Source organism: Virgibacillus sp. AGTR, assembly GCF_016919725.2.
GTDB classification, from domain to species: Bacteria; Bacillota; Bacilli; order Bacillales; family Amphibacillaceae; genus Virgibacillus; species Virgibacillus salarius.
The window spans coordinates 1-45,853 of the sequence record NZ_JAJERH010000033.1 but is presented as its reverse complement, the minus strand read 5'-3'; the positions used below and the strand labels follow the sequence as shown (position 1 = coordinate 45,853).

The following is a 45,853-nucleotide window of genomic DNA, read 5'->3' as shown; positions in this document are numbered from 1 at the left end:
TTATTTAGCATTATTATATGTTCTTTTCGGACAGGGAATGGATCTTCTCCGTTTTATCTGGAAGAAGTAAGCTCACAGCTATTCCAAAAAATAATGCAATAAAAAATGTCGTGAATTTTGAAGTGATGATACTTTCTAAAGGTGTGCTTATCCATAATATAGTGGATACTAATCCAGCAAGAACTGTCGCTACCACACCAGCACTAGAATATCGCTTCCAAAAAAATGTAAGGAGGATGGCGGGGGAGAGTGTACAGCCTACTCCTGCCCAGGCCCAGCTGACAACTAGATACAATAGAGATTCTGATACAAGCGCGATCACCATGCCGATTAAACCGAAGAATACAATAGAAATACGAGAAATCCAGATAAGTTGTTTTTCTGTAAAATTCATTCCCAATGTTTTATGGATAATATCTTCACTAACTGAACTTGTCACAACCATTAATTGCGAATCGGCAGTTGTAATAATGGCAGCCAATACCCCAGCTAAAAGCAAGCCAGCTATCCAAGGCGGAAATAACTCAAGAATCATCGTTGGTAAAATAATTTCTACATCATGAAATGAGCCTTGATCATAGATGGCAATAGCTGTTATTCCAATCATAAATGCTCCACCATACGCTAATAATGTCCAAATAATTGCAACAATACTTCCTTGTCTTACTTCTTTATTATTTTTTAATGCCATAAATCGTGCACTTAATTGAGGCTGACCACCTAAGAAGCCAAAGAACCATGAAAAATTGTTAAAAAATAACACACCAATCGCAAAGCCAGTCAGACCACCAAACCAAGAGTTATACGAATCTCCAGCTTGTATCAGGGAAGCGTTTATCGATAAATCGTTTGCTTGTATATAAATTAATGCTGCAATAGGAAGCGCAACTAATGTAATAACCATCATTATACTTTGGATCATATCTGTCCAAACTACAGATATAAACCCGCCAGCAAATGCAATAATGATGATAACAATTGTAGCTAATAGAATACCTGCTGTTGGAGGTAAGCCAAATGTTGTAAATAACATTTTTCCAGCTCCAGCCATCTGTGCTCCAACATAAAACATAAGAAACCCAGCAATTAAGATACTCGTTAACCAGCGAATTATTTTCGCCTTTTCCCCAAACCTTACCGCTAAATAATCTGGTAAAGTTAACACATTATACTTATCTGTTTCTGACATAAATTTTTTGGCTAAAAATAGCCAAGCAAATATTATTCCGATTGCTATACCAACTGCTACCCAAATTCCGGATAGGCCAGTCATAAAAACAAACCCTGTATAACCTAATAACAACCAAGCAGATTCACCTGTTGCCCTTTCAGAAAAGGCAAGTGTCCAACCAGGTAATTTTTTTCCTCCTAATAGAAAATCAGAGTGAGACTTACTTCGTTTGCTGAAATAATAGCCAATTGCTAAGATCAACATACAATAAACGACAAATTCAACAATGATGATATTCATAATTCCTCCCTCTATATACTTTAATTATCTTCAAAATGCTCTTGTTTTCTTAGAATTAATCAAGCACCATTTCATTGAATGTATTGATGGATAAAGCGTTTAATCAGAGTACAGAATATTCTAACCGGGTTTTATCCATCCTAACAGCCAAATTGTGTACATTTGGTTGAAAAGGGATATAACCATGCCCTCATTCTCCACACCGCTTATGGTCGCTCACCCTCCTATAGAGAGTTTTTTACTCTAGGTTAGCTGCTGACCAACTCCTTTCTTGAGAGCCTGCCGATAGACCAATTGCGATACAACTACGTCAAATAAAGCCATACCTGTAGATTTAAAAAGGATGCTTTTATCAGGGGAACGAGACACTTCTTCATTTGACATAACCAGCTTCGACATGGATATGATGGAGTCTTTTGGTAGGTAGCCTTTTTCTAGTGGATATTGTACATCCCCCGACTCGATAATAGCGTCTTCCGTATCAATATAAAGGCGGTCCGCTAATTGATACAATACTTCTGGAAATTCTCGCATGGTTGGTTGAAAGGAACCAATACCGATAATAAGCTTGTTTGTTAATAAGTCGGGGTCATTAGGAAGAACAGGTGAATTCGAAGTAGTTGAGCAAATAATGATATGAGCAAATGTAATTGCTTCTTCAATTGTAGAAGTCATATGGATATGGATGTTTGCAGGGATCCATGCTTTGAGCTTTTCACTAAAGGCTGGTAATTTATCCGTCGTTCGATTGTACAAATAAATATCCTTAATCGGCCGCTCCGTGCATGCTGCAATAGCTTGATACAGCCCTTGTACACCTGTTCCAATTATTGCCAGTTTGTTATCATCCACATTTGCGAGATGTCTAATGGCTGAGCCACCAATTGCACCTGTTCGAATTCCTGTTATAAACGACCCATCTAAAAGCGCTTGACATTCGCCAGTTTCGCGACTAGTTAAAATTACAAGTCCTTGTAAGGTAGGATGGCTCGTGTTATTTGGAAAAGATGTAATCAACTTTGTACCTATCGATTCATTAGTTAGGCAAGGCATTAGCAATAAAGTATTTGTTTCATCCTGTAGTTGCATTCGAGTGGGCATGTGAAATGCTCCAGAGCCGTAGAGCTTATATGCGTTATCAATTGCATGAATAACTTGCTTCATGGATACAGCTTCTTTTATAGCCGATTCATTTAAAAATAACATGTAATGACCTCCATTCGTTTACGTTGTTAAACTATAGCACCCTCAATAAGCAATTCCTTTTCTTGAAATCGTTCAAATCTTAATGGATGAAGGTTCAAGGACTCATATTTACCTAATCGGATCAACTCGGATAACCCTTTACCTACAGCAGGAGCCTGCTGCATTCCATGACCACTGAAGCCACATGCGGTATAATATCCATTTAATTTAGGGTGCTCACCGATAATCGCATTTTGGTCGATCGTATTAAAGCTGTACATCCCTGCCCATCCACTACGAATCTTTGCACATTCAAAATTAGAAATTCGATGACCTAGCACGGGCCATAATTGTTCTAAAAAGAAGGAGCGTCTCCACGAAAAATCAATACCTGGCTTTACTTGCTCTGAATAACCTGAAATCAATTGTTTTCCTTCGTGACGGAAATAAACGCCTGTTGGATCTACAGTTAGAGGAAGGTTATTATGTAAGGGTTCTTCGATATCGAACTGAATAATTTGACGTTTTAAAGGTACGATTGGTAAAGGTAGCGCTATTTTCTCACTTAGCGCAGCAGCCCATGGGCCAGCGCAATTAATAACAATTGGAGCATAGTAGCTTTCTCCATTCGCTAATTGTATTCCGGTGACACAATCATTGTCTTTTAGAATAGTGTCAACCTCTTCATATATATACGTAGCACCTAGATGCTTGGCCTTTTTAGCATAGCCTTGCATAACAGAGTATGGGTCAAGGTAGCCATCTTCCTCACAGTACAGCCCACCCTGTAAATCGGATATAGTTAATTCTGGAATGATAGTTAGCAGCTCTTGTGGTGTTAAAAAGTCGGAAGGAACACCAAATTGTCGCTGTCGTTCACATTGCTTTTTTAACTGGTTTACATTTTCGTCTTTGGCGAGAAACAAGTATCCTCGCTGTTTAAAATCGATCTCAGCAGTTTCTCCATGAATTGCCATGTCGGTTGGAAACGTTTTATATTTTTGTAAGCTATATCTGCTTATTTGAATATTAATAGACGTAGTAAATAATTGTCTGATACCACCAGCACTTCTAGGGGTAGAAGAAAATTCATACATCGGGTCTTTTTCTAATACAATAATTGCTCCATCGTAACCGTCATTTAATAAATTGTAGGCAACGCTTGAGCCAATTACACCGCCACCAATAATGATAATATCTGCTTTCTTACGCACGAAAATCACCTCAAGTTATATGTGGAATGATTATAACTAGTTATAACCTAAGCTAGACTGGAAAATCTATGTCAAAACTATACAAAATTTCTTAGAGAAATAATTATTTTAAATAATCAAAATTATGATAAAATATTAGAAAATACCCATATAAAAGGAAGAAAAGTAGATGGAACGTTTTGTACAATTTGCACAACGAACAGTGAAAGCGGTTTCAAAAATTTCGCCTTTTCCCATTAGTTTAAGTGATAAGAGAGGATATATTATTGGGGATACAAATGCTGAACGAATTGGAACATTACATACTCCCTCAATAGAAGTTATTAAAGAGAATCGAACCATCTTATTTGATAATGACAAAATTTCTAGTATGACGAATGTTTTACCTGGTGTAGCAGTTCCATTACATTTAGATTCTCAAACCATTGGAGTGCTAGGTATCATCGGAAATCCGTTGGAGGTTAAACCATATGCAGAGCTTATTAAGAAGTATGTGGAAATGATATGGCAAGAAACAATTCATACGCATATAGAGGACTTAGAAGCAAAAACGTTAGAGTCATTTGTGCAATATATCTTGTTAGATGGAAACCGACATAAAGAAAGAGTCGCCCACTATTGCAAGGTATTGCAGATAGAAGAAGGAATACAGCGCCTTTGTATTGTAATCAATATCGGAGATTCGTTACTTAAAAGTATACAGATGGATAAGCGACAGGCCTATTCCTTAGACTATTTGAAGAAAGAAATATTAGCGTGTATTCGAAAAACATATAACAACGACTTACATCATATTTGTACGTTTTTAAATCCAGAAAAAATTATTTTATTAAAGCCGATTACGGATGACACCGTTTTTCATCAGTTTATGGCAGAATTTAAAAACAAAAGCGTACTGCTCATTAAAAGGTTGCATGATTATAATATTCATACTGTTTCCATTGCTGCTGGATATAAATATGATGCTCTTCACCTCTTGTATCAATCCTATCAAGAGGCAGAGGTGCTTGTGGAATTTGCAAGTAGGCTATCTATAGAACCGGCCATCTATTCTTATTATGATTGGAATGTACTTATGCAACTTATTCCGTATCAGCTTAATTCTCAAATACAGTCGAAGTTAAACGGGCGAGTAGAACCGTTTTTTGCGCATGACGATTTTATGGAGCTCAGTTATAACTTTATTGTATACTGTGATAGCAATTTAAATATAAGTAGGGCAGCAAAGTCTCTTTTTATACATCGTAATACCTTAATTTATCGTCTGAAAAAAATAGAATCAATAACCATGCTTGATTTAGGTTGTTTTGAACAGGGTATGTTACTTTATATAATTATAAAAATGAAGGAATAGCAAGAGAATAAATCTGAATAATGCATTCATTTTTCAGGTTGACAATTTAATGCTATAATAAGTAGAAAGAAATGGCATAAAAATAAATAGAATTAATAAAATGTTAAATGAAATGGAAATGGATACGAACAAATTAACATGTAGACATGATGAGGTGATACTGTGAGTACGAATCGAGTACAATTGAGTAGTAAAGATATTTTAGAAAAAGATTTTAAGACAGCAATGCGGGGCTATAATCAAGAGGAAGTTGATGAATTTTTAGATTTAATTATTCAGGATTATGATGCTTTTAAGCAAGAGTTAGAAAGGCTTCAACAAGAGAATGATAGGTTGAAAAAATCATCAACCGTGGAACAGCCGCCCAAAACACGCTCTGCACAACCTAATCCTAATCCGCAAGTAAATTATGATGTTTTAAAACGATTGTCAAACTTGGAGAAGGCTGTTTTCGGAAAGAAATTCGCTGAGACAGAGAGTTAATAAGTTAAGGCAGTTGAAAAGCAAAAGCTAAATGAAAGTCATAGGGAAACTTGATTAAATCTAGTACTTATGGTATAGTAATTTGAGGAAATAAATTAAATACTCATGTGATCGCTGTATAATATATACAGAGGAAAGTCCATGCTCACACAAACTGCGATGTTTGTAGTGTTCGTGCTTGACGAATTCATAAGTCAAGGTAACCATTTGGTTAACGGCAGGATAGCTACCTACGTCTATTAGATATGGAAGCTAGCCTTGAAGGTGCCACAGTGACGTAGCTGATTTGGAAACATTTCAGGTGGAACGAGGTAAACCCCACGAGTGAGCAACCCAAATAATGGTAGGGGCACTCTTTAGTAGGGAAATGAACCGAAAAAGGGACAAGTATAAACTTGTAGATAGATGATTACAACCGGCGTACGAGGTTGACCACCGATGGCAGTACAATGGAACAGAACATGGCTTATCGAGTATTTAATTGGTCTATGACGAGGAAATAAACCTTTCTGATTCCCTTTTGGGTTATTGGAAAGGTTTTTTATTTTCAGTAGCGTTCATAAACCGTATGTAGATATGATAAACTATGGAAAACATGATACTGATAGGAAAGGAATTAATTATATATGCAAACTGTAACATTAATTGCAACAGCAGCTATGGGATTAGAAGCAGTTGTGGCTAAAGAGGTAAATGCATTAGGCTATGAAACACACGTAGAGAACGGAAAGGTTATTTTTGAAGCGCCTATCTCTGCTATTCCTCGTTGTAATTTATGGCTACGCTCCGCTGATCGGGTTAAATTACAGGTAGGTACTTTTAAAGCTAGCTCCTTTGAGGAGTTATTTGAAGGTACCAAGTCATTGCCTTGGGAGAAATATATTGCAGAGGACGGACAAGTTCCAGTAATCGGAAAATCGGTTAAGTCTAAGCTGTATAGTGTTCCCGATTGTCAGGCCATAACAAAAAAAGCAATCGTTGAACGGTTAAAATTAAAGTATGGAATTGTTTCTAAATTACCTGAGTCTGGTGCTATGTTTAAAGTTGAGATTGCTCTTTTGAAGGATGAAGCTACTCTGACGATTGATACTTCTGGCACAGGATTACATAAAAGAGGATATCGAGTAGGGCAGGGGGATGCCCCTTTAAAGGAAACCCTTGCTGCATCTTTAATTATGCTAACTAACTGGCATGCAGATGAAACATTAATAGATCCCTTTTGTGGGTCAGGAACGATTGCTATTGAAGCTGCGTTAATTGGTCAGAATATTGCACCTGGCTTTAACCGTGAGTTTGCTTCAGAAGAATGGAGCTTCATAAAAAGAAAGCATTGGGAGGATGCTTTTCAAGAAGCAGAAGATAAAGCAAACTATGATCAAAAGTTAGAAATTATCGGCTCTGACATTGATCATAAAATGATAGACATTGCAAAGCAAAATGCGATGGAATCAGGATTAGGGGACTTGATAACATGGAAGCAGATGCAAGTAAAGGATTTAACGATTCGCAAGCATAATGGTTATCTTATTGGCAATCCTCCATATGGACAAAGGCTTGGTGATTATAAGCATGCTGCAAAAATTGCTAATGATTTAGGCTCTGTTATGAAACATCATGAAAGCTGGAGCATTTATATACTAACCGCTTACGAAAACTTTGAAAAAGCATTTGGTCAAAGAGCGACGAAGAAACGAAAGTTATTTAATGGATATATCCGAACAGATTATTATCAATATTTTGGTAAAAAGGTGAGGGAGGATTTGGAATGACAACTATAAATACCGTAGAGAAAGACTTTAGACATTACTTACGTGAAATAAGTGCTTATAATGAGTCATTGATGCTAATTCATTGGGATATGCGTACCAAAATACCTAATCATGGTGTCGAACAACGTTCTGAAGTTGCTGGTTTTCTGGGAGAAAAGATTCATAAGCTGGAAACTTCTGATAAAATGAAACATTTTATTGATGCTTTAAAAAATGATACGACTGATCCAATATTAAAAAGGACAGTTGAGGTTTGTGAGGAAAATTATGAAAGAAATCGTAAAATACCTCATGAACTGTATAGAGAATTTATTATGACGCAATCCAAATCTGAAGCCGTCTGGCAAGAAGCTAGGCAAAACGATGATTTCCAATTGTTTCAACCATATTTAGAGAAACTAGTCGATTATAATAAACAATTTGCTACTTATTGGGGATATGAGCATAATATCTATGATGCATTACTACATAACTTCGAGCCTGGGGTAACAACAACGATGTTAGATGAGGTTTTTCCTGCATTGCGCACATCGTTAGTATCTCTATTGGATCAAATCAAAGCAAGTCCTGTAAAGCCTGACACCGATGTTTTGCAAGCACATTTTCCTAAAAATGATCAGGAAGCCTTTACCAAAATAATTTTAAAGCAAATGGGCTATGATTTTCAATCTGGTCGATTAGACGAAACCATTCATCCCTTTGCAATTGCGCTCAATCGAAATGATGTACGAATTACTACAAGATACGATGAAAACGATTTTAGAATGGCGATCTTTGGGACTATTCATGAAGGCGGACATGCATTATACGAACAAAATATTGCAGAAAGCTTAATGAATACACCGCTTGCAACAGGAACGTCAATGGGAATTCATGAATCACAATCATTATTTTGGGAAAACTTTATAGCAAGGAGTCATACATTTTGGGAAGCTAATTATCAAGAGTTTCAATCATATGCCCCCCAGCACTTTAGGGATGTAGAGTTGGACCAATTCTTTCGTGCAGTAAATGAAGTGAAGCCCTCATTCATACGCATTGAAGCAGATGAATTAACCTATTCACTTCATATCATGGTACGTTACGAGCTTGAAAAAGCTTTGATTAATGGAGAGATTAACGTGCAAGATTTACCTAAGCTATGGAATGAGAAAATGGTGGCTTATTTAGGAATAAACCCTCCAACTAATAGAGAAGGAGTCCTTCAGGATATCCATTGGGCAGGAGGCGATTTTGGTTATTTTCCTTCGTATGCATTAGGGTATATGTATGCTGCACAGTTGAATCACACCTTAAGAAGTGAAGTAAACGTTGATGAAATTATTATGACCGGAGACTGTCGTAGAATTAAACAATGGTTATCCGAAGCTGTACATCAACATGGCAAGATGAAGAAACCACTTGAAATTATCAAGGATGTTACAAACGAAGGATTAAATCCTGATTACTTAGTAAGATACTTAAAGCAAAAGTATGCAGCTATTTATCAGTTTAACTAAGTTGAGCTGTTTGCTTTCTAAAAGAAGGAGTATTCCATGACATATATTTGTTCAACAGGACTCGGTATTCCTAATTATCGTATGCCACAAGAGGAAGTAAAGCAAATTGTGCAAAAAGTATTTACGTATTCCCTTCGACAACGATCACGGCTGCTTCCGGTATTTGACAATGCGCAGGTCAATGAGCGCCAATTTGTTGTTGACTCAGAATGGTTTTTACGAGATCACTCCTTTAAGGAAAGAAACGAGCTTTATACGACCTATGCAAAAGAGTATGCCCTGCGCGCAATAGACGATTGCTTAACGAATCAACAATTTTTAGATGAACCTGTTTTGTATGAGGAAATAGATATGATCATATTTGTGTCTAGTACAGGTATAGCAACGCCATCTATGGATATTCATCTATTTAATGAACGACCTTTTCGATCAGATATAAAGCGAATGCCTTTATGGGGGTTAGGCTGTGCTGGTGGGGCAATTGGATTATCAAGAGCTTATGATTGGTTAACAGCTAATCCAGATAAATCTGCATTGATTGTTTGCTGTGAACTATGTAGTTTGACGTTTCAAAAAGGGGATATGAAAAAGAGTAATATCATTGGAACAGCGTTATTTGGTGATGGAATAAGTGCGGCATTAGCGGTTGGTGAGAAGTCTTTAATATTACGCAAGAAAAAAGGCTCTATTCCCAAGCTTCTGCAATCTCATTCATACACAAAAAAAGACAGTATATCCGTAATGGGGTGGGATATAACTGATGGTGGCTTTGAGGTTATTTTTTCGAAAAGTATACCTGCTCTAGTAGAAACGTTTTGGCGAGAGCATTTACAAATCTTTCTGCAAGCAACACGAATAAATGAACAGGATATACATTCGTTTATTGCTCATCCAGGGGGTAAAAAAGTAATCGATTCCATGGAAAAAGTTCTACAAGCCAAGCCTGAAAAATTTAAGCATTCTATTAATGTGTTACGTAATCATGGTAATATGTCATCTGCCACCGTTCTCTATGTCCTAGGTGCCTGGATGAAGGAAGCCATTTCTAAGGGAGAAAAAAGTGTAATATCAGCACTTGGCCCAGGCTTTAGCTCTGAGTTAATACTTATGGAGTGGGTAGACTAATGCCATTATTTATGTGGGTTATACTGTGCTTTATTATCGTACAACGATTAGTTGAGCTGAACATTGCCAAACGAAATGAAGTCTGGATAAAAGAAAGAGGTGGGGTAGAAAGAGGGGAAGAGCATTATAAGTGGTTTATCCTTGTACACAGCTTATTCTTTCTCTCGCTAATTGTCGAGGTATTACTAAGGCATCCAGCTACGTTCCAATTTAACATTTATTTGTTTGTACTGTTTCTATTGCTCCAGTTCGTACGTTTTTGGTGTATTTCATCGTTAGGTAAGTTTTGGAACACGAAAATCATAATATCTCCACAGTTCCCTTTAGTGAGGAAAGGTCCATATAAATATGTAAAACATCCCAATTATATCGTAGTGGGAATTGAATTATTGGTTATCCCCTTGTTGTTTGAGGCATATATAACGGCAGTATTGTTTCCGTTGTTGCACATCCTGTTATTAACTGTTCGAATTCCAGCAGAGGAAAATGCGTTAAAAGATACAAAGTTAACAGAATAGGAAAGAGCTGTCCATAAAGACAGCTCTTTACCTATACAGCTGAAGTATACTATTGCCATGGGGCAACGACGGTTCATCCTTCTCGTGAATAAAATACTTCAGGTTAGTGACACGATATTGCTCCTTCTACAGGAGTTCTATATTCCTTTGTACCTTATGGGATACTCACTCCTAGTATATTATGAATTCCCGATTGGCCAAGCAAATGGTTCGCTACCCGTTGGAGCGTGCAGAATAATATCGATAAATGGAATGGTATATGCAAATAAGATTAACCCAATTGTAATGCCAATCCAGAGCTTCCAATTTTCTAAAAATAGCGGTGTCGGTTGAGCATTCACTTCTTCTTCAGCAATTGGGAACTCTTCCTGTCCCTTCGGTGCAAAGAAAGTTAATTGCAGAAAGATATATACCATTAGTAGAATACCGATAAATAAAATAGTGCCTCCAACCGCTTGAGCAATTTGATATCCTATCCAATCTGATGCTTGGGCAGTTCCACCATATTCAGAGAAGGCAGATCTTCGCGGTGCACCTAGCAGACCAGATATATGCATGGATCCAGACATGATAGTCATCCCTACTGCCCAAATAACGGTTTGTATTAACCCTAAATTATTGATCTTCTTTGTTAGCTTTCTACCTGTTAGGTGTGGGATCAACCAATAGCTAATTCCGAAAAAGGTAAGTAAAACAGTAGTTGCTACAGTTAAGTGGAAATGACCAGTAACCCACATCGTGTTGTGAATAACGTTGTTTAATTGATGGGATGCATTGATTATTCCTCCAGTTCCTGCTGGTATGAATGCAAGCATACCTACCATAGGAGCAAAGAAACGAACGTCCTTCCAAGGTAAATGTTTAAACCAACCAAATAATCCACGAAACCCCTTCCGTCTGCCAGTTATCTCAAACATGGCAAACATAGAAAATGCTGTCATAAGTGAAGGAATGATGACCATAAATGTAAGTACAACTTGTATAAACTTCCACGTTGGGTCAATTCCAGGTTCTGTCAGCTGATGATGAAAGCCGACTGGTATAGAGAATAATAAAAATAATACAAAAGACAATCGTGCTAATGAATCACTAAAAATTTTGCCGCCAATAATCTTCGGGATTATGGCATACCAAGCCATATATGCAGGTAGTAGCCAAAAATATACAAGTGGATGACCAAAATACCAAAACAAGGTCCTACTTACTAAAACATTAATCGTTTCCGCATATCCAAGGGACCACGGAATAAATTGAACAATGACTGCGGCTGCTACACCAAGCGTTGCAATAAACCATAATACCATATTGATAACTACCATAAAGGCAAGAAGCGGTGATTTTTCATCTTTATGAGTCTTTTTCCAAACATAGAGTTGTCGGAAGTTAACAAAACAGGCAATCCAACTACCGATAATAACCAATGCCAATCCAAAATAAAATATAGGATGTGCTTGCAATGGAGCGTAAAATGTATATAGTACACTTGCTTTACCTAATAACACCATAACGGCGGCCATGACCGTACCAATTAACATGACTATAAAACTTAACCAGGCATATAATCGCTGTTTTTTTGAAATACCAACTGTTTTGGCCATCAAAGCATATTGAAAACCGATAATAAAAAAAGTAGTTAAAACGAGTCCGAGTATTACTCCATGTACCGTTAATACTTGATAATAGGTGATTCCCCATGGAAGTGAAAGGGAACCTGATCTTACAAGTGTTTGTAACAGCCCCATTAGCCCACCAATAAATAGTGAAATAAACGCAACATAGATAAAGGCCATAGTAAGTTTGGAATCAGATTTTGAAATACCAAGTTTAGTAGCAATCATTATTCATACACCTCCACAGAAGCAAACATTTGGTGATGACCCAATCCACAGTATTCATTACATACAATTGTAAATTCACCTGTCTCATCCATAACCGTTTCGTAGCGGCTAATGTAACCAGGCTCCAGCATCATATTTACATTCGTCCCAGCAACTTGATATCCATGAATTACATCTTTTGTTGTTGCTTGAAATAAAACAGTAGATCCTTTAGGAATTCTAATCTTTTTTAGCGGTTTACCATTATCATCAACACCAAAATCATAGTTAAAGGCAGAGGCAACAAAATTAACGATATACTGATCCTCTTTTACCTGTGTTACGCCTAAATTATCTGGTTGAAAGGCCTCATGACTTTCAATATTCTTTAAGTCAATTGTTTCTAAATGACTGGAAGGATGGGTACCTTTATAAAATGCACCAACCCCAATCACAAGCAAGAATAATAGAAGTGATCCAGTTCCAAATATTAACCATACCTTCTCAAACTTATGCAAATGCATGCTAACACTCCCCCCTAAATTCATTCCAATTACCTAGATAAAAATAAGGCAAATACACCAAACCAACTAACGATAATGAAGACTCCTAGTAATAACACAGATAGTAGTGTACCTTTCAGGTTTGGCGTTTCTACACGCTCTTCAGATTTCTGCTTTTCAGCATTTTCCATTCTACTCCCCCCTCATGACTAAAGTAGTGCTTCTATTTTCATCATACACAAAACACTGCCCGAATTAGCATTGTTCGTTAGTGTTTTCACAATTTGTTCAATTATGTTCGAACCGCTCTGTATCAGTACTTTACTAACATTTAGGTTAGAAAAGTAATTGAAGGATTTGTGAAGAAAAAGTGGCAATTAAGTGAAAAACTACCTTGTAGGAAAGAAGTAGTAGCTGTTTGAAAACAAATGTTTAAAAAGTAAGGCACATAAACAAGCTTATCCTGCTGACTTAAGCATGGCTTAGAATACGATAATTAGGTAATTAGTAAGCCTAACAGAGCAGGGAGCATATTGATAAAAGGTAAACGGAACGAAGTCAGCATGTTTTAACTTAGCAAATTTGATTAGTGTTGAAGCATCATGCAAAAATGTCGTTTGAACTAAGAATGCAAACTGCCGCGAAACCGAAATTTAGATAGAGAGGAGGGAGAGGCATGTATGAATGAATAGTATCTTATCCTATTCCTCAAAGATGTTACAGAATAAATGTAAGTTATTTTTTAGTTGTCGAAATAAAAGAACCAGTGTGAAGGAAGCCAACGAATAAGAATTTCGTCAGGTTGGGGGTCTTTGAGTATATAGATTGAAAATCGTTTAATGAGTCTATTTATTCAGGAGATACTAATGGAAGATAAAATGACTCCAAGTTAATATACATATGTATGCATATAACAAGAGGTAACTATAATACAAGAATAAATGGGGACTTGATAAGAAAAAAAGGAAGCACAATAGTTAAATAGGTTATTGTGCTTCCTTTTGCATTAATTTGTGCTATTACTTTTTTCAACATGCATGTTCTTAGCAATATACATAAATGGTGTATCGATAATTGCCACCGCGAATTTGATAACATAGGTTGTTATAAATATTTCCAACCAAATATCGAATGGATATGTTCCATAGAATGCAATAGTACAGAAAACAATCGTATCTACAAATTGACTTATCACCGTACTCCCATTATTTCTAATCCATAACTGCCGATCACTTGGAAATAGATTACGTAATTTATCATAAATCCAAACATCAAAGTATTGACTAATCATATACGCTGCTAAGCTTCCGGCCACTATTCGTGGAATTAAACTAAATATAGTCGCCAGCGCATCATGAGCAATGTCTTCAGCACCTGGTTCAAATGCTAAGGCAATTTGCATGATGATTGTCATGGTAACTAATGTTGCAAATCCCAACCATACTGCTTTTTTCGCCTCTTTTTTACCATGTTTTTCATTAATTATATCGGTAGCTAAATAAGCAGTTCCATATAGGATATTCCCAAGAGTAGCTGTTAAGCCAATTAAATCCACTGTTTTTAACACCTGAATATTGGCTATCACTGTTGCCATTCCGATCCAAACATATAAGCCTGTTCTACCAAATAGTCGATAGAACAATAGCAATAACGAAAAATTGACCAACGCAAATAAAATCCATATAAGCTCGTTAGGCATTATTATTCCTCCTTAGTTTTGGTAACGCGGGAGTTCTCGAACCGCGAAAAACACAAAAGCTATTATACGAAGAACTAACTCGAAAAGCAAGGATATTCCTATTATAACCACCAAAAAAAGCGGTAACCATTAAGATTACCGCTTTATATATTTTGATCACTATTTATTTTTTAACAACATTAGCTGCTTGTGGACCACGCTCACCTTCAACGATTTCAAAAGAAACTTCTTGTCCTTCTTCAAGTGTTTTAAAGCCTTCTTCTTGAATTGCCGAATAATGTACAAATACGTCATTTCCTTCTTCTTGCTGAATGAAGCCATATCCTTTTTCAGCATTGAACCATTTAACTACACCATTTTCCATGAATAATCCTCCTAAAAACTTTCACGTTTCTTTAAGTACAAACGTGGTAATACAAAGCAGATAGACAGAACATAAAAATAGGCAGTTTCTATAGAAGTGTAGGATCACTATTACATCCACTTCTATAGAAGCTGCCTGCGTCATTAATGAATCCGTACATCTTCTTTGCTTGTGTCTAATATAGCTTATTTACATAAGTGAGTCAAGAAAATAAGCAAGGTTATGTCGACATTTTTTCGTTACTCGTCTATAATTTGATTAGGTGAAGCGGTATCAAGAGACATGCAAGGAGAGCATGAAGGCAAGCGGCAGAATTTGCTGTAATTACTGTATGAACGATCATGATTTACATCGAAATGTAGTAGATAGGATGAAGTTATTTCCCACCATATTTATCTAAATTTTAGGAAGGGGTACTATTACATGAAAACGGATATAGAAATAGCACAGGAAGCAAAGCTAGAACCGATACATAAAATTGCTGAGAACTTGAATTTAAGTAAAGATGAATGGGAGCCGTATGGACATACAAAAGCAAAGATATCCAATCATCTTTTACATACGTTAAAGGATAAGCAAGATGGCAAAGTTATTCTTGTTACCTCTATTAACCCAACCCCTGCAGGGGAAGGGAAATCCACAGTCACAGTAGGCTTAGGACAAGCCTTGAACCAAATAGGTAAGAGGGCAGTAATTGCATTGCGTGAACCATCATTAGGTCCAGTAATGGGAATAAAGGGTGGTGCAGCAGGAGGGGGTTATTCTCAAGTATTACCAATGGAAGATATAAACCTTCATTTTACCGGAGATTTACATGCTATTACGAGTGCAAATAATGCGCTATCGGCAATGATTGACAATCATATTCATCGAGGAAATGAACTCGATCTTGATCCGAGAAGAGTAGAATGGAAACGTGTCATGGATATGAATGATCGAGCATTACGTCAAATCATCGTAGGGCTAGGAGGACCATCAAAGGGTGTTCCGAGAGAAGATGGCTTTACAATTACAGTTGCATCTGAAATCATGGCCATTTTATGTTTAGCAACCGATATAGTAGATTTAAAATCACGATTGGCAAGAATTGTGATCGGCTATACCTATAATGAGCAACCCGTTACTGTGAGTGATCTTAAAGCGGAGGGAGCATTAACGTTACTCTTAAAAGATGCATTAAAGCCGAACCTTGTTCAAACGATCGAAAATACTCCTGCGATTATACATGGCGGGCCATTTGCGAATATAGCGCATGGATGTAACAGTATTATCGCTACAAAAACTGCGGCTAAACTAGGTGATTATGTTGTAACAGAAGCGGGGTTTGGTGCAGATTTAGGTGCTGAGAAGTATTTTCATATAAAATCACGTGTTGGAAACATTGACACTGCCGCAGTTGTTATTGTTGCTACAGTTCGTGCATTAAAAATGCATGGTGGGTTGGCAAAGGATAAACTTGCCGAAGAAAATCTAGAAGCACTTAAAGCAGGTATGAAAAATCTGAAAAAACATATGGAAACGATTGAAGCGTTTGATGTTCCATTTGTAGTTGCTATCAATAAGTTTCCAACCGATACAGAAAATGAGGTCCATTTTATTGAGAACTGGTGTGAGGAACAACATGTTGAAGTAGCATTGACTGACGTATGGGCAAGTGGTGGATCAGGCGGTATTCAATTAGCTAACAAAATTATCGCTAAGACCGAAAGCAGGAAGAAAAGCTTTAAACCACTATACGAATTAGAAGATTCTATTGAAGAAAAAATTAGAAAAATAGCTCAAACAGTTTATGGAGCGAAGGATATTGAGCTTTCAAAGCATGCATCGAAGCAAATAAAGCTATTTGAAAAGCAGGGATGGAATAACCTCCCAATTTGCATGGCTAAGACACAATATTCACTTTCAGATGACCCTGCACGTGTAGGGAGACCAGAAGGTTTTACGATCACTATTAGGGAACTACGAGCATCTATAGGTGCAGGCTTTATTGTTGTATTAACAGGTGATGTATTAACGATGCCTGGACTTCCTGAAAAACCGGCAGCGCTAAATATGGACGTAACAGCAGATGGAAAGGTGAAAGGGCTGTTTTAATGGAGGCAGCTTTACAGTTAGCAAAGATAAAAGCCTATGTTTTTAGTTGTTTTACGGATGATCCTACTGGTCATGATTATTATCATATGGAGCGAGTAGCACGAATGGCTAGAATGATCGCCAATAAGGAGGGCGCAGAGCCATTTATTTGTGAAGCTGCTGCTTGGCTCCATGATATAGGTGATGAAAAATTATTTCATGATTCGATCAAATCATTGAACGAAATGGATGCTTTCCTTCATTCCATAGATTTTACAAAGAGCGATATCAAGGAAATTAGGCAAATTATGAGAAATGTTTCTTTCCGAAAAGGGAGGATTCCAACTACAATGGAAGGAAAAGTCGTGCAGGATGCTGATAGACTGGATGCGATTGGTGCGATTGGCATTGCTCGAACCTTTGCTTATGGAGGTGCAAAAGGGCAACCTATATTCCATGAAACATCGAAGCATACGTCCATCCAGCATTTCTATGATAAACTATTGAAACTGAAAGGGCTGCTTCACACAGAAACAGCCCAAGAAATTGCTAACGAACGTCATCAATTTATGGAAAGATATTTAGAACAATTTTATAACGAGTGGTAAAGGTATTGCTTTACTGTACATAAGCTAAAAAGATATCCATCGTTTGATGGGTATCTTTTTCAGTAAGACTCCCACTTTATGCTATTATTGATTAACTCGCTTTGCGCCAAGGTACCTAGCTTCCCAATAAGGATTAGTTAATTCGCTAATCTCCACGCCATTCGATTCACCTGCATGGATGAATTTTCCGTCACCGATATAAATTCCCATATGGGATGGTCCTGGTTTATATGTTTCAAAAAATACGAGGTCACCGACAGAGCGATTCGAGATGGGAGTGGAAAAATTCCAAATATCACTCACGGTTCTCGGAAGCTGCACGCCTTGTTGTTGATATACATATTGAATAAAACCACTACAATCAAATCCACTAGGTGAGGTTCCTCCCCAAGTATATGGCGTACCAATTTGTGAACGAGCTTCTTGAACTATAGTCGCTCCATCATTGCCTTCTATGCGAACTTTTTTAACTTCCTTTGCTGCTTCCTGCTTTTCTTCAACAGACTCCTCATTTCTTTGCTGCACATTTTCTGACTTCTTCTTTTTTTCTACTGGTGCATTTGAGGTAAGGTAGGTATCATCAATTAAATCCATTTTATGTTCGTCTTCAGCAATTTGTAATGCTTGCTTCGTTAATGGGCCATATATTCCGTCTAATTCACCCTCATAGTATCCAAAGTATTGTAATGACTTTTGAACGATCTTTACTTTTGCGTTGTACATTCCAGGCCGGATCTCATCTGAAAAATTTTCTAACTGATCTATATATTCTTGTTCTTCATCTTTGATTATTGCTTTTAATGTATCCTCGTTAACTTTCCCATTAATCGTTAAGCTATGTTCAGCTTGAAAGTTTTTAAGTGCGTGCTCGGTTAAGATTCCAAATTTACCATCTATATTATTATCAAAATAGGATAATGTATGAAGCTTTTGTTGTAGGATGCGAATAGCTTCGCCATGTTTGCCAAACTCTAGTTGTTCTGATTCGAATAAAAGCTTATTTTGTAGTTCAGGATATGCATCAACATAGGCTACAAGTGGTTGACTTAACACGTAGCCATAAAGTAAAGAACGTTTTACTACGTGCTCTACAGTACCATTTAGCATGCAAATACCCCTTTCTAATTTATGACTGTCTCTAACAGATTTATGAGTATTTAGCATGTTTATGAGTTACGATTGTGTTACAAACGTAAACTCTAAATCTTATTAAGACTGACAATACCTCAAAAATTGGAGTGCGCCTGTTCAAATACAGTATGTTAACGTGATGTGTAAACTGCTTAAAATTGTAGTTTGTGTTACAATTAGTTGGATAGTAGATAGTAAATGGAGGAATAGATATGGTTACAGGAGAAAGGGCATATTTAGATTTATGTAATCACATTTTACATAATGGTACTAATAAACAAGATCGTACAAATACTGGTACCTATTCTGTTTTTGGTCACCAAATGCGCTTCGATTTAGCAAAAGGATTCCCATTGTTAACTACCAAAAAGGTGCCTTTTCGTTTAGTTGCAAGTGAGCTCCTATGGTTTATAAAAGGGGATACGAATATACGATACCTGCTACAAAACAACAATAATATATGGAATGAATGGGCGTTTGAAAAATGGGTTACAAGTGATAGTTATCATGGACCAGATATGACGGATTTTGGTAACCGTTCACAGCTTGATAGCCGTTTCCATGAGCAATATAAAGAGCAAATGTCCATTTTTAAAGAGCGAATTCTCGCTGATGATGCGTTTGCTAAAAAGTTTGGCGATTTAGGAGCTGTTTATGGAAAACAGTGGCGTCAATGGAAGACATCACAAAATGAGGTAATCGATCAGCTTAAAGAAGTAATCGAGAACATTAAGTACAAGCCGGATTCAAGGAGGCACATTGTATCAGCATGGAACCCTGAAGATATACCATCAATGGCTTTACCTCCATGTCATACATTATTTCAGTTTTATGTAGCAGAAGGTAAGCTTTCTTGTCAACTATATCAACGGAGTGCGGATGTATTCCTTGGCGTACCGTTTAATATTGCAAGTTATGCTTTACTTACACACCTAATTGCGCATGAATGTAATCTACAACCAGGTGAATTTGTCCATACCTTGGGGGATGCACATATATATACGAATCATATAAATCAAGTAAAGACACAGCTAAATCGTGAAATAAGAAGCTTTCCAACATTACAATTAAATGCAGAAAAAACGTCTATATTTGATTTCGAACTTTCTGATTTTGAAATATTGGATTACAACCCACATCCAGCCATCAAGGCACCGATAGCTGTGTAAGTAACTGTTAGTTATTAGGAGGACAAAGAATGATATCATTATTATTGGCAATGGATCGCAATCATGTCATCGGTGTAGATAATGATTTACCATGGCGATTACCAAAGGACCTACGCTTCTTTAAGGAAAAGACAGTCAATCAAACTGTCATTATGGGGAGAAAAACGTATGATTCATTAGGACGTAGTTTACCCAACCGTACAAATGTTGTGCTTACGAGAGGGGATAATGATTTCCCTGACGATGTCCAAGTAATTGATAGCTTAGATCATATTAAACAGTGGAGTGAGACCCACCCTGATCAGGAATATTTTATCATTGGTGGTGGAAAAATATTTGAGCAGGCGATGATGATAGCTGATAGAATGTATATTACGTGGATTAATCATTCTTTTGATGGGGATACATATTTTCCTACATTCTCAGAAAAAGAATGGAGGCTTACTTCTAAGGTTAAAGGGGAAAGAAATGATACAAATCCTTACGAATATTACTTTTTACAGTATGATCGAATTTAAGTAGTAGGGAGGAACGAATGGATACTTGTGGGGTAATACTTTCTGGTGGTAAATCTCGGCGAATGGGAACAAATAAGTCTTTATTGAAAATTGGCAATCAAACGGTGATAAATCGTATCTTTTTTGAATTGATGAAGGTGACGAATTGCTTATCCATTGTTACACATCAGCCCCAGCTTTATAACGATTTACCAGCTCGATTTGTAACAGATAGGTATCAAGAAAGTGGACCATTAGCAGGCATAGAAGCAGCGCTTTATTATAATAAAGCGGATGTTTTTATCATCACTGCCTGTGATATGCCGTTTATCCAATATCCGATTTTACAATATATGATAGACAACTTGGAAGACTATGATGGTGTTGTACCCGTTTATCAAACATATATGCATCCTTTAGCAGCTGTTTATAAAAAATCAGTGCTTGAAGAGGTACAAAAGCAACTGGATAAGGGTGAACGAAAAGTTACTGGTTTTTTTGAGGAGATGAATATTCGCTTTATCCATGATTTTCATGGATTCCCACGTGATCAAGTAGAACGTCATTTTTTCAATATGAATACGCCAGAACAATATGAACACGCTAAGACAATGAGACTTGTTTAAGAGAAGAAAAACATGTTACACTAAAAGCGCTTTATACTTAATCATTGAACACGCTATGAATTTTTTTACAAAGGATATTTGTTTTTTGAAATTTTGATTATAATAAGATTAATTATGAAAAGAAGGTGTGAAGATGTTTTCTAGTATAGGTTTTCCTGGACTAATCTTGATTTTAATCATCGCATTAGTAATATTCGGTCCGAAAAAGTTGCCGGAGATTGGTAAAGCGGCAGGACAAACGTTAAAGGAATTTAAAACTTCTGCAAATGAATTAACTAGTGATGTTACAGATGAAATAAAGGAAACAAAAGATATTATTACTGATCAAAAAAGCAGTAAATAACATAAGGGAGTGAAGGGAATGTTCTCAAGTATTGGTGTTCCTGGGTTAATCTTAATTTTAATCATAGCGCTCGTTGTATTTGGTCCTTCTAAACTTCCAGAGATCGGTAAAGCATTTGGAAGTTCGTTAAAGGAATTTAAAAATGCTACGAAGGATATCGTCACCGATGATGATGCTAGTAAAACGGAAAAGCAAACATCTAGTAAAAGCTGATATGCGAAGGTGTAAGGTATAACCCTTGCATCTTCTTTTATGTAGGTACTATGTACAAGGTTTATGTAAGTAGGAGAGTGAAAGGATGCCTAACAACGTATCAATGGATGAAAAGGAAATGAACCTTACAGATCATCTATCGGAGTTAAGAAATAGGATAATAATTATTGCTGTTTTTTTCATTTTATTCTTTATTGGTGGATTTGTGTTCTCCAAAGATATATATTCTTTTTTTCAAAGTGATTTGGACTTTAAATTAACTGTAATAAGTCCGGGTGAAATTATCTGGATTCATTTTACGCTCGCGGGGATAGTGGCAATTGCTTGCACCATTCCAATTTTTGCATTACAGGTTTGGTTGTTTGTTAGACCAGGTTTAACACAGTCGGAAAGGAAAGCAACATTAGCATATATACCTGCCGTCTTTCTTTTATTTATTGCGGGATTAGTATTTGGGTATTATATGTTCATTGAGTTAATTCTTCCATTTCTTTTGTCCTTAAATGATGGAATGTTTAATGAAATGTTCACCGTTGATCGTTATTTTAAGTTTCTTATACGTGTTACGTTGCCATTTGCTGTGTTGTTTGAAATACCAGTAATTGCTATGTTCCTTACTGCTTTAGGAGTACTGACACCGGATTTTATGCGTAAAACGCGTAAATATGCTTATTTAATCCTTGTTATTATCGGAACAATAGTTACGCCACCGGATTTTATATTGCAGCTTGTTGTAGCAGTACCATTAATTATTTTGTATGAGATTAGTATTTATTTAGCTGCTGTTGTGTACCGGCGTAAGCTGAAAAAACATAAAGAATTCATGGAAAGTGATCGTTTAGATGGATGAGGTGAATCGGATTGCGTTCTTTTTATCATTTTTTAATGACATATCGGGGAAAGAAAAATCCAGATGAAAAAAGTCGTTTAGCAGATTGGGCCTTTGCGGATCATTATTTTCCAAAGCACGCGATGGAATATGATGAAATAAGTAGCTACCTTGAATATAATAGCCCATTTCCTACAGCAGTAACCGTGTTTGATGAGCTTTGGGATATATATAGGATACATGAACATGAGAGTCGTTAGAATTTTTCTAGCGTCTTTTTTTGTGCAATATAAGCTAATTAATTCCTTCATGTCTTTTTTACTCTGCCTCTATATTTTCCTGCACAGTGACGAAATCTCAGTTCACATTCTAATTGGTTGATCTAAGCCATGACAGTCATTAATAAAAACTCCATATATGGTTGTCTCCAGATAAAGCTAACCAGGTATCTTTCATAGACGAGCAATCTAAATCCCCTTAGAAAAGTAATATTAGGAATTGTAACTATAATTATATTGGTAAAATAATATATAATTTACTAATTTTTTGAAAAAATGATTGACTAAACCCATTAACATCATTAGTATGTAATTTATTAAGTACTCTAAATTTTATATGAAAGAAAGGAGGAATATGTTAATAAATTAATTTACATAGTATTCATTCTTCGTAGAGTTCTAATTAACATTGAGTTTACTAGAGATTAAGAAGGAGGACTTGTTATGTACGCTGAATTATTGAAAAACAAAATTCAATTACTAAAAGAAAGTGGACAATATCGTGAATTCGTTACTATTAATCGAATACGCGGTCAATATCCCCTGGCTACGTTAAGTGGTAAAAAGAATGATCAATCCGTTGTTGTCTGGTGTAGTAACGACTATTTGGGTATGTCTCAGCATCCCCTAGTAACCGCAGCTGCTCAGGAAGCTATCCAGTTGTTCGGGGTAGGCTCAGGTGGTTCGAGGAACATAGGAGGAACCCATAAACATTATAATAGGTTAGAATCGTCACTTGCGGATTGGCACAACAAAGAGGCAGCGTTAGTTTTTCCAACAGGCTATGGATCAAATGATGCCACATTACAGTGCTTACTTCGTCTGTTGCCGGACTGCACCATATTTTCTGACGAACTTAATCATGCTTCAATCATTAATGGAATTCGTAGTACTAAGGCTGCCTGTGCAGTTTTCCGACATAATGATGTGAGTCATTTAGAAGAACTACTTGTAGAACAGCCCATTGATCAACCAAAAATTATTGTTTTTGAATCCGTTTATTCCATGGACGGAGATGTCTCTCCAATTAAAGAAATTTGCGACCTTGCAGAACAGTATAATGCTTTAACATTTATCGATGAGGTCCATGCTATCGGTATGTATGGTCCAAGAGGAGCGGGGAAAGCTGCGGAATTAGGAATAGAACATCGTCTTGATATAATTCAAGGAACTATGGCGAAAGGAATTGGTGTTATAGGTGGGTATATTGCTGCATCAAATGAGATAATTGACGTTATTCGATCTTTTGCATCCGGGTTCATTTTTACTACATCTTTGCCCCCATCTATTGTGGCAGCTTGTAATGCCAGTCTTGAGCATTTAAAAGCATCAAATCATGAGAGAGATGTTTTACATAGAAAGACGAAAATATTGAGAGAGGAACTCAATCGTGCGGGCATCCCTATAATGAAATCTAGTGAAACTCATATCCTCCCTGTCTTAATCGGTGAAGCTCAAAAGTGCAAGGATGCGGCAAAGCGCTTACTAGAAAGGCATCGTGTCTACTTACAGCCTATTAACTCACCAACCGTTCCTGTCGGAACAGAGCGCTTTCGTGTTAACGTTACTCCTAATCATACTGAGGAGCAAATCTTACAATTAAAAGATGCTTTGATTGAGGTTTTTAATCATTTTGATATTGTGTTTGTGGAACAGTCAGATGTGACTATGCAATGACTATTTTTATGTACATTTTCTGTCTCCTTGTATGGGGGTTAAACTTTATAGCTGTTAAAATTCAAGGTACACCTATCAGTCTTGAAGTGTCATTAACCTACCGTATTGCAGGGGCTGCGTTGTTATTTGTTATCCTGGCTTGTTTGTATCGGCCATCTGGCCGACCTTCACGCAGGGATACTTTACCCATTATTATATTTGGGGCTTGTAACTTTGCTTTGAGTTATCTTTTATTATATTATGGCACAATCTGGAGTTCTGCAGCGCTGGTGACTCTTATGTTTTCTATGAAAGCTATATTGACTCCTATTGCATTGCGCGTATTTCTAGGGGAGAGGTTACACCCTAGAATACTTATAGGTGGAATAATTGGTATGATTGCAGTATGTATTGTTATTTATCCTCTTTTATCCGAGCAATTTAATCTTGCTCAATTAAAAGGGGTAGGTGTCGCATTACTCGGTACCTTATTAACATCGGTAGGTGATGCAAGTTCAGCACGAAATGCCAACCGAGGAATTAATCCTGTCTACTCAAATAGTTTCGGTGGAGTAGTAGCAGCACTCCTATTATTTATTATTTGTACTTTCCAAGGTCAGGATTTCTACCTCCCAACATCAATTTCTTATCTTGGTGCATTGGTATGGTTAACAGTTTTTGCGTCCTTTGTTGCATGGATGTTCTACCTTAAACTTGTAGAACGAATCGGAGCGTCCTTAAGCAGCTACATGGTAGCTCTTTTTCCTGCTATCGGAGGGATTGCCTCCGTAATAATCGGGGACTCCCAACCAACTTTATACTTATTTTTTGGATGTCTATTCGGTTGTATTGGCGCTGCAATCGCAATGGGGCTTCGCTTTCCTTCTAATAGAAGTGATAAAAAAGTTAAACAGCATCAGTTATACTCTGATAAAAAAGTAAACTAATGAGCTGATTGGCTGGATTGAGTGCGATATTCATCTATATATAAGGAATAACTAAAACTTTTTCGTTGTTAGATAATATAATGATAAGCGTATGTGGTTTTCTAGCTTCCTCCTATTTACGCTAATACTAGCATGGAACTGTATGATTTTCCTCCAGTTCGGTATTTTAATCAAACGTTTGTTTAATATTTATTATTTCAGTAAATAAACCAGAATTCGGCAAAAATGGCACTGGATTTAGGGAAACATGTTAGTTTGTGCGGTTGCCCGGGAAATATTTCACTCATATGTATGATATACAGTTCTATAAGAACTACCGCCTACACCTTTTTTCTGGGTTTACGTACAATACTATAAATGATTTAGTTAGGTATAGGGGGTAATGATATGGTATTTCCATCTAATCAGCCAGGTAATTTTCCGTTTAATATGCAGCAAGTAAACCCAGGAAATATGATGTACGGTAATCAATTTCCAAGAGCTTTTCCAGGAAGGGGATTTCCAGGGGCATCCATACCCGGAGCTCAACAAGCTGGAGGAGGCAATTTACGAAATCTGCTTAGCTTTTTACGACCGCAATCTGCTGCTGGAACAGGTGCTGGATTTTTAAGCAATGGGGTAGGTGGTCTGTCTGGAACATTAAATAATGTTCAACAAGTTTTAAAAATGGTGCAAAGTGCTGCACCGATCGTGCAAGAATATGGGCCTATGGTGAAAAATTTACCTGCTATGTATAGAATGATGAAAGCATTCAATTCAATGGAAAGTGGAGATGGTAATCAAAATGATTCTGATGAACAGTCTACCGAAGAGGATTCCCTTATCGAAAGTAGTGCAGAACTGTCAGAAGATGCATTACAACTGACATCAACGGATCGCGTTTCCGAGCGAAATTCACAGCCTGGTCAGTCTGTTCCGAAGCTGTTTATTTAATTTTTAAGGCTCCCAGCTTGATTTTTTCTTCTATAAAAGGAAAAATAGAAGAAAATGCTGAAAAGGGAATGATATATGTGCGTAATACAACGAAAGAGTTTGCGACTTTCGCTGGGGGTTGCTTTTGGTGCATGGTCGAGCCATTCGATGAACGTCCTGGTATTATTAGCGTAACATCGGGTTATACTGGTGGCACCGTAGAAAATCCTACTTATGAACAGGTTTGCTCCAATACAACTGGCCATGTGGAGGCTGTACAAATTGAGTTCGATTCATCTATAATGCCATATAAAAAGTTAGTTGAAACATTCTGGCAACAAATCGACCCTACAGATCCTTATGGTCAGTTTCATGATCGTGGAGAATCATATCAAACTGCTATATTCTATCATACTGATGAGCAAAAGCAGATAGCCGAAGCATCTAAACAAGAATTAGAAAATAGCGGAAGATTTTCAAAGCCAATCGTCACCAAAATACTTCCTGCAAAGCCATTTTATCCAGCTGAGGAAAAGCATCAAGATTATTATAAAAAGCAATCCTTTCATTATAGATTGTATAAAAAAGGATCGGGTAGGGAGGATTTCATAAAGAAAAACTGGCGAAATAAACTTGATAAAAGTAAGTTAAAAAAACAATTAACATCCATTCAATTCCATGTAACACAGGAAAATGGAACAGAGAGACCATTTCAAAATGAATACTGGAATAATGAAGAGGAAGGGATTTATGTAGATATTGTTTCTGGGGAACCCTTGTTTTCTTCTACGGATCAATATGATGCGGGATGTGGTTGGCCAAGCTTTACCAAGCCCATTGATTTGTATCAGTTGAAAAAGGAAATAGATTCGACGCATGGAATGGTAAGAACGGAAGTAAGAAGTAAAACCGCGGATTCCCATTTAGGTCATGTATTTGAGGATGGTCCAAAGGATAAAGGCGGACTTCGATATTGTATAAATTCCGCAGCCATGCGATTTATACCTAAGGACAGGCTAAGGGAAGAAGGGTATGAGGAATATCTACGTTTGTTCGAGTAAACGACAAGTTGACAATATAAATATTATGTAAACTCAAAAAGGGGAGTAACGATTATGATTCATCTAAATTGGGAAGAACGAGAGACAATCAAACGACTAAAATGCGTACATGCTGATGCAAAGAAATTTATTGTGGACAATAAGCTCACACCAGGAAAAGTATATGATGTAAAGAATGAGACGGATGAATTCTACTTTATCATTGACAACAGTGAACGAATTGCTGGATTTAGAAAAGAATACTTTGAAGAGGTAAAATAACAGGGGAATTTCCCTGTTATTTTTATACATGAATACTAATATTTCATAAAAAATGGTATACTAAAGATAATTGGTGTTATCATACTATTCTGTTTTAAATGGAGGGTAATGAATGGAACAAGCAAATTTAACAGAAAAAAAGATTTATTTGGTGCGACATTGTTCAGCTCATGGTCAACATAGAGACTCTCCATTAACAACGAATGGTTTACAACAAGCAAATCAGCTAGCTGAATTCTTTTCGAATTTAGATGAGGAAATTGATCATATTATTTCTAGCCCTTATCTACGAGCAGTCGATAGTATTAAGCCCTTTGCAAATAAAGCTCAACTTACAATACATGTTGACGAGCGGTTAAAAGAACGAATATTAAGTGAAGATCCAATAGACGATTGGCTAGATGTCCTGGAACATTCGTTTCAAGAGTTGGATTTTTCACTACCTGGTGGAGAGTCCTCCAATGATGCAATTGAGCGTGCGCATGAAGTGATTGATCAGATGAAATCGACAACTTTTCATAATATTGTTATTGTTAGTCATGGAAATCTACTTTCTCTATTACTTCACCGATATGATCAAGCTTTTGGTTTTGATACATGGAAAGCAATGCAAAATCCTGATGTTTACACATTGCAATTAGGAAGACAAATAGTCCGACCAGTACAAGTGGATTGGAAATCAGATTTATAGGTAAAGGTTTGCTAATAAAATTCCTAATGTCTCCTCGTATATCTCAGGGAATTGTTCAAACGGCAATGGATTAACACCCGTACCTAATTCAATTGTGAAACCAGGCTTTCTGAATTCTTGGATAAACCAATCCCTATAGCCTGCATAACTGTCAATATATTGCACAGGAAGGTATCCACTGACACGTGCATACTCATTAACAATTTGTTCAGATTCAGGAGGTTCAAGTCCTTCAAACCCCCAATAAATTTCTTCACCTTGTGTATGTAAAGCATTGACAATGGAGAAATTCCTTTCATTGGCCAAATCTGCCATTGTTATTGCTTCCGGCTCAGTCATGGGTTCATAACCTGGGAAATCTCGTGGTTGAGGTGAAGTTGGTTTTCTCTCTACTTCTGTTTCCCAACGTGCAGGATATTGTTTGTTTAAATCCACTCCTTTAATATTTGCTTTCCAATTTGAAAAATTAGTGTTTTGATGATTCATTTCTAATACTTTTGTTTCATAATCTCCTGCAGCTTTTGCTCCATTAATAACGAGATTAACTCCATCAGGATTTACCATTGGCACTACGGATAGTTGAGTCGTTTGGTATAAAGGTAGAGTGAATCTGCCACGAATGGGATTGTGATTGGTTAGCGATAGTGCATACTCATTAATGAATTTCATAATAACAGAAGTAGTTATCCATTCATTTCCATGGAAGGAGCCGTTTAAATGAACGTCGTTTGAACCTCTTCCAATTTGCAACTCTACAATTTCCTTTCCCATTACAGACTTCCCAATGGATTGTTGAAACATAAACGGATAAATAGCTTGTAAGTTATGTAAATCCTGTTGAAACTTTTCATACGTATACTTGTTTAAATCTGTAATAATCGCGGATCTAACTTTCTCTGGAAGTAGAATGGTTTTTCCGATCTGTAAATTCATCGGTTGGATCGTTGGGTTCAATAAAGCAATACTATCTACAGGTATATTATTGGTTATTGCTATTGTCCATAATGAATCATTTGGCTGAATAGAGTAAGTGATCGTACGGTATCCTGGTAGCAATACTTGCATGCCGGGTTGGAGTTGGTTTGCATTTACCCCACGATTTGAATCTTCGACTAGTGGTAACGGAATACCAAAAAGCTGGCTGTAATACCATAAAGTATCCCCTTGGCGAACAGTAATTTCCATTGTATTCTCTCCCTAATAGAACGAATACTAAATCCTATGTTTATATTAGTGAAAAATGTGTAGAATGATGGAATAATCCATAGGAAATTCAACAATATTACTTTTATTTTTCAACTTATATGCGTTATAATAACAATTATATCATAAGCTATTTTGTAATGAGTTTACTGATCGGAAGAAGGAGGAGAGAAACTTGGCATTTATTATTACATCACCTTGTAAAGATGAAAAAGCAGGAGAATGCGTAGAAGTTTGTCCTGTTGATTGTATAGAAGAGGGAAAAGACATGTTCTTTATCGATCCAGATATTTGCATTGATTGTGGAGCTTGTGAAGCTGTTTGTCCTGTTGAGGCCATTTACATGGAAGATGAAGTACCAGAAGAAGAAAATGAATATATTGCATTAAATCGTAAGTTTTTTGAAGAACAATAATGAACAAGCCGTATCCTATGTATTTGTAGGACGGCTTGTTTTCAATTGACATATCATGAATCCTTGAAATACAAGCCTGCTTCCTCTAATGCACGTTTAAGTATAGGTATACTGCTTGGACCTATGCCATGTAGCTTTAGAATTTCGCAATCCGTATAATCAGAAAGTGTTTCTAGTGTAGTAATGTGTTCATTTTCAAGTGCTCTCCTTGCTGGTGCTACAAGACGTGATAGAAATCCTGTACGTGGTGCTCGTTCTGCCTCGCAAATAGGACAGCTAGGACAATCTGAGCTTTTATAGTATGTATGGCCATTGCTACATGTCCTAAGCGTTTTTTTAGAACCGGTCTTCATCTGTTAATCCCCCTTTTAACGGTAATTGCTTGTCAGGTAAACGTTATAGTATCCATTATTTGCTAAATGGATTATCTATATTAGCTTTTAATAGAAAAGTTTCTATAACCATAATTTTTATGCGTTGACGTCTGATCAATCTGCTCAACGCGAATAACAGGTGTTAATCCGTTTTTTAATGCTTGAATAAACTGATCTACTTGATCCGGGTCACCTTCAGCATCTAATTCGACCGTACCATCCTCATTATTCCTTATCCAACCAGTTATTCCTAATTCATCAGCTTTTTGTTTAGCGGTATATCGAAAACCCACTCCTTGTACTCGTCCACTTATGATAGCATGTGTCCTCAATATCATCACCTCACGTAACATTTATCCTTACATGAAAATTATACACTTAATTATATCATCATTAACTGAATAGAGTTAAATAAAAAGGAGTAGGTAGGTTAATACTATAGATAACTAAGCAATAGGAGTGGGAATATTGACGAAAACACAGATGCCTCCTGAATCACATTCGTTTTGGAGAGAAACATCATTACCGAGCTTTCCAACGTTAGAATCATCTGTACATACAGATGTTGGAATTGTTGGTGGCGGCATTACCGGAATTACTGCTGCATATATTTTAGCAAAGCAAAACATCAACGTAACACTAATTGATGCAGATGTAATCGTAAATGGCACAACTGGTCATACTACTGCTAAAATTACTGCTCAACACGGATTAATTTATGATGAATTAATCAAGCATTTTGGTTTTGATAAGGCTAAATTGTATTATAAAGCTATGATGGAGGCTAAACAATTTATTGAAGATACGATAAAACAGCTGGATATTGATTGTGATTACAAAAAAGAAGATGCTTATATATATACAAATTCTGATCAATGGAAGTTGGATTTAGAGAAAGAAAAGCAGGCGTATGACCAGTTAAATATCGAACATGAATGGTCAAAGGAAATGCCACTAGACATTCCAATTAAGTCTGTTCTGCAAATGAAAAATCAGGCGCAATTTCATCCATTAAAATATTTAAATAAGATGGTTCATGCGTGTAAGGAGCTTGGCGTACAATTTTATGAACATACGACAGCTATCGATGTTGAATATAATAAATATCCATCTATCGTGACTAAAAGGGGACATCGGATCAAGTGTAAACAGGTTATTTGTGCATCTCATTTCCCTTTTTATGACCGAAATAGCTTTTATTTTGCTAGAATGTATACGGGACGAGCTTATATACTGGCTATACAATCAAATAAACCGTTTCCAGGTGGGATGTATATTAATGCGGAGTCACCAACAAGATCGGTACGATCAACCAAGTGGAATGGGGAAGACCTATGGCTAATTAGTGGCGAAAATCATAAAACTGGACAAGGAAAATCAACACGTAGTCATTTTAAAGCATTGCAAACGTTTGCTAACGAATATTTTCATGTGGATCAGATAAAATATCGATGGTCGGCACAGGATATAACTACCTTAGACAAAGTTCCTTATATAGGGCCTATTAAAAAATCAGAAGACGCGGTTTTTGTTGCAACCGGATTTCGTAAGTGGGGGATGACTAATGGTACGGTTGCTGCAAAAATAATTAGCGATTACATCTTGAAGCAGTCAAGTCCATATCACGAATTATTTACACCGTTAAGGTTTAAAGCAGATCCATCCATTCGAAAATTCGCACAAATGAATGCAGATGTAGCAAAGCATATGATTCAGGGAAAGCTTGATAATACTAGAAATAATTCGATTGAATTGGCTAGAGACCAAGCAACTGTAACACGAATTAATGGAAATCGTACGGGTGTATATAAAGATACTGAAAATAATTTGCATGCTGTTGATACAACATGCACGCATTTAGGCTGTGAGGTTGAATGGAATTCTGCTGAGCGCACGTGGGATTGTCCTTGCCATGGTTCCAGATTTTCCTATTCAGGAGAAGTGATCGATGGGCCAGCAAAACAGCCATTAAAACAAATTGATCCATCTAAATTAAATTGAGTTAGAAACTGAATAAAATCGCTATTGGATCTCATAGCGATTTTATTTAATATCTCACTATCTTAACAATACTTAGTTTATGAGATGGAAAATAAATTTTATCTTTGACTTCCTATAATATATATTATGTAAACTAGAATTTTCAAATGAACTAAATATAAAAAAGAAACTTCTCTTTCATTACAATTGGAGTTTGCTCATGCAAGTCGTTCATGTATAATTCCGTACTTCAAATTGTCACACATAATCTATTTGAACATCTTTTTTCTTTAATATATTTCCTATTGCACATCCTTTATTTACTGCCGTAGATCTTCGATTTACTAATTGTATTTGCTCCTCTGCATGAGGAGTTGATTGCTTTTGAATCCATCGTAAACTGTACAATTGGCATCTTTCTTGTATCAAAAATTACGTGTCTAACAAAATATTAAATTTATTTTTAAGTATTTGATGATATTGTTGCTCTGTTATTTCTTTTTAGATTTCTTTCCATGCAAGATTTCTGTAAAACTTAGTGCAATATGACCGTGATCAATTAATTTGCAAATAATACTCCCCTTATTTACTGGCGATTCAGGATGCTATATTACCATATTTTGTATATAATTCACTTTTTTGTCATTAATCGCGTTTAAATAAAAAGCATAACCAATAGATCAGGTGTCAGTAAGGTCTGAATCGAGAAAATGCGAGGTTTCCCCATTCTTCCCTTTTTTCATTTCTAATACATGCGTTCCTTTTTCTGTATTTATAAGGAAATAAATTTACTATTTGTAAAATAATGGTATGTAAATCTTCAAATTTCACATTTTCTTTTGGTGTAATTTGTAATTTTGAGAAAAACTTTTTTTGTAATTCAGTTAACACTATATCTCACCTTCCATTTACAGAAAAAATATGCGTTTAAATATATGACAAATAGTATGTACGGTATACAACTTGACACATGTCAGAGTCTGTGTCGCACTAATTATTAGAAGCCGATTTGAATAGAAATCGGCTTCCTACTTAATGAAGCTTAAAACAAAGATATCTTTACATCTTTATTAAGGGTACGTTTTAATCAGCAATTTTTTCAATAGTAGGCATAACAGCAATTGGTGGAATGGAGAAAGTCCAACCTGCTGAGAGTATATTTACCTTTTCACCTAATTGATAATGATCCTCAGCATAAATAGGAACTCTTAAAATTTTATTTTGAGAAGCCAATTTCCACCAATCATCTTGATACGAAAGTGCTTCTTCTTTTGTAGTTGTATTTGCAACAACTAGATAATTACCATCCACTGAAATAACATAACCTGTAAAGGGTATTTGTTCTTGTTTCTTGATCGTAGTATGTGTTGTATAATTCGCGGAAGCCTCATTAGAATCCGCAAAAGCGGGAGTAATGCCAACAGTTAATCCACAACCTAGTGCTACAGTAGTTGCTACGGTTACTAGTTTTTTTGTAAACATAATAAATGATCTCCTTTATAATATATTTTTTTGGTACGTTTATATATTTCTATTTAAATATGTTTAAACCTCTATATATTCAAAAATTTAACAGTTTTGTCATAAATATTATAATATGTGATATAATGCTAGATTATTTTTTCAGACTAGTAATTAAAAAAAGCCTCCGTGAGGAAGCTGAGTAGTTAAGAATCTGCTTTATAGAATATATCGACATTTATTATTTTATCGTATTTAATCTTTACTAAATTTATACGAAAATAGACCAATGAATCTTTTCAAGAGAATGGGAAAATAACACCAATGTCAACAAATTACGTTTATTTAAAGTTATATTCTGTTACGATTTTCTCTCTGCCTGTTACGAGATCATTAAAATATTCATATAAATTAATACCAAGATAGGAGCCGGATATATTCAATACGTTAGTAAAGCCTAAGTTTTGTAAGGCCATTACCATGTTATAACTACGTTGACCTGAGCGACAATGAACATAAACTGGTTTATCTTTTGGAATTTCATCAAGCCTATTTCTAAATTCACTTAATGGAATATTGATTGCATTTTTCAAATGGCCAGCATGATATTCATTTTTTTCACGAGCATCAATAATGAATGCACTATTCTCCACTAGTTCGCGAACTTGAGACACTTTTACTTCACGATATTTTCCGTTTAATTGATTTAGTGCCACTAGTGCCGCATGATTTACAATATCCTTAGCTGTGCCTAACATTGGAGAATAAGTCAATTCTAGATCTTTTAGATCATCTAATGTTCCATTTAAAGTAATCATCGTTGCAATAACATCGATTCGTTTATCAACGTTCCCTTTACCAATCGCTTGCGCCCCAAGAATTTTGCCTGTCGGTGTTTCATATACTAACTTAAAGTGCATAACATTGCTATTGGGTATTAAACCTACTTTGTCGCCTGGCATGATATAAACAGAATCATAGCTAAATCCTGCATCTTCTGCTGTTCTTACGTTCAATCCCGTTGCTGCTGCATTTAGATCAAACAAATGAATGGAGGACGATCCTATCACACCTAAGTTTCGATTTATTATACCGCAAATATGATCTGCTACAGCTCTTGCTTGTTTTTGGGCAGGTCCTGCTAAAGCAAGACGTGTTGGTTTATGCAATAATCGATGATACACTTCAATAGTATCTCCAACTGCATAAATATTTGTATCACTTGTTAAATAATTATGGTCTACTTTTATAGCACCAGTTTCACCAATTGCAAGACCAGCATTTTCCGCTAGTTTTGTTTCAGGCCTCACGCCAATTGCTAATACCACTGCTTGTGCATCGATTTGTTTACCAGATTGCGTTTCGATAAAATTATTACCAATTTTAGCTAATCCATCATTGACTATTAAATTTATACCATGATCCACCATTTCCTTGTGAAGGATTTGTGCCATATCATAGTCATATGGTGTCATGATTTGATTAGCAAATTCTATTACGGAAACATGGATACCAGCTAAATGAAGATTTTCTGCTATTTCAACTCCAATAAAACCCCCACCTATTACGGCAACATCTTTTAGGTCATTTTCTTTCACATAAGCATTAAGCCGTTGGATATCTACTACATTTCGAACCGTAAATACGTTCAACTGGTTACTTCCCTCTATTGTATTTGGCCGAATAGGTGCTGCACCTGGAGAAAGAACAAGCTTATCATAATGTTCTTCGTAGGTGTGATCAGTTGTTGTATCTTTGACTATAATCAATTTCTTATCGCGCTTAATCTCGACGACTTCATTATTAACTCTTGCTTCGATATTATAGCGGTCTTTAAAGGTTTTTGGACTTGATAATACCAATGATTCGCTATCTTCAATAATGCCACTTATATAATAAGGTAAAGAACAGTTAGAAAAGGATATATGTGGACCTTTCTCAAACATAATAATTTCTGCACTCTCGTCTAATCGTCTTAGTCTTGCAGCAACTGAGGCTCCTCCAGCTACTCCTCCTACTATTAAAATTTTCTTTGCCATAATACCACTCCTTATCTATTAAAGTACGGAACTGAGAAATTCTTGTAATACCATATGGGGTATTATTTTATCAAAAAAATTATAAGACGTCTTCTTCAATCATATCGATTACTTTAAGGTTTTTAACTAATTATGTAGCACGGGAACTACTCAATCCAGAAAGACTATTAAGAATGTAATACTATTCGCTCTTTTTTTATGTCTACCCAAGAGGGATAATACCAGTAGTTTATCTGTCTTTTAGAGATTTTTTTCTAAGGTTCCAGTGCTTTTACCAGTTTGTCAGCATCTTAAACACATTCAACTACATTGGAGATAATAATGAAACCATCAAAAGGGGGAATTTCTTGATGCAATAATTGCTTAATAACTGATTTGCAGCCTTTATTCCCTTAAAATTCTTCTTAACTTTCCTACAATACGTTTTATTCTAATCCTCCAATGATCGCTATCATTCAATCGTTCCCATGTTTCAGTGAGTAATTATCATCTATTAAACTTATATTATACCCTTATAGGTATGTTGTCAATTATAATATAACAAATAAACGGCCTTAAACCCCTTGGAATAAAGAGTAAAGGCCGCCTAAGCACAATTTTTATTTCCGCTGTCTATTTTGACAGAAGGAAGTTTATAATTCTGGTTCGTGTTTAGATGAAAAGTGGGTTACCCAACGCTTTAAAGCTAGATAACTATTTAATAGAATTTATCGTTTTGAGATGCTTAATTTGGCTATGTCTCAGCTTCTTCCCTAACTTTTATTTAAAGGTTTTTTCCATAATCCAATCATTAATGCTGAGAAAATAGATCCTATTGCAATTGCTACAAGATACAGTAGCCAGCTACCTTCTACTGTCGGAATAACGAATATACCACCATGAGGTGCTGGTAGACCGACCCCAAACAGTAAAGCTAAACCACCTGCGATCGAGGACCCTACCACAAGGGAAGGAATCACTCTTCCTGGATCTGCCGCAGCGAAAGGAATTGCACCTTCTGTAATAAAGAAAGCGCCTAGGGCATAGTTTGTTTTCCCTGCATCTCGTTCTTCCTGTGTGAATTTATTGCGGAAGAAGGTTGTCGCAAGTGCTAACGCTAGAGGAGGAACCATACCTCCAGCCATTACTGCAGCATGTGGGCCGAAGTTTCCTGCTTCAATCATGGCGATTCCAAATGTAAAAGCTGTTTTGTTAATAGGGCCTCCCATATCAACGGCCATCATACCACCGAGAATAAGCCCTAATAGCATGGCGTTCACACCGGACATACTTCCTAGCCAGCCTTCTAACCCAGACATGATCCAAGCAATTGGCTCAATGATAACGAAATACATGAGTAAGCCTGTAACAAAAACACTGATAACAGGATAAAACAGAATCGTTTTTATACCATCAAAGGATTTCGGTAAACCCGCAAGCAGCTTCTTCACTAGAACAACCACATAACCACCTAAGAAACCGGCAATTAAGCCACCAAGAAAACCTGCACCACCCATGGAGGCCATGAAACCACCAATCATAGCTGGGGCAAAACCTGGTCTATCTGCAATACTCATTCCAATAAAACCTGCTAGTACTGCTACCATTAATCCAAAGGCATAATCGCCACCTATTGCTTTTAATGCAGCGGCAAACTCGTTATACGTAGCGTGGTCTGGTTCCGCAGAATGAATACCAAAAAAGAAGGAAATAGCGATTAATACCCCTCCACCAACAACGAATGGAAGCATGTTGGATACACCATTCATTAAATGTTTATAGAAGCCTTTTCCTGTTCCGCCAGAGCTAGTACTGGAGTTATGTCTATCACCTTGATAGACAGGTGCATCACCTTTCCGTGCCATGTTAATTAATTCTTCCGGTTTACGGATACCGTCCGTTACTCCTCGTTGTAACACTTGCTTACCGGCGAAACGCTCCAATTCTACCTTTGTATCTGCGGCAACGATAATTGCTTTCGCATTTGCAATATCTTCTTCTGTTAAACGATTTTGCACACCATCAGAGCCATTCGTTTCCACCTTTATCGAAACGCCAAGCTCTTCCGCTTTATCCTTTAAAGCATCTGCTGCCATAAACGTATGAGCAATTCCTGTTGGACACCCCGTTACAGCAAGGATTTCAGGACCGCTTGTTGAAGTAGCCTCTTCTTCTTTCCCTAGCTTCTCTTTTTCCTTCGCATCAATAATGTTGATGATTTGTTCCTCCGTTTCCACTTCCATTAACCTTTTACGGAAATCTTCATCCATTAATAAAGTGGATAATCTGGATAATGTTTGCAGATGATCATTATTTGCTCCTTCACTTGCCGCAATCATAAAGAATAAGTGGACAGGCTGAGCATCTAATGAATCAAATTCTACTCCTGTTCTCGAACGAGCAAAGGCAATAGCGGGTGTCTTCACGGCACTCGTTTTGGCATGAGGAATCGCAACACCCTCTCCAATCCCTGTACTACTTTGTTTTTCTCTATTCCATATTGCTTCGATATATGCTTCTTTGTCATTCAGTCTTCCTGCTTGACCTAAGCGATCAGCCATTGCTTGAATAACATCCTCTTTTGAGTTTGCTTTCACTTCCAAAATCATAATATCTTGCTTTAATAATTCTGTGATATTCATAGACCTCATCCCTTCTCGATGATGTTTCTTTCTATATTGCTGTTACATGAACCTCGGCTAATAGTTTCTCGACCTCATCCTTTGTACACAATGTCTTAGAAAATGCCGTGGCACTTCCTGAAGCAACAGCGTATCTAGCCGCTTCAACAGCATTAGTGGTTTGCTGCCATTTATAAAGGAAGCCTGCTACAGATGAGTCCCCTGCACCAACAGAGTGAATGGCTTGTCCTTTTGGAGCACTTAGCTTAAAGGTTCCAGCTTCCCCTACATAAATAGCCCCTTCTTTTGCCATTGATACGAATACATGATCAATTCGGTTTTCTTCATGTAATCTCTTCGCAAGTCTAACAATGTCCTGATCTGTTTCCGCTTTTTCTGAAAATAGCTCTGCAAGTTCATAGTTATTCGGCTTAATAAATGCTGGGCTTGCTTTGATAGCTTGCTCTAAAGCCAATCCACTTGTATCTAAAATGACTGAAACACCTTGTGCGTTCAGCATTGTTATGATGGAATGGTAGGTATCATCAGGAAGAAAGGTTGGCAAGCTACCTGCTAGCACAACAATATCTTCGGTTGTTAAGCCTTGTAGCTTGTTTACAAACGAGTTGTAGTTTTTTTCTGTGATGGTAGGTGATTTTCCGTTTATCTCTGTCTCTTCATTACCAGCTTTTAGCTTTATATTAATTCTTGTGTCTTCTTGTAAGGAGACAAAATCATGAGCGATGTCAACTTCTTCCAAATAATCTGTAATGAATTTTCCAGTAAAACCGCCAACAAAGCCCAAAGCCGTGCTTGTTGTTCCTAAGCGATTTAATACACGGGATACGTTAATACCTTTTCCGCCTGCTTCTTTGTAATCATCCTGACTTCTATTAATTGTTCCTTGCTCCACTAATTCAAGTTTTACAACATAGTCAACGGCAGGGTTCAAGGTTATGGTATAAATCATTGTGACACCACCTCTAAAGTTGTTAATTTTGCAATCTTTTCATGTTGTTCTGTTGATATCCCATCTGTTGTGATGATAGTGGCGTTTTCAATATTTGCTACACTTGCAAAGGATACTTCTCCGAATTTTGTTGGATCTGCTAATATAAAGCTTGCTTGTGATTGCTTGATTGCGGCTTGTTTAACATTTGCTTCCTCAGGATCTGGTGTGGTGAATCCTTGACTTGCATGAATACCATTTATACCGAGAAAGCATTTGTCAAAACGAAATTCCTTGATGGCATCAACCGCTTTTGTTCCAATCAAGGCAGCCGTCCCTTTTTTTGCCTTTCCTGAAATGACATATGTTTCGATTCCATACTCAATAAGGAGCTGTACATGTGGGATTCCGTTTGTGACAACGACAACTGACTTACCTTGTAGCAAAGGAATCATTTGCATGGTGGAGGTGCCTGCATCTAGGTAAATAGAATCTCCATCCTCAATAAAAGTGGCAGCTTTACTCGCGATCGCCTCTTTTTCTATTTGAAATTGTGCTGTCTTTTCTAAAAGTGTTGGTTCTTCTAGCTTCTTCTTTAACAGAGAAGCACCGCCGTGCACCCTTTTGATCAATTGTTTATTTTCTAATTCAGTTAGATCACGACGTATGGTTGATTCAGATGCCCCTGTTGACTCGCAAATCTGACGAACAGACACGATCTCTTTCGCTTTCAACAGTCCAATGATTAGCTCTTGACGTTCGATCGTTAACATTATAAGTATCCCTCTATTCATGAATTAATCGCTTACATAAATAATACAATCATTTTCAGTCATAGTCAATCATAAACGATCAAAACCAATCATAAAAATCCTCCTGCTTTTGTAATATAAGGTGAGACATTCGTCAGTAGAGGATTACAAACAGTGGCTATGATGACATTTAGCAATAAATTTTCTATTTTATTTTTAGTCCTAGTTATATAGCTTTATTCAAAAGCACAGATAAAACGGATATTTGAATTTCCTCTTTCTCTAACTGCACATCTAAATTTGGGTAATGATTCTCTGCATACCCAGCCCTTTACTTTGTTTGTATCTCCGTAAATTGATATGCGTATATAATGTTATAATTTCACTCTCCCTACTCCAAAATTTAGACACACCAAAAAAGCGACATTTTGGTAGAGTAACTCCTTCAAAAGTCGCTTAGGTGTTCTACATATTTTATTATTACAGCATTTTGCTTACCTATAGCTAATGTGCAAAAACGGAGACATCCGTAATCTAAAAACATTTGAGATAAATACGTATATATCACACGTGATCTATTGGGCCATCATATATTTTAACTCCGATGTTTCTGTTTTTCTCATAACCCGTTGCGTTGAGGCAAAACAAGCTACCTCTCTTATCAAGCCAAATCTATCGCTTCCTCTGTTAACTACTATTCATATACATAGATGAACTACATGGATTATAGATTTTTCTTTTTTGAAGGACAACAAGCATTCATCTCCAAAAAGTGTTCATATTCGTCATGACGACGAAGCCATGTCTTCCCATTGCCATCACTGCGTCCAGATGGCTCTTCCCAATCCTCTTGCCTACCAAGAGCTGTTAAATCGAGGTAGTTGAAGGTTCCAATTAATATGTCAGTTCCACGGGCATAAGTGGTATACGTGTGAAAAATTCTATCACCATTGCGAAGAAAGGAACTGAAACCAGGAACTTCCATGGACTGTTCAGAATCGAGGGGTACGCCCTTTTCCATAAGCTCTTCTTTAGTCAAATAGTTGTATTCAATTGGAGTCACAGATTCGTCTAATGTAGCATGGAAATCATAATTAAAGTCACTATTAAAGGATGAGTACCAAGGAATGTCCCACCCCATACGCTTCTTATAATGTTGGATCTTTGAGAGTGGAGCACGGGATATCATAGCCAGTGACGTGTTTCGTGCATGTAGGTGAGACAGATGACCGACGTTGTCCGTAGCGAGAGAGCAAGCAGGACAACCTGCATCCCAATCAGGGTCGAACATGAAGTGCTGCACAATCAGCTGCAGACGTCCTTCAAACAGATCAAGCAGACTTGTTTTACCATGCGGGCTATCAAAGACATAATCCTTGTTAATCTCTACCATTGGGAGTTGGCGACGCATAGCATTCAGTCCATCCCGCGCTATAGTGAACTCCTTCTCCTTTGCCAGCAATTCCTTACGAGCGATAAGCCATTCATCTCGTGAAACAATAGGTGGTAGTTGCAAATCCTTTTGCGTTTTTTTCATATAATCTGCTCCCTTTTTTGTTTTCTTCAGTTTAACGCAGATGATGACTACAGATTTCTTCTAATTTGCTAAAAATATAATCTTATTTCTTTTCCCTTCATTTAGCCAAATTACAGAACTTAAAAAGTCTAGCCTATACGAATATCATTTGATTTCGCTTCTTCCAAATCTATAGATGTACTTTTAAATATAGAAAAATATTGCCATTTACACAATATCATCAAGTCCTTATGAAAACGCTCATACTTGTTTGTTAGTTGCTTTGTTAAACATTGCGCACTTAATGCTATGCTTACAAAAATAGTATGTTGCCCCCAGCATTAACTTATGACAATCTATTACCATGACTATTGAAAAAATAAATTGCAAAAATGTCTCATTATTCTTTTCAACATGAAATATGTTACCTCACAGATAATTGGCAATAATACCTCGTCTTCAAACTATTGGTAAGTGAGGGATCGACTGCAAGGAAATGTCTGATGGGTTCAAAGGCCTTTGAGTCATCCACTTTTGGTGCTACCAATCAGCGGGGGATAAATAAAACCCCCACTGATTGAATGTACACTTTATGAAATATATATTTTGTACATAACGATTAAATTTAATGATAGCCAAGCTGTTATAAATAAAGAGAATAACTGATATAGATTAACTTCCAAAAATAAGATTAGATGTATCTGTCTATACAATCATCCTCATTCTATAGGTTTTACTCAATAAAATGATAGATCTTCATAATCAATATCGTAGATAAGATGCTCAACAGCTTCGATCCGCTCACCATCCAACTGCTGCATAAATCCAATATAATGCATTTCCCACTCGCTCTCTGCTTCAACACCGTCAGCAACAACGAATCGAAAACCTCGAATATCCCCCCGTAATTTCTCGTAAAATACGATTTTGGCTAAAATAGCTAGTTCGACATCACCTAAGGTATCAAAAAGCGCATCATATTCATCAGCAAACAGACATCTTGAATTTAGTAAATCTAGGTAATCATGCAGTGAAACAGAATACCTTCGAATTAGTTGTACTTTTTTTTCTGTGTTGTCACTTCCAGTGATACGATCTACTAAATTCCGCATTTGAATATCACTCATTCGATTATTCTCATTCAACATTAAGACCATTGGTTTTTTGTGCTCTTCGATTTCTCTAATAATCAATATCTCGAAACTACCGATTTTAGCTGCGTTATTTACCCTTTGAACCAATTCATTACGGTACAGATCAATATAATGGGTAAGTGCTTGATCCGCTTGTAGCTCTTTTTGTAACTGATCGATCGATTCATGAATCAACTTAGATCTTTGATCTGCACAACAGGCTATTAACATGCGGTTTAACTGTTTATATTGAGTTTCAGAGATTCTAACTTGACTGGCTTTCTTACCAGCTAGAAGTGAAAAAACAGCATTGTTTACCATTAATTCAAATATGTTAAATAGCTCTACGTGATAATTAAAGTGGTATATCTTCCCAAAATTCGTTAAGACATACATTAAATCCTGATGACTAAAAAATTGGCAGAACTTTGTCTCTATTCGTAGTCGTTCTAAATATTGTTTAATATAAATAACACCCTGAAGTCGCATATCATCAATGGCTAAAGGATAGTCAATACTAGCCATTGTATTTTGCGCCCCAAAAATAATATTATACTGTTTCATAAATACAGGTAATGATTCATCAATGGTCATATTATAGGCATCCACTGGCACAGCTAATCTATCTTTTTCATTTCTTGATACAGTTGCTTTGCGTCCTCATAGTATTGGCGAAGTAATTCAACACCTTTAGCATGTATATCCTTTATGCTCTCAAAATTTAAATGAACAATAGCTTCTTCAGGGTTGTTAAAATGAAGGACATATACATCCATAGCGTATATCAGAGATACCATGATATCTTCCGCAGTTTCCGATGTCACCGACGTACTTTTCCCTTGAGTATACTTTCGTATCAATTGTTGCAGAACCTGCATAATCTCACCCTGTATCTGATAAGCCTTCTTACTGGTAATCGCTCCCACCCGCTGACCTTCCTGCAGAAGAGACAGTATATAGTTATTTCGTTTTAACCGAGATCGATCGATAATAATATTGGAAACTGAGCGAGAACAATCTTGTGTGTTATCTAATCCCACGCTGATTCATCACCTTCAAATAAAGAATCAAGACACATCATGTCCTTTTTGAAATTCTCTGCAAGTTCTTCCATTTTACTTCTTAATAGCTCTACAGATCCTGCGCAGGATCCATTAAAATAATCGTTCATCTTCATAATAAGTTTTATGTCCTCCACCTTATCTTCTGTTTCATTTCTAAGATAATAAAAAATCTCCTGGAGCTCATTAAGTGTATCAACATAATGATCCTTTTCCATATAAGGGGAAGAAGAAAATACCTTAATTAACTCCTGTAGCACTTCAATGCCCAGCTCAACTCTCGCATAGTCACGAAGTACTTTATTCCTGAACACAACTAATGTTTTTATATCATCTGGTGTGAGAACCAAGCCTTGTTCTTTAGTTTTTTCATTTAAACTGAGTAGTTCCATCACTGAGTTGGACTTGGGTAATAATTGGAAATTCAAAATATCAGATAAATTCATAGACGCTCCCCCCTATAGACCCGTTAAAAGGTTTGATTTTTTTACCTAAGTTAAGAATTACCTTCAGGTTGTGTTTTAGTCATATAGTTTTTTTCTAGAGGCTAATATGGGATTTCGATAAAGAAGATATCCAGGTCTTAATAACGTCGTTGGTTTATAAGTACAGATGTGGCAGGAATAGCTTATATCTTATTATTTAATTCTTAACTCATTTTGTGTAATAAAAACAGGGTCAAAGCTTTACCTTTGCAACTATACCAAGGTGAAAATTCCTTTATTTAGGTAGCTCTCGAAAAAGCAAGGCAGGAAATATCCATTAACAGGAAATTTCCCAGGAAAAGCTTGCTTGAGAGTTATTTAGTCACTTTATAGGTACTTCCTTTTAACTGGTATTAAGTATCTTTTTATATGCTTTATTTTTTTATAGCATGCATGTAATGAATGGTTTCAAAGGCTGATAGATAGTCTTTTCGATCGTTAAAATAAAGTTCATTAATTGTATCGGGTGCTAAATGTTCATTAATAAGTAAACCGGATTTTTCTAACATCCCCACAATTTCATCATAAGAAAAACATGACTTCATTGGTTCACCACTTGCTGCAGCGATTTTCACCATATTTTCGACCCTATTAAAGATGCCTTTTTCTTCAAAGAGTTTTTCGTCAGCATAATCAAAAACTATGGAACTTCCTGACGGGACTTTGGCGAATAAATTATTTATTAAATTTGAAATTTGTTCTTTCGTTAAATAATAAGAAACACCTAAAGACTAAAGAAAGTTTTTTTAGTATCAAACCCTTCCTTTCTTAGTTGTTGATCGGAGAATGCTTTGGTAAAATCCATAGAAACAAAATGTAGATTACTTGGAACTTTAAAACCAGCTTCATCCAGTCTTTTTTTCTTAAATTCCTGTGTAGTAGAAAAATCAACTTCAAATATTTCTAAGGTGTTTTCCAGTTCTGGATGTCGAAAACAAAACGTATCTAAACCTGCACCAAGTATCACGTATTGTTCTAACTCTAACATAGCTTCATTAAGTAATACCTTTTCACAATACCTGGCACGAGCCAGGGGTGTTGGAGATAGTTGAACCTGTGTAATCCATTTTAATATTTCTTCTGTATCCCCTTTAAACTTTTTTGCGATATCATGGCTGAAGAAGTCTATGCCTTGTACCATATTTTCTTTGATATTATTAAATTCTTCCTGCGAAATTAACTCTTTTGCTATATAGTCGTTAAAGATTTTAGGGGTATCAAACTGACTATGATAGGATCTGCCAAACGCTGATATTAATGAAGTTAAACTTGACTCACCTTGCTTCACACAAATACACTCCTTTATTTTGAACAAAAAAATAGAGTTCCCTTGGCCAAGAGAACTCTATTATATAATTTTATTTCATAAAAGTAAATTATAGCACAATTAAATTTTTTTGTCAAGTTTTTTAACTCGATTGATACTTAAAGAACTAAGCTTTACATAAATAACAAGATGACCCAATAATTTATAGCGCTAGCATTTACACGTCTATCCATTCCATGGTCTTAAAAAATGTCTAAAATTAGTCGTTTTCACTACTTGATAGTTGCAGGCATACAATGAAAGGGAATATTTTAGATAAATG

The 45,853-nt window shown here is 36.4% G+C and carries 43 protein-coding genes, 1 other RNA gene and 2 pseudogenes; 24 read left to right on the top strand and 22 right to left on the bottom strand.

What is annotated here, in order from left to right; all coding sequences use genetic code 11:
- Positions 1-13 precede the first annotated feature (13 nt).
- The 3 genes from JUJ52_RS13085 to JUJ52_RS13075 all read right to left on the bottom strand — a co-directional run bounded on the left by JUJ52_RS13085 (position 14) and on the right by JUJ52_RS13075 (position 3,870).
- Positions 14-1,471 (bottom strand): sodium/proline symporter, encoded by a 1,458-nt coding sequence (locus JUJ52_RS13085; protein ID WP_228088993.1) that lies wholly within the window; start codon positions 1,469-1,471, stop codon positions 14-16.
- A gap of 243 nt (positions 1,472-1,714) precedes the next feature.
- Entirely contained in the window at positions 1,715-2,677 is a 963-nt protein-coding gene (locus JUJ52_RS13080; RefSeq protein WP_026681938.1) for an ornithine cyclodeaminase family protein, read from the bottom strand.
- A gap of 26 nt (positions 2,678-2,703) precedes the next feature.
- A complete protein-coding gene (locus JUJ52_RS13075) occupies positions 2,704-3,870 on the bottom strand; it encodes an NAD(P)/FAD-dependent oxidoreductase (protein ID WP_026681939.1) in 1,167 nt (388 codons plus the stop codon).
- A 169-nt stretch (positions 3,871-4,039) separates the two neighbouring features.
- On the opposite strand from JUJ52_RS13075, the gene JUJ52_RS13070 reads away from it, so the two are divergent.
- From JUJ52_RS13070 to JUJ52_RS13040, 7 genes are all read left to right on the top strand, one after another.
- On the top strand, positions 4,040-5,224 hold the full coding sequence (locus tag JUJ52_RS13070; protein WP_205388538.1) for a CdaR family transcriptional regulator: 1,185 nt from the start codon (positions 4,040-4,042) through the stop codon (positions 5,222-5,224).
- Between the two features lie 162 nt (positions 5,225-5,386).
- On the top strand, positions 5,387-5,707 hold the full coding sequence (gpsB, locus tag JUJ52_RS13065) for a cell division regulator GpsB (RefSeq protein WP_026681941.1): 321 nt from the start codon (positions 5,387-5,389) through the stop codon (positions 5,705-5,707).
- Positions 5,708-5,806: 99 nt separating this feature from the next.
- Positions 5,807-6,181: RNase P RNA component class B (gene rnpB, locus JUJ52_RS13060), an RNA gene on the top strand.
- Between the two features lie 152 nt (positions 6,182-6,333).
- Positions 6,334-7,476: a THUMP domain-containing class I SAM-dependent RNA methyltransferase gene (locus JUJ52_RS13055; protein ID WP_166530433.1), complete on the top strand. Its 1,143-nt coding sequence runs from the start codon at positions 6,334-6,336 to the stop codon at positions 7,474-7,476.
- Positions 7,473-8,975 carry a carboxypeptidase M32 gene (locus JUJ52_RS13050; protein WP_026681943.1) on the top strand — a complete coding sequence of 501 codons (1,503 nt, stop codon included), beginning with the start codon at positions 7,473-7,475 and terminating at the stop codon, positions 8,973-8,975. Before JUJ52_RS13055 ends, JUJ52_RS13050 begins: the two co-directional genes overlap by 4 nt.
- Before the next feature lie 36 nt (positions 8,976-9,011).
- A complete protein-coding gene (locus tag JUJ52_RS13045; RefSeq protein ID WP_205388539.1) occupies positions 9,012-10,100 on the top strand; it encodes a type III polyketide synthase in 1,089 nt (362 codons plus the stop codon).
- Positions 10,100-10,618, top strand: a complete 519-nt coding sequence (locus tag JUJ52_RS13040) for an isoprenylcysteine carboxyl methyltransferase family protein (RefSeq protein WP_121605107.1) — start codon at positions 10,100-10,102, stop codon at positions 10,616-10,618. The genes JUJ52_RS13045 and JUJ52_RS13040 overlap by 1 nt, the downstream gene beginning before the upstream one ends.
- Before the next feature lie 179 nt (positions 10,619-10,797).
- Here JUJ52_RS13040 and JUJ52_RS13035 read toward each other — a convergent pair whose 3' ends face one another.
- The 5 genes from JUJ52_RS13035 to JUJ52_RS13015 all read right to left on the bottom strand — a co-directional run bounded on the left by JUJ52_RS13035 (position 10,798) and on the right by JUJ52_RS13015 (position 15,001).
- On the bottom strand, positions 10,798-12,456 hold the full coding sequence (locus JUJ52_RS13035) for a b(o/a)3-type cytochrome-c oxidase subunit 1 (protein WP_121605108.1): 1,659 nt from the start codon (positions 12,454-12,456) through the stop codon (positions 10,798-10,800).
- Positions 12,456-12,959, bottom strand: a complete 504-nt coding sequence (locus JUJ52_RS13030; RefSeq protein WP_026681947.1) for a cupredoxin domain-containing protein — start codon at positions 12,957-12,959, stop codon at positions 12,456-12,458. The genes JUJ52_RS13035 and JUJ52_RS13030 overlap by 1 nt, the downstream gene beginning before the upstream one ends.
- Positions 12,960-12,988: 29 nt before the next feature.
- A complete protein-coding gene (locus JUJ52_RS13025; protein WP_080668710.1) occupies positions 12,989-13,129 on the bottom strand; it encodes a cytochrome c oxidase subunit 2A in 141 nt (46 codons plus the stop codon).
- A gap of 815 nt (positions 13,130-13,944) precedes the next feature.
- Positions 13,945-14,637, bottom strand: coding sequence for a queuosine precursor transporter (locus JUJ52_RS13020; protein WP_026681948.1), 693 nt, complete (start codon positions 14,635-14,637; stop codon positions 13,945-13,947).
- 163 nt (positions 14,638-14,800) lie between these two features.
- The gene (locus tag JUJ52_RS13015; RefSeq protein ID WP_026681949.1) at positions 14,801-15,001 is read right to left on the bottom strand and encodes a cold-shock protein; all 201 of its coding nucleotides are present in this window, start codon (positions 14,999-15,001) and stop codon (positions 14,801-14,803) included.
- Between the two features lie 423 nt (positions 15,002-15,424).
- Between JUJ52_RS13015 and JUJ52_RS13010 the strand changes: the two genes are divergently transcribed.
- Together JUJ52_RS13010 and JUJ52_RS13005 are read left to right on the top strand one after the other, a co-directional pair.
- Positions 15,425-17,095: a formate--tetrahydrofolate ligase gene (locus JUJ52_RS13010; RefSeq protein ID WP_205388540.1), complete on the top strand. Its 1,671-nt coding sequence runs from the start codon at positions 15,425-15,427 to the stop codon at positions 17,093-17,095.
- Entirely contained in the window at positions 17,095-17,682 is a 588-nt protein-coding gene (locus JUJ52_RS13005) for an HD domain-containing protein (protein WP_026681951.1), read from the top strand. Before JUJ52_RS13010 ends, JUJ52_RS13005 begins: the two co-directional genes overlap by 1 nt.
- 84 nt (positions 17,683-17,766) lie before the next feature.
- On the opposite strand, the gene JUJ52_RS13000 is transcribed toward JUJ52_RS13005, so the two are convergent.
- Complete coding sequence (locus JUJ52_RS13000) at positions 17,767-18,789, bottom strand: C40 family peptidase (RefSeq protein WP_026681952.1); 1,023 nt, start codon at positions 18,787-18,789, stop codon at positions 17,767-17,769.
- A gap of 236 nt (positions 18,790-19,025) precedes the next feature.
- Here JUJ52_RS13000 and JUJ52_RS12995 point away from each other — a divergent pair, with 236 nt between their 5' ends.
- The 13 genes from JUJ52_RS12995 (at position 19,026) to JUJ52_RS12935 (ending at position 28,296) form a co-directional block, all read left to right on the top strand.
- Positions 19,026-19,982, top strand: a complete 957-nt coding sequence (locus JUJ52_RS12995) for a thymidylate synthase (RefSeq protein WP_026681953.1) — start codon at positions 19,026-19,028, stop codon at positions 19,980-19,982.
- 29 nt (positions 19,983-20,011) lie between these two features.
- Positions 20,012-20,500: a dihydrofolate reductase gene (locus tag JUJ52_RS12990; protein ID WP_121605111.1), complete on the top strand. Its 489-nt coding sequence runs from the start codon at positions 20,012-20,014 to the stop codon at positions 20,498-20,500.
- Between the two features lie 17 nt (positions 20,501-20,517).
- On the top strand, positions 20,518-21,105 hold the full coding sequence (mobA, locus tag JUJ52_RS12985; protein WP_121605112.1) for a molybdenum cofactor guanylyltransferase: 588 nt from the start codon (positions 20,518-20,520) through the stop codon (positions 21,103-21,105).
- Between the two features lie 133 nt (positions 21,106-21,238).
- Positions 21,239-21,448 carry a twin-arginine translocase TatA/TatE family subunit gene (tatA, locus tag JUJ52_RS12980; RefSeq protein ID WP_026681955.1) on the top strand — a complete coding sequence of 70 codons (210 nt, stop codon included), beginning with the start codon at positions 21,239-21,241 and terminating at the stop codon, positions 21,446-21,448.
- Positions 21,449-21,466: 18 nt separating this feature from the next.
- Positions 21,467-21,661, top strand: coding sequence for a twin-arginine translocase TatA/TatE family subunit (locus JUJ52_RS12975; protein WP_026681956.1), 195 nt, complete (start codon positions 21,467-21,469; stop codon positions 21,659-21,661).
- 85 nt (positions 21,662-21,746) lie between these two features.
- Positions 21,747-22,511 (top strand): twin-arginine translocase subunit TatC, encoded by a 765-nt coding sequence (tatC, locus tag JUJ52_RS12970; RefSeq protein ID WP_026681957.1) that lies wholly within the window; start codon positions 21,747-21,749, stop codon positions 22,509-22,511.
- Between the two features lie 11 nt (positions 22,512-22,522).
- Positions 22,523-22,750: a YozE family protein gene (locus tag JUJ52_RS12965; protein ID WP_121605113.1), complete on the top strand. Its 228-nt coding sequence runs from the start codon at positions 22,523-22,525 to the stop codon at positions 22,748-22,750.
- 462 nt (positions 22,751-23,212) lie between these two features.
- A complete protein-coding gene (hemA, locus tag JUJ52_RS12960) occupies positions 23,213-24,445 on the top strand; it encodes a 5-aminolevulinate synthase (protein ID WP_121605114.1) in 1,233 nt (410 codons plus the stop codon).
- Positions 24,442-25,371 (top strand): DMT family transporter, encoded by a 930-nt coding sequence (locus JUJ52_RS12955; RefSeq protein WP_205388541.1) that lies wholly within the window; start codon positions 24,442-24,444, stop codon positions 25,369-25,371. Before hemA ends, JUJ52_RS12955 begins: the two co-directional genes overlap by 4 nt.
- Positions 25,372-25,758: 387 nt before the next feature.
- Positions 25,759-26,304 carry a VrrA/YqfQ family protein gene (gene vrrA / locus JUJ52_RS12950; protein ID WP_051388355.1) on the top strand — a complete coding sequence of 182 codons (546 nt, stop codon included), beginning with the start codon at positions 25,759-25,761 and terminating at the stop codon, positions 26,302-26,304.
- A gap of 68 nt (positions 26,305-26,372) precedes the next feature.
- A complete protein-coding gene (gene msrB, locus JUJ52_RS12945; protein WP_121605895.1) occupies positions 26,373-27,344 on the top strand; it encodes a peptide-methionine (R)-S-oxide reductase MsrB in 972 nt (323 codons plus the stop codon).
- Positions 27,345-27,398: 54 nt separating this feature from the next.
- Entirely contained in the window at positions 27,399-27,605 is a 207-nt protein-coding gene (locus tag JUJ52_RS12940) for a DUF6501 family protein (protein ID WP_026681961.1), read from the top strand.
- 112 nt (positions 27,606-27,717) lie between these two features.
- On the top strand, positions 27,718-28,296 hold the full coding sequence (locus JUJ52_RS12935) for a histidine phosphatase family protein (RefSeq protein WP_205388542.1): 579 nt from the start codon (positions 27,718-27,720) through the stop codon (positions 28,294-28,296).
- Here the strand turns inward: JUJ52_RS12935 and JUJ52_RS12930 are convergent.
- A complete protein-coding gene (locus tag JUJ52_RS12930) occupies positions 28,291-29,481 on the bottom strand; it encodes a M14 family metallopeptidase (protein WP_121605116.1) in 1,191 nt (396 codons plus the stop codon). The two genes, JUJ52_RS12935 and JUJ52_RS12930, sit on opposite strands and share 6 nt — an antisense overlap.
- A gap of 193 nt (positions 29,482-29,674) precedes the next feature.
- Between JUJ52_RS12930 and JUJ52_RS12925 the strand changes: the two genes are divergently transcribed.
- On the top strand, positions 29,675-29,914 hold the full coding sequence (locus JUJ52_RS12925; protein WP_021291327.1) for a ferredoxin family protein: 240 nt from the start codon (positions 29,675-29,677) through the stop codon (positions 29,912-29,914).
- Positions 29,915-29,967: 53 nt separating this feature from the next.
- Here the strand turns inward: JUJ52_RS12925 and JUJ52_RS12920 are convergent, their stop codons facing one another.
- Both JUJ52_RS12920 and JUJ52_RS12915 read right to left on the bottom strand, forming a co-directional pair.
- Complete coding sequence (locus tag JUJ52_RS12920; protein ID WP_205388543.1) at positions 29,968-30,267, bottom strand: RNA polymerase alpha subunit C-terminal domain-containing protein; 300 nt, start codon at positions 30,265-30,267, stop codon at positions 29,968-29,970.
- A gap of 80 nt (positions 30,268-30,347) precedes the next feature.
- Positions 30,348-30,620 (bottom strand): acylphosphatase, encoded by a 273-nt coding sequence (locus JUJ52_RS12915; RefSeq protein ID WP_318279834.1) that lies wholly within the window; start codon positions 30,618-30,620, stop codon positions 30,348-30,350.
- A 136-nt stretch (positions 30,621-30,756) separates the two neighbouring features.
- On the opposite strand from JUJ52_RS12915, the gene JUJ52_RS12910 reads away from it, so the two are divergent.
- Positions 30,757-32,289, top strand: a complete 1,533-nt coding sequence (locus tag JUJ52_RS12910) for an FAD-dependent oxidoreductase (protein ID WP_374488573.1) — start codon at positions 30,757-30,759, stop codon at positions 32,287-32,289.
- A gap of 237 nt (positions 32,290-32,526) precedes the next feature.
- Here the strand turns inward: JUJ52_RS12910 and JUJ52_RS12905 are convergent, their stop codons facing one another.
- The 10 genes and pseudogenes from JUJ52_RS12905 to JUJ52_RS12855 all read right to left on the bottom strand — a co-directional run bounded on the left by JUJ52_RS12905 (position 32,527) and on the right by JUJ52_RS12855 (position 45,552).
- Complete coding sequence (locus tag JUJ52_RS12905; RefSeq protein WP_161629281.1) at positions 32,527-32,676, bottom strand: hypothetical protein; 150 nt, start codon at positions 32,674-32,676, stop codon at positions 32,527-32,529.
- Between the two features lie 675 nt (positions 32,677-33,351).
- Entirely contained in the window at positions 33,352-33,750 is a 399-nt protein-coding gene (locus JUJ52_RS12895; protein ID WP_166530427.1) for a DUF3221 domain-containing protein, read from the bottom strand.
- A 320-nt stretch (positions 33,751-34,070) separates the two neighbouring features.
- On the bottom strand, positions 34,071-35,768 hold the full coding sequence (locus tag JUJ52_RS12890; protein ID WP_205388544.1) for an FAD-dependent oxidoreductase: 1,698 nt from the start codon (positions 35,766-35,768) through the stop codon (positions 34,071-34,073).
- A 752-nt stretch (positions 35,769-36,520) separates the two neighbouring features.
- Positions 36,521-38,389, bottom strand: coding sequence for a PTS fructose transporter subunit IIABC (locus JUJ52_RS12885; protein ID WP_205388545.1), 1,869 nt, complete (start codon positions 38,387-38,389; stop codon positions 36,521-36,523).
- Between the two features lie 31 nt (positions 38,390-38,420).
- Positions 38,421-39,338: a 1-phosphofructokinase gene (gene pfkB / locus JUJ52_RS12880; protein ID WP_205388546.1), complete on the bottom strand. Its 918-nt coding sequence runs from the start codon at positions 39,336-39,338 to the stop codon at positions 38,421-38,423.
- On the bottom strand, positions 39,335-40,090 hold the full coding sequence (locus JUJ52_RS12875; RefSeq protein ID WP_026681971.1) for a DeoR/GlpR family DNA-binding transcription regulator: 756 nt from the start codon (positions 40,088-40,090) through the stop codon (positions 39,335-39,337). The genes pfkB and JUJ52_RS12875 overlap by 4 nt, the downstream gene beginning before the upstream one ends.
- 703 nt (positions 40,091-40,793) lie before the next feature.
- Entirely contained in the window at positions 40,794-41,606 is an 813-nt protein-coding gene (locus JUJ52_RS12870; RefSeq protein WP_205388547.1) for a DUF899 domain-containing protein, read from the bottom strand.
- 716 nt (positions 41,607-42,322) lie between these two features.
- A pseudogene (locus tag JUJ52_RS12865) lies at positions 42,323-43,596 on the bottom strand (DUF6179 domain-containing protein).
- A 152-nt stretch (positions 43,597-43,748) separates the two neighbouring features.
- Complete coding sequence (locus tag JUJ52_RS12860; protein WP_166530423.1) at positions 43,749-44,225, bottom strand: DUF6323 family protein; 477 nt, start codon at positions 44,223-44,225, stop codon at positions 43,749-43,751.
- 413 nt (positions 44,226-44,638) lie between these two features.
- Positions 44,639-45,552: pseudogene (locus JUJ52_RS12855) on the bottom strand (class I SAM-dependent methyltransferase).
- Positions 45,553-45,853: the final 301 nt, after the last annotated feature.

What these genes read in the sequence shown, in the direction of transcription:
- JUJ52_RS13085 (WP_228088993.1), bottom strand. Translation starts at nt 1,471, where the DNA reads ATGAATATCATCATTGTTGAATTTGTCGTTTATTGTATGTTGATCTTA.
- JUJ52_RS13080 (WP_026681938.1), bottom strand. Translation starts at nt 2,677, where the DNA reads ATGTTATTTTTAAATGAATCGGCTATAAAAGAAGCTGTATCCATGAAG.
- JUJ52_RS13070 (WP_205388538.1), top strand. Translation starts at nt 4,040, where the DNA reads ATGGAACGTTTTGTACAATTTGCACAACGAACAGTGAAAGCGGTTTCA.
- JUJ52_RS13055 (WP_166530433.1), top strand. Translation starts at nt 6,334, where the DNA reads ATGCAAACTGTAACATTAATTGCAACAGCAGCTATGGGATTAGAAGCA.
- JUJ52_RS13050 (WP_026681943.1), top strand. Translation starts at nt 7,473, where the DNA reads ATGACAACTATAAATACCGTAGAGAAAGACTTTAGACATTACTTACGT.
- JUJ52_RS13045 (WP_205388539.1), top strand. Translation starts at nt 9,012, where the DNA reads ATGACATATATTTGTTCAACAGGACTCGGTATTCCTAATTATCGTATG.
- JUJ52_RS13040 (WP_121605107.1), top strand. Translation starts at nt 10,100, where the DNA reads ATGCCATTATTTATGTGGGTTATACTGTGCTTTATTATCGTACAACGA.
- JUJ52_RS13035 (WP_121605108.1), bottom strand. Translation starts at nt 12,456, where the DNA reads ATGATTGCTACTAAACTTGGTATTTCAAAATCTGATTCCAAACTTACT.
- JUJ52_RS13030 (WP_026681947.1), bottom strand. Translation starts at nt 12,959, where the DNA reads ATGCATTTGCATAAGTTTGAGAAGGTATGGTTAATATTTGGAACTGGA.
- JUJ52_RS13025 (WP_080668710.1), bottom strand. Translation starts at nt 13,129, where the DNA reads ATGGAAAATGCTGAAAAGCAGAAATCTGAAGAGCGTGTAGAAACGCCA.
- JUJ52_RS13020 (WP_026681948.1), bottom strand. Translation starts at nt 14,637, where the DNA reads ATGCCTAACGAGCTTATATGGATTTTATTTGCGTTGGTCAATTTTTCG.
- JUJ52_RS13015 (WP_026681949.1), bottom strand. Translation starts at nt 15,001, where the DNA reads ATGGAAAATGGTGTAGTTAAATGGTTCAATGCTGAAAAAGGATATGGC.
- JUJ52_RS13010 (WP_205388540.1), top strand. Translation starts at nt 15,425, where the DNA reads ATGAAAACGGATATAGAAATAGCACAGGAAGCAAAGCTAGAACCGATA.
- JUJ52_RS13005 (WP_026681951.1), top strand. Translation starts at nt 17,095, where the DNA reads ATGGAGGCAGCTTTACAGTTAGCAAAGATAAAAGCCTATGTTTTTAGT.
- JUJ52_RS13000 (WP_026681952.1), bottom strand. Translation starts at nt 18,789, where the DNA reads ATGCTAAATGGTACTGTAGAGCACGTAGTAAAACGTTCTTTACTTTAT.
- JUJ52_RS12995 (WP_026681953.1), top strand. Translation starts at nt 19,026, where the DNA reads ATGGTTACAGGAGAAAGGGCATATTTAGATTTATGTAATCACATTTTA.
- JUJ52_RS12990 (WP_121605111.1), top strand. Translation starts at nt 20,012, where the DNA reads ATGATATCATTATTATTGGCAATGGATCGCAATCATGTCATCGGTGTA.
- mobA (WP_121605112.1), top strand. Translation starts at nt 20,518, where the DNA reads ATGGATACTTGTGGGGTAATACTTTCTGGTGGTAAATCTCGGCGAATG.
- tatA (WP_026681955.1), top strand. Translation starts at nt 21,239, where the DNA reads ATGTTTTCTAGTATAGGTTTTCCTGGACTAATCTTGATTTTAATCATC.
- JUJ52_RS12975 (WP_026681956.1), top strand. Translation starts at nt 21,467, where the DNA reads ATGTTCTCAAGTATTGGTGTTCCTGGGTTAATCTTAATTTTAATCATA.
- tatC (WP_026681957.1), top strand. Translation starts at nt 21,747, where the DNA reads ATGCCTAACAACGTATCAATGGATGAAAAGGAAATGAACCTTACAGAT.
- hemA (WP_121605114.1), top strand. Translation starts at nt 23,213, where the DNA reads ATGTACGCTGAATTATTGAAAAACAAAATTCAATTACTAAAAGAAAGT.
- JUJ52_RS12955 (WP_205388541.1), top strand. Translation starts at nt 24,442, where the DNA reads ATGACTATTTTTATGTACATTTTCTGTCTCCTTGTATGGGGGTTAAAC.
- vrrA (WP_051388355.1), top strand. Translation starts at nt 25,759, where the DNA reads ATGGTATTTCCATCTAATCAGCCAGGTAATTTTCCGTTTAATATGCAG.
- msrB (WP_121605895.1), top strand. Translation starts at nt 26,373, where the DNA reads ATGATATATGTGCGTAATACAACGAAAGAGTTTGCGACTTTCGCTGGG.
- JUJ52_RS12940 (WP_026681961.1), top strand. Translation starts at nt 27,399, where the DNA reads ATGATTCATCTAAATTGGGAAGAACGAGAGACAATCAAACGACTAAAA.
- JUJ52_RS12935 (WP_205388542.1), top strand. Translation starts at nt 27,718, where the DNA reads ATGGAACAAGCAAATTTAACAGAAAAAAAGATTTATTTGGTGCGACAT.
- JUJ52_RS12930 (WP_121605116.1), bottom strand. Translation starts at nt 29,481, where the DNA reads ATGGAAATTACTGTTCGCCAAGGGGATACTTTATGGTATTACAGCCAG.
- JUJ52_RS12920 (WP_205388543.1), bottom strand. Translation starts at nt 30,267, where the DNA reads ATGAAGACCGGTTCTAAAAAAACGCTTAGGACATGTAGCAATGGCCAT.
- JUJ52_RS12895 (WP_166530427.1), bottom strand. Translation starts at nt 33,750, where the DNA reads ATGTTTACAAAAAAACTAGTAACCGTAGCAACTACTGTAGCACTAGGT.
- JUJ52_RS12890 (WP_205388544.1), bottom strand. Translation starts at nt 35,768, where the DNA reads ATGGCAAAGAAAATTTTAATAGTAGGAGGAGTAGCTGGAGGAGCCTCA.
- JUJ52_RS12885 (WP_205388545.1), bottom strand. Translation starts at nt 38,389, where the DNA reads ATGAATATCACAGAATTATTAAAGCAAGATATTATGATTTTGGAAGTG.
- pfkB (WP_205388546.1), bottom strand. Translation starts at nt 39,338, where the DNA reads ATGATTTATACCATAACCTTGAACCCTGCCGTTGACTATGTTGTAAAA.
- JUJ52_RS12875 (WP_026681971.1), bottom strand. Translation starts at nt 40,090, where the DNA reads ATGTTAACGATCGAACGTCAAGAGCTAATCATTGGACTGTTGAAAGCG.
- JUJ52_RS12870 (WP_205388547.1), bottom strand. Translation starts at nt 41,606, where the DNA reads ATGAAAAAAACGCAAAAGGATTTGCAACTACCACCTATTGTTTCACGA.
- JUJ52_RS12860 (WP_166530423.1), bottom strand. Translation starts at nt 44,225, where the DNA reads ATGAATTTATCTGATATTTTGAATTTCCAATTATTACCCAAGTCCAAC.